The sequence below is a fragment of the Psychrobacter sp. Sarcosine-3u-12 genome (assembly GCF_002836005.1).
In the GTDB taxonomy this organism is placed as follows: domain Bacteria; phylum Pseudomonadota; class Gammaproteobacteria; order Pseudomonadales; family Moraxellaceae; genus Psychrobacter; species Psychrobacter okhotskensis.
Window position 1 is genome coordinate 1 of record NZ_PJBY01000099.1, and the last position, 57671, is coordinate 57671.

At 44.0% G+C, this 57671-nt stretch carries 48 protein-coding genes (1 of these 48 running past the window's edge); 25 read left to right on the forward strand and 23 right to left on the reverse strand.

What is annotated here, in order from left to right; translation table 11 throughout:
* Nucleotides 1-43: 43 nt before the first annotated feature.
* A complete protein-coding gene (gene rpoN / locus CXF65_RS07770; RefSeq protein WP_101211634.1) occupies nucleotides 44-1744 on the reverse strand; it encodes an RNA polymerase factor sigma-54 in 1701 nt (566 codons plus the stop codon).
* 407 nt (nucleotides 1745-2151) lie between these two features.
* Here rpoN and CXF65_RS07775 point away from each other — a divergent pair, with 407 nt between their 5' ends.
* Nucleotides 2152-3051, forward strand: a complete 900-nt coding sequence (locus tag CXF65_RS07775) for a carbon-nitrogen hydrolase family protein (RefSeq protein ID WP_101211635.1) — start codon at nucleotides 2152-2154, stop codon at nucleotides 3049-3051.
* Nucleotides 3052-3143: 92 nt separating this feature from the next.
* On the opposite strand, the gene CXF65_RS07780 is transcribed toward CXF65_RS07775, so the two are convergent.
* From CXF65_RS07780 to lptM, 4 genes are all read right to left on the reverse strand, one after another.
* On the reverse strand, nucleotides 3144-4160 hold the full coding sequence (locus CXF65_RS07780) for a tyrosine recombinase XerC (protein WP_101211636.1): 1017 nt from the start codon (nucleotides 4158-4160) through the stop codon (nucleotides 3144-3146).
* A gap of 6 nt (nucleotides 4161-4166) precedes the next feature.
* Nucleotides 4167-5054, reverse strand: coding sequence for a diaminopimelate epimerase (dapF, locus tag CXF65_RS07785; RefSeq protein ID WP_101211637.1), 888 nt, complete (start codon nucleotides 5052-5054; stop codon nucleotides 4167-4169).
* A gap of 196 nt (nucleotides 5055-5250) precedes the next feature.
* Nucleotides 5251-6627, reverse strand: coding sequence for a diaminopimelate decarboxylase (gene lysA, locus CXF65_RS07790; protein WP_101211638.1), 1377 nt, complete (start codon nucleotides 6625-6627; stop codon nucleotides 5251-5253).
* A 65-nt stretch (nucleotides 6628-6692) separates the two neighbouring features.
* Nucleotides 6693-7007: an LPS translocon maturation chaperone LptM gene (gene lptM / locus CXF65_RS07795; RefSeq protein ID WP_101211639.1), complete on the reverse strand. Its 315-nt coding sequence runs from the start codon at nucleotides 7005-7007 to the stop codon at nucleotides 6693-6695.
* A gap of 663 nt (nucleotides 7008-7670) precedes the next feature.
* On the opposite strand from lptM, the gene CXF65_RS07800 reads away from it, so the two are divergent.
* The 10 genes from CXF65_RS07800 (at nucleotide 7671) to CXF65_RS07845 (ending at nucleotide 18078) form a co-directional block, all read left to right on the forward strand.
* Entirely contained in the window at nucleotides 7671-8903 is a 1233-nt protein-coding gene (locus tag CXF65_RS07800) for an acetate/propionate family kinase (protein ID WP_025651915.1), read from the forward strand.
* A gap of 90 nt (nucleotides 8904-8993) precedes the next feature.
* A complete protein-coding gene (gene pta, locus CXF65_RS07805) occupies nucleotides 8994-11141 on the forward strand; it encodes a phosphate acetyltransferase (protein WP_101211640.1) in 2148 nt (715 codons plus the stop codon).
* A 260-nt stretch (nucleotides 11142-11401) separates the two neighbouring features.
* Entirely contained in the window at nucleotides 11402-12283 is an 882-nt protein-coding gene (gene nadD / locus CXF65_RS07810) for a nicotinate (nicotinamide) nucleotide adenylyltransferase (RefSeq protein WP_101211641.1), read from the forward strand.
* A gap of 131 nt (nucleotides 12284-12414) precedes the next feature.
* Nucleotides 12415-12828 carry a ribosome silencing factor gene (gene rsfS / locus CXF65_RS07815; protein ID WP_037025541.1) on the forward strand — a complete coding sequence of 138 codons (414 nt, stop codon included), beginning with the start codon at nucleotides 12415-12417 and terminating at the stop codon, nucleotides 12826-12828.
* A gap of 231 nt (nucleotides 12829-13059) precedes the next feature.
* A complete protein-coding gene (locus CXF65_RS07820) occupies nucleotides 13060-13821 on the forward strand; it encodes an MOSC domain-containing protein (protein WP_101211642.1) in 762 nt (253 codons plus the stop codon).
* A 156-nt stretch (nucleotides 13822-13977) separates the two neighbouring features.
* Entirely contained in the window at nucleotides 13978-15339 is a 1362-nt protein-coding gene (locus tag CXF65_RS07825) for an APC family permease (protein WP_025651910.1), read from the forward strand.
* A 54-nt stretch (nucleotides 15340-15393) separates the two neighbouring features.
* On the forward strand, nucleotides 15394-16275 hold the full coding sequence (locus tag CXF65_RS07830; RefSeq protein ID WP_101211643.1) for an N-acetylmuramoyl-L-alanine amidase: 882 nt from the start codon (nucleotides 15394-15396) through the stop codon (nucleotides 16273-16275).
* A gap of 212 nt (nucleotides 16276-16487) precedes the next feature.
* Entirely contained in the window at nucleotides 16488-17234 is a 747-nt protein-coding gene (locus tag CXF65_RS07835; RefSeq protein ID WP_101211644.1) for a pyridoxine 5'-phosphate synthase, read from the forward strand.
* 43 nt (nucleotides 17235-17277) lie between these two features.
* Nucleotides 17278-17772: a zinc-binding dehydrogenase gene (locus CXF65_RS07840; RefSeq protein WP_264754734.1), complete on the forward strand. Its 495-nt coding sequence runs from the start codon at nucleotides 17278-17280 to the stop codon at nucleotides 17770-17772.
* 117 nt (nucleotides 17773-17889) lie between these two features.
* On the forward strand, nucleotides 17890-18078 hold the full coding sequence (locus tag CXF65_RS07845; protein ID WP_101211645.1) for a hypothetical protein: 189 nt from the start codon (nucleotides 17890-17892) through the stop codon (nucleotides 18076-18078).
* A 108-nt stretch (nucleotides 18079-18186) separates the two neighbouring features.
* On the opposite strand, the gene CXF65_RS07850 is transcribed toward CXF65_RS07845, so the two are convergent.
* From CXF65_RS07850 to purL, 3 genes are all read right to left on the reverse strand, one after another.
* A complete protein-coding gene (locus CXF65_RS07850) occupies nucleotides 18187-19269 on the reverse strand; it encodes a protein kinase domain-containing protein (protein WP_157824063.1) in 1083 nt (360 codons plus the stop codon).
* 403 nt (nucleotides 19270-19672) lie between these two features.
* Complete coding sequence (locus CXF65_RS07855) at nucleotides 19673-20071, reverse strand: ACT domain-containing protein (protein ID WP_101211647.1); 399 nt, start codon at nucleotides 20069-20071, stop codon at nucleotides 19673-19675.
* A 196-nt stretch (nucleotides 20072-20267) separates the two neighbouring features.
* Nucleotides 20268-24326 (reverse strand): phosphoribosylformylglycinamidine synthase, encoded by a 4059-nt coding sequence (gene purL / locus CXF65_RS07860; protein WP_101211648.1) that lies wholly within the window; start codon nucleotides 24324-24326, stop codon nucleotides 20268-20270.
* A gap of 377 nt (nucleotides 24327-24703) precedes the next feature.
* Here purL and CXF65_RS07865 point away from each other — a divergent pair, with 377 nt between their 5' ends.
* Nucleotides 24704-25198: a pyridoxamine 5'-phosphate oxidase family protein gene (locus tag CXF65_RS07865; protein WP_025651904.1), complete on the forward strand. Its 495-nt coding sequence runs from the start codon at nucleotides 24704-24706 to the stop codon at nucleotides 25196-25198.
* A 386-nt stretch (nucleotides 25199-25584) separates the two neighbouring features.
* Nucleotides 25585-26079 (forward strand): pyridoxamine 5'-phosphate oxidase family protein, encoded by a 495-nt coding sequence (locus tag CXF65_RS07870; RefSeq protein ID WP_101211649.1) that lies wholly within the window; start codon nucleotides 25585-25587, stop codon nucleotides 26077-26079.
* A 99-nt stretch (nucleotides 26080-26178) separates the two neighbouring features.
* Here the strand turns inward: CXF65_RS07870 and CXF65_RS07875 are convergent, their stop codons facing one another.
* The 5 genes from CXF65_RS07875 to acs all read right to left on the reverse strand — a co-directional run bounded on the left by CXF65_RS07875 (nucleotide 26179) and on the right by acs (nucleotide 32914).
* Complete coding sequence (locus tag CXF65_RS07875) at nucleotides 26179-26973, reverse strand: hypothetical protein (protein ID WP_101211650.1); 795 nt, start codon at nucleotides 26971-26973, stop codon at nucleotides 26179-26181.
* A gap of 551 nt (nucleotides 26974-27524) precedes the next feature.
* A complete protein-coding gene (gene pgsA / locus CXF65_RS07880) occupies nucleotides 27525-28205 on the reverse strand; it encodes a CDP-diacylglycerol--glycerol-3-phosphate 3-phosphatidyltransferase (protein ID WP_025651901.1) in 681 nt (226 codons plus the stop codon).
* A gap of 635 nt (nucleotides 28206-28840) precedes the next feature.
* Nucleotides 28841-29266, reverse strand: a complete 426-nt coding sequence (locus tag CXF65_RS07885) for an MgtC/SapB family protein (protein ID WP_101211651.1) — start codon at nucleotides 29264-29266, stop codon at nucleotides 28841-28843.
* Between the two features lie 296 nt (nucleotides 29267-29562).
* Nucleotides 29563-30720, reverse strand: a complete 1158-nt coding sequence (locus CXF65_RS07890; protein WP_101211652.1) for an NAD(P)/FAD-dependent oxidoreductase — start codon at nucleotides 30718-30720, stop codon at nucleotides 29563-29565.
* A gap of 232 nt (nucleotides 30721-30952) precedes the next feature.
* On the reverse strand, nucleotides 30953-32914 hold the full coding sequence (acs, locus tag CXF65_RS07895) for an acetate--CoA ligase (protein WP_101211653.1): 1962 nt from the start codon (nucleotides 32912-32914) through the stop codon (nucleotides 30953-30955).
* Nucleotides 32915-33352: 438 nt separating this feature from the next.
* Here acs and CXF65_RS07900 point away from each other — a divergent pair, with 438 nt between their 5' ends.
* Both CXF65_RS07900 and CXF65_RS07905 read left to right on the forward strand, forming a co-directional pair.
* Entirely contained in the window at nucleotides 33353-34669 is a 1317-nt protein-coding gene (locus tag CXF65_RS07900; protein WP_227523227.1) for an NAD(P)/FAD-dependent oxidoreductase, read from the forward strand.
* Between the two features lie 212 nt (nucleotides 34670-34881).
* Complete coding sequence (locus CXF65_RS07905) at nucleotides 34882-35943, forward strand: pirin family protein (RefSeq protein ID WP_101211655.1); 1062 nt, start codon at nucleotides 34882-34884, stop codon at nucleotides 35941-35943.
* Between the two features lie 127 nt (nucleotides 35944-36070).
* On the opposite strand, the gene CXF65_RS07910 is transcribed toward CXF65_RS07905, so the two are convergent.
* Nucleotides 36071-37174, reverse strand: coding sequence for an alkene reductase (locus tag CXF65_RS07910; RefSeq protein WP_025651894.1), 1104 nt, complete (start codon nucleotides 37172-37174; stop codon nucleotides 36071-36073).
* 494 nt (nucleotides 37175-37668) lie between these two features.
* Between CXF65_RS07910 and CXF65_RS07920 the strand changes: the two genes are divergently transcribed.
* The gene (locus CXF65_RS07920) at nucleotides 37669-38712 is read left to right on the forward strand and encodes a hypothetical protein (RefSeq protein ID WP_025651893.1); all 1044 of its coding nucleotides are present in this window, start codon (nucleotides 37669-37671) and stop codon (nucleotides 38710-38712) included.
* Between the two features lie 132 nt (nucleotides 38713-38844).
* On the opposite strand, the gene CXF65_RS07925 is transcribed toward CXF65_RS07920, so the two are convergent.
* Nucleotides 38845-39651, reverse strand: a complete 807-nt coding sequence (locus tag CXF65_RS07925) for a DUF3592 domain-containing protein (protein ID WP_157824065.1) — start codon at nucleotides 39649-39651, stop codon at nucleotides 38845-38847.
* Between the two features lie 249 nt (nucleotides 39652-39900).
* On the opposite strand from CXF65_RS07925, the gene CXF65_RS07930 reads away from it, so the two are divergent.
* From CXF65_RS07930 to CXF65_RS07960, 7 genes are all read left to right on the forward strand, one after another.
* Nucleotides 39901-40920 (forward strand): lipoate--protein ligase, encoded by a 1020-nt coding sequence (locus tag CXF65_RS07930; RefSeq protein ID WP_101211658.1) that lies wholly within the window; start codon nucleotides 39901-39903, stop codon nucleotides 40918-40920.
* Nucleotides 40921-41148: 228 nt separating this feature from the next.
* On the forward strand, nucleotides 41149-42297 hold the full coding sequence (locus CXF65_RS07935) for a PAAR domain-containing protein (protein WP_101211659.1): 1149 nt from the start codon (nucleotides 41149-41151) through the stop codon (nucleotides 42295-42297).
* Nucleotides 42278-42748: a hypothetical protein gene (locus tag CXF65_RS07940; RefSeq protein ID WP_025651889.1), complete on the forward strand. Its 471-nt coding sequence runs from the start codon at nucleotides 42278-42280 to the stop codon at nucleotides 42746-42748. The genes CXF65_RS07935 and CXF65_RS07940 overlap by 20 nt, the downstream gene beginning before the upstream one ends.
* Before the next feature lie 11 nt (nucleotides 42749-42759).
* A complete protein-coding gene (locus CXF65_RS07945; RefSeq protein WP_025651888.1) occupies nucleotides 42760-43305 on the forward strand; it encodes a hypothetical protein in 546 nt (181 codons plus the stop codon).
* Nucleotides 43306-43476: 171 nt separating this feature from the next.
* The gene (locus tag CXF65_RS07950) at nucleotides 43477-44007 is read left to right on the forward strand and encodes a hypothetical protein (protein WP_101211660.1); all 531 of its coding nucleotides are present in this window, start codon (nucleotides 43477-43479) and stop codon (nucleotides 44005-44007) included.
* On the forward strand, nucleotides 43994-44563 hold the full coding sequence (locus tag CXF65_RS07955; protein ID WP_101211661.1) for a hypothetical protein: 570 nt from the start codon (nucleotides 43994-43996) through the stop codon (nucleotides 44561-44563). Before CXF65_RS07950 ends, CXF65_RS07955 begins: the two co-directional genes overlap by 14 nt.
* A 20-nt stretch (nucleotides 44564-44583) precedes the next feature.
* A complete protein-coding gene (locus CXF65_RS07960; protein WP_101211662.1) occupies nucleotides 44584-45393 on the forward strand; it encodes a tetratricopeptide repeat protein in 810 nt (269 codons plus the stop codon).
* A 72-nt stretch (nucleotides 45394-45465) separates the two neighbouring features.
* On the opposite strand, the gene CXF65_RS07965 is transcribed toward CXF65_RS07960, so the two are convergent.
* Nucleotides 45466-46668 (reverse strand): serine hydrolase domain-containing protein, encoded by a 1203-nt coding sequence (locus CXF65_RS07965; RefSeq protein ID WP_101211663.1) that lies wholly within the window; start codon nucleotides 46666-46668, stop codon nucleotides 45466-45468.
* A 165-nt stretch (nucleotides 46669-46833) separates the two neighbouring features.
* On the opposite strand from CXF65_RS07965, the gene CXF65_RS07970 reads away from it, so the two are divergent.
* Nucleotides 46834-47592: a lysozyme inhibitor LprI family protein gene (locus CXF65_RS07970; protein WP_101211664.1), complete on the forward strand. Its 759-nt coding sequence runs from the start codon at nucleotides 46834-46836 to the stop codon at nucleotides 47590-47592.
* A gap of 38 nt (nucleotides 47593-47630) precedes the next feature.
* Here CXF65_RS07970 and CXF65_RS07975 read toward each other — a convergent pair whose 3' ends face one another.
* The 3 genes from CXF65_RS07975 to CXF65_RS07985 all read right to left on the reverse strand — a co-directional run bounded on the left by CXF65_RS07975 (nucleotide 47631) and on the right by CXF65_RS07985 (nucleotide 52255).
* Nucleotides 47631-48845 carry an IS256 family transposase gene (locus CXF65_RS07975; protein WP_101211665.1) on the reverse strand — a complete coding sequence of 405 codons (1215 nt, stop codon included), beginning with the start codon at nucleotides 48843-48845 and terminating at the stop codon, nucleotides 47631-47633.
* A gap of 167 nt (nucleotides 48846-49012) precedes the next feature.
* Nucleotides 49013-49969 (reverse strand): hypothetical protein, encoded by a 957-nt coding sequence (locus tag CXF65_RS07980; protein WP_101211666.1) that lies wholly within the window; start codon nucleotides 49967-49969, stop codon nucleotides 49013-49015.
* A gap of 150 nt (nucleotides 49970-50119) precedes the next feature.
* A complete protein-coding gene (locus tag CXF65_RS07985) occupies nucleotides 50120-52255 on the reverse strand; it encodes an NADPH-dependent 2,4-dienoyl-CoA reductase (RefSeq protein ID WP_101211667.1) in 2136 nt (711 codons plus the stop codon).
* Nucleotides 52256-52579: 324 nt separating this feature from the next.
* Here CXF65_RS07985 and CXF65_RS07990 point away from each other — a divergent pair, with 324 nt between their 5' ends.
* Nucleotides 52580-54244, forward strand: coding sequence for an AMP-binding protein (locus CXF65_RS07990; RefSeq protein ID WP_101211668.1), 1665 nt, complete (start codon nucleotides 52580-52582; stop codon nucleotides 54242-54244).
* A gap of 258 nt (nucleotides 54245-54502) precedes the next feature.
* Here the strand turns inward: CXF65_RS07990 and CXF65_RS07995 are convergent, their stop codons facing one another.
* The 4 genes from CXF65_RS07995 to hemA form a co-directional block, all read right to left on the reverse strand.
* Nucleotides 54503-54922 carry a DUF6691 family protein gene (locus tag CXF65_RS07995; RefSeq protein ID WP_173239534.1) on the reverse strand — a complete coding sequence of 140 codons (420 nt, stop codon included), beginning with the start codon at nucleotides 54920-54922 and terminating at the stop codon, nucleotides 54503-54505.
* A 98-nt stretch (nucleotides 54923-55020) separates the two neighbouring features.
* The gene (locus CXF65_RS08000) at nucleotides 55021-55458 is read right to left on the reverse strand and encodes a YeeE/YedE family protein (protein ID WP_101211669.1); all 438 of its coding nucleotides are present in this window, start codon (nucleotides 55456-55458) and stop codon (nucleotides 55021-55023) included.
* A gap of 241 nt (nucleotides 55459-55699) precedes the next feature.
* Nucleotides 55700-56836 carry an aminotransferase class V-fold PLP-dependent enzyme gene (locus tag CXF65_RS08005; protein WP_101211670.1) on the reverse strand — a complete coding sequence of 379 codons (1137 nt, stop codon included), beginning with the start codon at nucleotides 56834-56836 and terminating at the stop codon, nucleotides 55700-55702.
* Nucleotides 56837-57166: 330 nt separating this feature from the next.
* Nucleotides 57167-57671 carry the 3' end of a glutamyl-tRNA reductase gene (hemA, locus tag CXF65_RS08010; RefSeq protein ID WP_025651876.1) on the reverse strand. 893 nt of this gene lie beyond the right edge of the window, so only the last 505 of its 1398 coding nucleotides appear in the window; its start codon lies off the right edge, out of view; it ends in the stop codon at nucleotides 57167-57169.

Sequence of the window (57671 nt, forward strand, 5' to 3'; positions counted from 1 at the left end):
GAAGGTTGCTTGACTTTAATGATAAGTCATTGAATTACGACAGTTAATATTTTTGCTTGCGCTGGGTAGATGAGCCAATATTCATCGCTTCACGATATTTGGCCACCGTTCGGCGAGCAATATCGATGCCTTCTGAAAGCAAATGGTCTTTTATGCGACTGTCAGACAGCGGTTTTTTGGGGTCTTCATCCCCTATTAACTGCTTAATCATCGCGCTAATGGCTGTTGATGAGATGTCGCCGTCGCTACTACTGACATGCGAGGAGAAGAAATGCTTGAGCGAAAACAAGCCTTGTGGTGTCAAAATAGTTTTGCTAGTGGTCAAGCGCGAGACGGTCGATTCGTGCAAATCAACTTCCTCAGCGATGACCTTTAGAATTAATGGTTGCATGGCAGTCGCCCCATACTGCAAAAAATCTCGCTGATAGCGCACGATACTGGTCGCTACCTTTAATAAGTTTTGATTGCGCTCTTCAATACTACGAATAAATAGCCGCGCATCGGTGAGGTTTTCACGCAAGTATTGATTGTCTGGGCTGTCATCGCCGCGCTTGACCAAATTGGCATATTCTTGATTGACCCGTAGTTTTGGTAAGGTGTCAGGATTCAGGCGTACCTGCCAACCATCTATTTGCGCAGTCGCATCGGCTCTGTTGCCATTACTGATGTTCTGAGTATGGTGGCGACGGATAGGCGTAACCAGCACATCAGGGATATCATAGCTGGCAGGTGGTTGCGCGTAGTCTGGCTGATAGCTTTGAAACAGTAGACCTGGCGAAGGATTTAAGCTGCGCAATAGAGTAAGCGCCGGGGTAATCTGCGCAGGCGCCAACCCTGTGCGCTCAGTCAGCGCCTTGATATTATTACTGACCAGATGCTCACTGGCGGACAATAGCGCTTGCGCTTCTTTTAGATAGCGAGTATCAGCATCGAGCTTGGCCAGCTGAATCGCTAAGCATTCACTCAGATTGCGCGCACCAACGCCCAATGGATCACACGATTGAATAACACGCAGTACCGCCATGACTTCATCGTGCTCAACGCGCTCTTCCCATTGATAGAAGCTTGCCATGGTCTCAAAGCTTTGTAGTAACTCGTCAATATCGAGGCGCACAAAGCCCATATCATCCATCGAGTCCATCAGATATTCTGCAATCAGCGTGTCCGTTTCGGAGAGACGCTTAAAGTTAAGCTGCCAACGTACATGGTCTTGAATCGTCGCGCAGGTGCCACCTTGATAGCTATCAAACTCATCATAATCTGGTCGTGCTAGTGCACTGGAGGCACTGCCCGCACTGAAATGACTGGCATCAAAACTGTCCGTATCAAAGCGTCCATAGTCATCGTTATCCAGCGCTTGATAATCTATCGCGCCATCATCGACACCAGACTGTTGCAGCTTATCGAAGCTATCCATGGAGCCATCACTATAGTCGTTCGTACTGTCATCATCATAAGTGGCAGTGCTCGATGACGCGGCAAATGAATCAGCGCTAGCACCTTGGTTCCAAGTATCGAGGGTTAATGGCTCACTAAACTCCTCTCTCATCGCATCATTAATGCTCTCGTACTCGTCTTCCTCCTCCTCGATACGTTCGAGCAGCGGATTACTATCCAGCTTGGCCTGAACCTCTTGCGCAAGCTCAAGACTAGAGAGCTGCAGCAATTTGATGGCTTGCTGCATTTGCGGGGTGAGCTTCTGTGACGTGCTTAGCGTGGTCGCCAATCCGAACGACATACTCATGGGTAGCTTATTACACTCCAATCGTGGTGGTATAGTCGACCCGATATAAATCAGATACGGTGTCAGGCTTGCTTAGTCTACTAGTGGCCGTAGTGTCACGCACATGCCTTTGCCTTTCTGGTGTCTCAATTATATCAAATCGACTATGTGTTATGCTGATTCAGGCGGTGACTTTATGATATCAGGTCATGACGATAGCATTTTTTGCCACAATTTTGCTATGATAATTTATACCCTATGCGCATGAGTTTTTGACTTCTATCTCACAAAGCCGCTTAGTCACCAGCATGATGGGCTGAATAAATAGAGTGTTACGTGCATATAATCTATTAATAATGACAAGCCTATTATGATAACAAAGATGGGATAAGCGCCTTGTCAGCTTAAAAATAACTGAGAAACAAACGATGAATAATTCTATAAATAATGCGCAATTTACTATTGCTGCTATCCAAATGAACAGTCAGCAAAACATTGACAATAACTTAGCGGACATAAAAGCCGCCATCATTGATGCCCGCGCCCAAGGTGCTCAGCTGGTTGTGTTACCAGAAAACTGCTGTAGCATGGGTGAGCAATTTGCTACTGCTGAGCAATTTGATGCCCTGTCAGCGACGTTGGCAAACTACGCCCGCACCTATGGCATTTATGTACTGGTCGGCTCCCTACCCTGCGCTTATCGGCCAGACGGGTTGGTCGTACCTGATGGTAGATTGCGCCAAGTCAGCCAGTTATTTGGCCCTGATGGCAAAAGGGTTGCACGCTATGACAAAATTCATTTATTTACAGCGACGGTAGCAGATAAGCAAGGCAGCTATAATGAAGCCGCCACGTTTGAGCCGGGCACGCAGACAGTGGTTGTACCGATTGAGGTAAATGATGCTGTTTATCAATTGGGCATGATGGTCTGCTTTGACTTACGTTTCCCTGCTTTGGCGCAGCGTTTGCGGCAAGCAGGTGCTGACCTATTGAGCGCGCCATCCGCCTTTACTTATTTGACGGGACAAGCACATTGGTCGCTGTTGCTGCGTGCACGTGCGCTAGACAGTCAATGTATGGTGATTGGCGCGGCACAAGGTGGCGATCATGTCTATAAAAATGGGAGTACGCGACAGACGTGGGGACATACTACCATTACCACTTATGATGGCACCATTATAAATAGCTATGATAATAGTGAACTAAATAGTCAAGCGGTGACTGAAAAACAGAAAAATTATGAAGTCATATTGGCAACTTTTGATAAAGAAGCTCAAGCCCAAGGGCGGCAAAAGATGCCTATCTTTGACTGTCATCGTTTGGCTTAAGGGTCGATCTGGTCTATTTTAAAATAAAGCTTTTAGAAGAAAGCTTTTAGAGCTTTAAATTTTAGAACGTTAGCCTTTAGAAAATTCATATTCTACGTTGAATCTTCGTCATTCTGCGCATGCGTGGCACGCGGATGTGCGCGATCATAGACTTGTGTCAATTTAGCAAAATCTACATGGGTATAGATTTGCGTCGTGCTAATATCGCTATGCCCAAGCATCTCTTGTACCGCCCGCAGATCACCGCTGCCAGATAGCATGTGCGAGGCAAAGCAATGGCGTAATAGATGCGGATACATATTTTGCGCAATGCCTGCCCGCGTTGCCGCGACTTTTAGACGTTGCTGCACTGCCCGCGTTGACAAGCGTGTGCCCAATTTTTCACTGATAAATAAGGCTGTATCCATCTGCTCCACCCACAGATTGCGATGTGGCAAATAAAGGTTAATGGCTTGTGCCGCCTTGATTCCTAATGGCACTATGCGCGTCTTATTGCCTTTACCAGTGACCCTTACCCGCAGATCAGCTAAATCCACATCGGCCATATCCAGTGCGACCAGCTCACCAACGCGCAGACCGCTGCTATAAAGCAATTCAAACATCGCTTTGTCACGTAACCATAAGCGCGCCTGCTCTGGCGTATCAGGGATTTCTTGATCGAGCAATTGCGTCAATAAATCGATGTCAGCAATTGAAGGCAACGGTCTAGGACTGCGTTTAAGCTGATAGCCAGTCGTCGGATTGATACGTGCCAAATCCTCCTCGATTAACCACCCATAGAAGTGACGGATAGCAGACAACTCTTGCTGGACGCTAGCAAGCGCAAGTTTGTCCTCATCGAGTCGTTGGCTAATATGCTGGGCCAGTTGGCGTTTATCGCAGCGCGTCCACGTCAGGCGCTTGCCGCGTAAAAACAGCGCCAACTGGTTTAGTCCAGCAAAATAAGCGGTCAATGTATGCGCTGAATGATTGCGCACTGACAAAGTGTTTAGCCAACGATGTACTGGTGCCAACAATTCTCGTAGCACAGCGTCTGGCTCTATCGTAGCTGCCAGCTCAGCGGATAGCCATGATTTTGACTTAGAGTCTACTGTAGGCGCTGTCGTCATTGTCTATTAGCCTTCTGGATTGGGCTTGATGCCCGCTTGCGCCATTAAGCCATCTGGGCTAAATACGCCCTCATAAACAAAGGCGGTCGGCCCCGTCATCATGACCGAATAGCCCGGCTGCCATTTAATAATCATGCTACCGCCATAAAGTTGCGCGCGCACATCTTCGCCTTCATCAAGCCAGCCTTCACGGACACCGATAGCCACTGCTGCACAGGCACCTGTCCCACAGGCTTGGGTCTCACCGACGCCACGTTCATAGACACGTAGGCGAATATGGCGCTGGTTCATCACTTGCATAAAGCCGACATTGACACGGTCGGGAAAGGCCGGATGCGATTCAATCGCTTTGCCCAAGGTTTCAACGTCAGCATCAAGTACATCGTCAACCTTGATCACCGCATGTGGGTTGCCCATATTGGCAACATAAAGCTGCACAGGCGTCCCATTAACGTCTAAATGAAAAGCGTTTTGGATTTTGGTGGTGGCTCGCGGGGTAAATGGAATCTCGCTTGGCTCAAATTTCGGCTTGCCCATATCGACCTCTACCCAACCGTAGCGATCAGTCGTCAACGAAATAATACCACTCGTCGTCTCAACACGCAGACGCTGCTTAAATGACAGCTTACGCGCTTGGACAAAACGGGCAAAACAGCGGGCGCCATTGCCGCACTGCTCAACCTCGGTGCCATCGGTATTAAAAATACGATAACTAAAATCAACGTCAGGGCGCATGGGTGGCTCAACCACGAGCAATTGGTCAAAGCCAATGCCCAGATGACGATCACCCAATAATTGCACCAAGTCCTTGGTCAAGTCTAAGCGCTGAGTCACCAAATCGATGACCATGAAATCATTGCCCAGACCATGCATTTTTGTAAATTCTATGAGCATATCCTTGAGTCCTATCCTATTTTTATGTATGCGTTATATTAGCACGCTGTCAGATACAATGATAATTATCAGCGCTATCAAATACTAAGTTATATTTATCCTTTAAAACCAATATTTTGATAAAGCTCTGCCATAAAAAAACCCACTATCGTGCTGATAGTGGGTTTTTTTATATTCAAATGTCATGGAAATACTACTACTCGGCTTGCCACAATGTCTCATCTGCATATAATGCTTCAATGGTTTCGCGTTTGCGAATCAGCTGATGGCTATCATCGGCTACCATGACCTCACTAGCACGCGGGCGCGAATTATAATTGCTACTCATGGTAAAGCCATAAGCACCGGCACCCGTTATCGCTAAAACATCATCTGTAGCGAGCGACAATAAACGGTCTTTTGCTAAAAAGTCCCCTGTCTCGCAAATCGCACCAACGATATCCCACGGCTGCGTACCATCAGTATCCAAGCCTTTATTCGGTAACGTTTCAGGAATTACCGCCATTTCAGCTTGGTACAAAGCCGGACGAATTAAATCGTTCATCGCCGCATCAACAATGGCAAAATTCTTGTGCTCAGTTGGCTTTAATACGTCAACTGTGGTCAATAAGATACCAGCATTGGCCACAATACTACGACCGGGCTCAAAGAATACCGTCAGGCCAAGTGCGCTTAATTTAGGCAATAACGCCTCGGCAAATTCATCGATAGAGACAGGCGTTTCATCAATATAACGTACCCCTAAGCCGCCGCCCAAATCGATATGACGTAGCTCGATACCTTTGTCACGCAGGCTATGCACCAGTTCAATAATCTTATCGAGTGCGGCAACAAATGGTGCAACTTCAGTCAGCTGCGAACCAATATGACAATCAATTCCAACGATATCGATATGCGATAACTCTGCTGCTTGTTGATAGACCGCGACCGCATCTTCGTGAGCGATGCCGAATTTGTTGTCTTTTAAGCCGGTTGAGATATACGGATGGGTCTTAGCATCGACATCTGGATTGACGCGCAGTGAGATTGGTGCAGCTTTATCCAACTGCTGAGCGACCTCATTGATTAAGGTCAGTTCACTAATCGACTCGACATTAAAGCAGCCAATGCCTTGGGTCAGAGCATATTCGATATCACTTTTGGTTTTACCCACGCCTGAAAAAACGACCTTGCTAGCGTGTCCACCTGCCGCCAGTACTCGCATGAGCTCACCACGCGAGACAATATCAAACCCTGCACCTGCTTGTGCTAATACGCCAAGAACGGCAAGATTAGAATTGGCTTTTACCGCATAACAAACCTGATGCGTTAGACTGGCAAAGCTATCGGTATAGGCTTGATAGACATCTAATATCGCTTGCTTTGAGTAAACATAACAAGGCGTACCATAATGCTTGGCCAATGCTGCAACACTCACCTGCTCCATATATAAAGCGTCGTCGCGATAGTGCAATGCTGGTAAGTGGGCGGTCAAGGCTTGAGGATCGATATACAATCCTTGCTCAGTTTGGGTCGTGACTGACTCACCAAGGGTAGACTCGGTGACGCCAGTTTGTTGCTCAGAATGACTCATATAAACATCTCTAATTTTATCAGGTTATCAAGGTTAAACGTTGTCGATTGAATGGAGGACACACCCTAATAGTCGTTAGGATCGGTACTCGGCTCGGGCAGTATTTGCTGCTGCTCTAGGTAGCGCTCTTTTTGATAGTTATCGTCATCGACACCAGCGAAGGCAGCATCTTGCGGATTGCTGGTACTATTGAGTCTATCGGTACTCTCTTGCACGGTTTGGCTACTGGAATCTACTAAATATAAATCGCCTTTTTGCCCGCAGCCTGACACGCCAAGCATCATGGTACTGCCAATAAGAAAAGTATAGAAGGCTCGGCGACTACCGCTAACCAATACGTCAGCAGATTTAGGCTTCAAAAAATGGTGTTTAATAAACATAGCGTAGAGAACCTTTAACGTTGCAATGCTGTGGAGGCGCTAAAATAAGCCGTATAAGTAAAAAACCAAATGAAAATTGGATCACCAAAACAGGGACGACACAACAAGGTTTAATCATAGCATTATTCTATAAAGCTGTGCGCATAGTGACTATAAACCATGTAGTAGCACTCAGAAACCTATCAAGGATTAGTAGTAATTTTGAGCATCACGTTGTCTTTATCGATAATATATAGCTGCAATCACGTCCCTAAAAGTCATGTCAGATAAACGATTTGTTCAGCAAATAGCTGGATGAAGGTCTTTGACAAACTTTCTTACAATTTATATTGCGGATGGGTTTAGTGCTTTAGCAGCTATTAAACACCAGCGATACTCGGTGTACAGTTGTATTAATTACACCCTCAGTACTGAATTTAAACCTTATCGTGATCGTGGTATACGCACAAAAATATGTTACATTATAGTCAACCCTTGCAGCTGTGACGAGGCGCTGGCCAGCGACTCATCGACACTTATCAAGTGTGGCAGCGCGAGAATGACCAAAATCAGCACTATTCTTGTTTGACCTATGTCAGCGTGAATACGGCTGGTTTTTGTTTATTTAACCCGTGTTAATCTATAATGATTCACCACTTATAAAATATAATCTAAGGATAGAGTATGAGCGCCGGCGTAACCACCACTTTTGACGATAAAAATTCTGACACATCAACCCTAACCAATCCTACCCTAGTACTTAACTGCGGTTCTTCTTCTATCAAATACGCGCTTATTAGCGATGACGAAACGACTCGTATCACTGGTCTGGCTGAAAACTTAGGCCTCGATACTGCCCGCATCAAACACACCACCTTAAACGGCGAAAAACTCGAAATCTCTATTCCCGGTGGTCGTCATAAGCTAGCACTACAAAAAATCCTTGAACTCCTTGAGCAGTATCACTTTATCGCGGTTGGTCATCGCGTGGTGCATGGTGGCCGTGAATACTCTGAAGCCGTACGCGTGGACGATCACGTTCTGGAAGAAGTAAAGCGTCTAAAAGTATTGGCACCGCTACACAACCCTGCCAATGCCTTGGGTATCGAAGCGGTACAAGCTATTTATCCTGATATTCCACAAGTGGTCGTGTTTGATACCGCCTTCCATCAAACCATGCCACCGGTAGCCTTTCGTTATCCGCTGCCAAAAGCCCTTTACGAAGAGCATAAAATTCGCCGTTATGGATTCCATGGCACGTCTCATGCGTATGTGTCAGAACGCGCCAGCGAAATTACGAGCGCGAAAGGTCCACATGGTTGGCTCACCGCGCATTTGGGTAATGGTTGCTCAGCGACTGCTGTCTATGATGGCAAAAGTCTTGATACCAGCATGGGGCTGACGCCGCTTGAAGGTCTAATGATGGGCACGCGCAGCGGTGATGTAGACCCAAGCTTACATATCCACCTGAAGCGTCAACTGGGCATGAGCCTAGAAGAAATTGATAAAATGCTCAATAGCGACAGTGGTCTGCTCGGTATTTCAGGCTTATCAAATGATTTGCGTACCATTGAGCAAGCGGCTAACGAAGGTCATACAGATGCCAAGCTCGCTATCGAGATGTTCTGCTATCGTGTCGCTAAATATCTTGCCAGCTTAAGCTGTGCCCTACCTAATTTTACGGGCATTGTCTTTACTGGCGGTATCGGTGAAAACTCTCTCACCACGCGCACGCGCATTTTGGAGATGATGCCGCATTTTGGTATCAAAGTAGATGCCGATAAGAATGCTCATTTGGTTGGTGGTAGCGAAGGCAGTTTCCACGGTGATGGTAGCACCATTGAGCTGTGGGTTGTACCGACCGATGAAGAGCTCCGTATCGCCCAAGAAACCTGTCATGCTTTGGGTTTAAAATAAGTCTGATGGCTTTATGAACATTTAGACGTTTTTCTCATGCCATCAAGGATGGATTGAGCTTTAAAAATATAATAAACAGTAGGATACACTATGCAAACCATTTTACTTGTTCCTATCAGTCGCGGTATCGGGGTGACGTCAGCCGCGCTTGGTCTGATTCGCGCCTTTGACTATAACGGTATCAAAGCCGGATTTATGAAGCCGTTTTTGCAAGATGACACGCTGGATAAACAACACAGCTTGGACAGCTCAAGTGCGTTGACCATGCATGCTTTTGGCCTCAACCCACCTCAGTCTATCAGCCGTCAGCACGTCGAACGCATGATTGGGGATGACAACCTTGATGACTTGATGGAAGAGGTCGTCGGCAATTATCATACGCTTGGGGATGATTATGATGTGGTCATCTGCGAAGGCTTGGTATCAACCACCGAGACCTCTTATGCCTCACAAATCAACCGCGCGATTGCTCATGCGTTAGATGCCAAAATTATATTTGTCAGCACCGCTGATACTGGCAAGCCTGCCTACTTAGCCGATAAGTTAGATGTACACGCCCGCGAATTTGGCGGTATGGCAAGCAGTCGAACCTTAGGCTGTATCTTAATGCGCGTCCATGATGTGCCCAATACTTTTGAGACCCAGCCGGTTGCTCCGGGTGAAGCGATAATCAGCTTGGACAGCACGTTCATGCAAGAAGTGCAGCGGCTATCACCGTTTTTTAATACCGAACAATTTCACTTAATTGGTGTGGTGCCATTTAGCGACTCACTATCCGTGCCACGTACTTGGGATATCGCCACCGAGCTTGATGCTACTTGGCTCAATGTCGGTGAGGCAAAAACACGTCGTATCAATCGCATTAGCTTAACCGCGCGCTCAGTGGCACGTGTCGACGAAGTCTTCAAACGTGGCACCCTCATCGTCGTACCCGGTGATCGTGATGATTTATTGTTGGCTGCGGGGCTGGCCTGTATCAACGGTATCCCATTGGCAGGACTGGTATTGACCGGTGGCGTCGTGCCAAGCCCGACGGTGGCTGAGCTTTGGCAATCAGCGCTCAAAACTGGTATTCCTGTCATGAGTGTCGAAAGCGACAGCTTTGAGACGGTACAGAGTCTCATGCACATGAGCTCTGAGATTCCAAGCGATGATGTGGCACGCGCAGAAGAAGTGGCTCGTTATGTGGCAGCACACTTGGATCTGAGCTGGATTAAAGCATACTTTAGCCAAGATCATGAGCCGCGCTTATCCCCTTCGGCATTCCGCCATCAAGTGGTCAAAAAAGCCCAAAACGCCAAAAAACGCATCGTGCTACCAGAAGGCTCTGAGCCTCGTACTGTAGAAGCGGCCTGTATTTGTCAAAGCCGTGGCATCGCCAATTGCGTGCTGCTTGCCAAGCGCGCAGATGTCGAGCAAGTGGCCAAAAACCGCGATTTAACCCTGCCAGAAGGTCTAGAGATTCTCGACCCTGACACCCTCGATATGAGCAAATATATCGCTGCGGTCGTTGAACGTCGTAAAGGCAAAACTGGCGCAGACGTCGCTGCTGAATACCTGAAAGATACCGTGTACTTGGGTACCATCATGCTACAGATGGACGAAGTCGATGGCTTGGTTTCGGGTGCGATTCATACCACTGCCAACACCGTCCGCCCAGCATTCCAGTTGATTAAGACCGCGCCGCAGTACTCTTTGGTATCGTCTGTGTTCTTTATGCTATTGCCTGAGCAAGTGGTCGTCTATGGTGACTGCGCCATCAACCCAGATCCCAATGCGGAAGAGCTGGCAGAGATTGCCATCCAATCGGCACAGTCTGCAGCAGCCTTTGGCATCGATCCAAAAGTCGCGATGATTAGCTACTCAACTGGCTCATCTGGAACCGGTGCTGATGTCGAAAAAGTCACCCGCGCCACCCAAATCGTCCGCGAGCGCGCACCGAATCTAAAAGTCGATGGGCCGTTACAGTATGATGCGGCATCGGTCATGAGTGTGGGCAAGCAAAAAGCGCCAGATTCGCCTGTTGCTGGACAGGCCAATGTCTTTATCTTCCCAGACCTCAATACGGGTAACACCACTTATAAAGCGGTACAACGTAGCGCCAATGTCGTCAGTGTTGGGCCGATGCTACAAGGTTTGAATAAACCCGTGAACGATCTGTCACGTGGTGCCTTAGTCGATGATATCGTCTATACCATCGCCCTAACCGCCATCCAAGCGCATAGCGATCTTATTTAATCATTGCATGCTTTGGCTTAAAATCATGAGGCAATTGAGCCGATTATCACTATGATAGTCGGCTTTTTTAATAGGAATAAACCCTAGTCACAATTATTCTTAATCATTGGTTTCTTAGCAAGTTATTATCAGCTAATGACAACGGCGCGCCTGCCCTCTACAATGCAAGACTGGCTCATTTGCGTCGCTTATTTTCTTCTTAACCATTTATTTTTAACAACTCTATTATTTTTAACAATCCATTTAATTTTAATAATCCTATGTCAGATATAGTCCTTCAGCAGAAAAAAGAAAATCAAAACACGACTGCACCCGCCATTCGTGCCTATTTGGGTGGCTCATTTGATCCTGTACATAACGGTCATTTGCAAATGGCGATGTACGTCTATCAGCACTTATTCCCGATAGCCAAGCAACAACAGCGCGCGCTGCAGGTGTCATTATTGCCCAATGCCCGCTCGCCCTTTAAGGATAAAAGCACCAATCCGGAGCACCGCCTAGCGATGCTAAAGCTAGCGACGCAAGAGTCGCCACTACAGATTAGTGAGCTTGAGCTGTGGCAGAAGCCGCCCGTCTATACAATCGATAGTGTGCGCACGTTAAGACGACGCTACCCAAACGACAGCTTGATATTTATCATGGGCATGGACAGCGCGCGCAGCTTAGATAAATGGAAAGATGGACTTAGGCTGACAGAGGATGTCAATCTCTGGATTTTTAATCGCGAGGAAAATGCTGAGTTTTATAAAAATCTCCCTGAGACCACGTTACCAACCCCATTAAAATCGCAACTTCCTATGCCGCTGCCATCCTTAATTGTTGATTCAGTTACAGAGCTTGTGATACCGCCTACTCGACATTTAACAGACAGTCCTATCTTGAAAAGCAGTCATCAAGGTCGCATCTATCTAGACATGCGTCCTGTCTTAGCCATATCGAGTACACAGTTACGCCAGCAGCTACAGCAGGCTGCCCATCAAGTAAATATATTGCCCGCTGCCGAAACGCAAATCACATCTATACCGCCAATAAATGATATCATTAGCAATACTGAATTCAATCCATTCGCTAAATGGCTAAATCCTGCTGTTTATCAATATATTATTGCCCATCAGCTATATTCTGCTGCTCAATTCCGTTAAAATCGCCTTATCTTTGTTTTTTTGTCTATCCTATCTCCATACATCACTGCCTATATCGGTTCAGTGCGAGATGGCAAATTGACGATTGACCCCTTTATTTTTAATATTTACGATTTAAGAGATTACATTTTATGATCAACACCATGAATGACGAACGCTTGCAAGAGTGTTTAACCCTTGTCCAAAGCGCTCTAGATGATATGAAAGCGAAAAACATTACCGTAATGGATGTCGAGAGCTTAACTGACGTAATGGAGCGCATCGTCATCGCTGACGGTACGTCTAAGCGCCATGTGCGCGCGATGGCTGATAGTGTCGGCGCTGAAGCCAAGCAAGCAGGCTTTATGCCACTTGGTCGCGAAGGCGGCATCGACTCTGACTGGACCTTGATTGATTTGGGCGCTGTGGTCGTGCATATGATGACCCCGCAAGCGCGTGAATTCTATGACTTAGAAGGTCTATGGTCATCGCCTGAGCAATTGGCTGAGCTGGTCGCCACGCCGCGTGAAAAGAAAACAGCCGGTCGCCGCAATAAAAACAAATGATAGTGTTTATTACCTAATCAATAGAAAATGCAAAACCAAAAAGACCAGATACTTATTCTGGTCTTTTTTTATTTAAATTTTAGATTGTTGATAAACTCTAAAGCACTGATAAATTTTAAAATACTAAAACCGTATAATCAGATAAATGATTAGGCTAAGATAATACTCGTCATGACTCCCAACAATGACATCGCCATACCTCTAGTAAACCCCTATAGATTAGGAAAATTCATGAGCATACAATCCTTTAGCCAAAAAAATACCTCTGATTTTAACCAGCCTCTACCACTGCATATTGCCAACCTCACCTGCGTCCGTGCTGGCAAAGCCATGCCATTCGCCCGTGAACAGATGAGCGCTATCGACAAAGCGCCAATCAAAGCGCCCGTTACCGTCAACTTTATGGGCTTAAGCACCGATGAACAAGCTGACCGACGCCATCATGGTGGTCCGCTAAAAGCCGTGCATCAATTACCCATCGCTACTTATGACAAGATTAACGCTGAGTTTGGCTTAAAGGTGCGTATCGGTACTTTAGGGGAAAATCTGACGACCGAAGCGGTGAATGGTTTGCCAGAGATGGATGAATCGACTGTTTGTATTGGAGACGTCTATCAGTATGGGCAATATGATCAAGACAAAAAAGACAGTGAAGAAAGCGTGCAGTTACGCATCGTCCAACCACGACGACCTTGCTACAAAATCAATGACCAAATCGGACAGTTCACCAAAGTACCCAATATCGCTGCATGGGTGACTAAGCAAGGTATCGCTGGCTGGTACTTTCAAGTGGTACGTGATGGGCTGATTGACGCTGACTTGCCTGTCTATCTCATCGAACGTCCTTATCCGTTTGCCACCCTTGAAGCACTGTGGCAACTGTCGAACTCAAAAGAAAAATTTGACGCAGATGTCATTGAGCCATGGCTTGCGATTGAGTACTTGGAAGATAGCTGGAAAACCGTTTTGGCTAAAAAAATTCAAAAGGATTGAGAAAGCATTGCTCAGAAAAAACCGTTATGATGACTTTCTTATTTAGAATCGATAATTCTTACGCCCTCATAATGACAGCAAGGTTTTTCATGTCCCAAACTCATTTTATAATCAGCGGTATTTCGCTCTCATTTTCTAATAATCAAGGAGGATTATATGAGCGACAAGACTGAAAGTATCAGCTACCTGCAAGCGATTGCGATTAGCGTCGGCGCGATTATCGGCTGGGGTGCTTATGTCATGCCGGGCGATTTATTTTTGCCGCAGTCGCAGCTGTTAGGCTCTTCTGTTGCCATTATCATTGGTACGTTGGCCATTTATATGGTGGCGCGCGCTTATATTAATTTACTGACCCAAACGCCAGAGAACGAATCGGGCGGTATCTATTGGATTGAGAAGTATCTTAATAGAAAACACGCCTATGTTTATGGCTGGGGCGTGGCAATAGGCTATATCTCCATCGTCGCGCTCAATATATCAGCCGTTGCCTTGCTGTTAAGATATCTGCTACCGAGCAGCTTACAAATAGGCTATTTGTACACGATTGCTGGTTGGGAGGTCTACGCCAGCGAGGTGTTCCTATGTAGTGCCGCTATCATTTTATTCAGCTATATCAACTTAAAGGGTGTGCGCGTCGGGGCGAAAATCCAATTATATATCGCCCTATTTATGATTCTGTCGGTCAGCGCGCTATTTTTCGCCTCGCTTTGGGCGACGCCAACGACACAAGCATTTTTGCCCACGGATATGCAAAGTAGCTCGATCACCAGTTTGGCATGGTTGCCTATTCTGGCGGTGATGCCGTGGGCGTACGTCGGCTTTGAGACCACACCGCAGATATCCAAAGCGATTAGCGACTCAAAAACCAAGACCAAAAGTATCATCTTAATCTCGCTAGTCGCTGGTGTTTTGTTCTATTTTTTGATCAATTACTTTACCGCCCTCAATATGAACTTTGATTATCAAGCGATTAAAGACAGCAATTGGGCGACAGGTGAAGGCATAGACAATCGTATCGGTAGCATCGGTATTTGGCTGCTATCCATTGCCATGATTGGCTCGATACTGAGCGGTATCAATGGCTTTATACTATCGTCAGTCAAGCTGCTAGAATCGATGGGAGACTCGTCTTTATTACCCAGTATTTTTACTGATAAAAATCATCGATTTAGTAAGACGAAAACGGTGATGCTGATCGCTTTGGTATGTCTGTTCTCACCTTGGCTTGGCAGAAACTATTTGCTCGATATCGTTAGTATGGCTTCCTTAGGCATTACCGTTGGTTTTGCTTATGTTACGACTGCCGACCTCATCAATGAGCGCAAAAAGAAGCAAGCAGGTCTGCTAAATTATCTTTCGGTATTGATTAGCATCATCTTTATCTCATTATTACTGCTGCCCTTTTCACCCGCAGCGTTATCGCTGAATGCTTATATACTGTTAGGCTTCTTTATTATTTTGGGCGCAATTGGTTATAAAAGAATCATTCCAGTGAATGAGGGAAATAGCCTTCAATAATGTGCTAAATAAGCTGAAACAAAGCACCCTTTTACCTTTAACACAGAGTATTTCATGGCAAAAAATATTACCTCGATTGCGTTAGCGTCAGTATTAACACTGTTTATGACCCTGCCACTCATCGGCTGCGTGGCAACGACAGCGCCGCGTTATACGATCGACAGCGATACCTATCAAGCTACCGGTAAAAGCCAGCGCATCAAAACCATCATCCTGCACTACACGGTCTCAGACAATGACCGATCTATAAAAACGTTGACCACGGGTGAGGTCAGCGCTCACTACCTGATTTTGGCCAATGACGATGACAAGATTTACAATTTAGTACCTGAGAGCGAGCGCGCTTGGCACGCGGGCGATGGCGGCTTTTCGGGTAGAACCATTCTCAATGACACCTCTATCGGTATCGAAATCGTCAACGCTGGCATTCAGCCTCAGTATAGAAATGCGCTAAAGAGCGACGACCTCGACTATCATCCTTACGAGCATTATGTGGCGTTTGATGAATTGCAGATTAAAAAGGTCGCGCAATTGGTACAGGATATTGCCACGCGCTATGACATCTCACCGAAGAACATCATCGGTCATGCCGATATGGCACCCTCGCGCAAGATTGATCCGGGTGCGAAGTTCCCTTGGCAACTGCTATATGAGCAATATGGTATCGGCGCTTGGTACGATGCCTTTGATAAACAGTTCTTTATGAATCAAGACGCGTTTGCAGCGGCAACGATACCTGAGATCAAGCAAGCCTTTAGCCGTTATGGTTATCAAATCAATGATACTAATGAATGGGATAAAGCAAGCCGTGATGTGATTTATGCGTTTCAGTTGCACTTTCGACCACAGCAGCCAACGGGCAAGATGGATGTGGAGACCTATGCTATTTTAAAAGCACTGAATAAGAAGTATGCTGGTCGAGATGACTTCTACTAAAATTAGGTATTAGCCCTTAATAATTAATCTCTAGCTGATACCATAAAAAACAGATACGTTGTATTGTGTCGCAAGACTGGTATAAATATTTTTGGCGTGCTGTGTCTACGCTGACAGAGGCTGCAAAACCTATGTTTAAAAAAATATACCAGTCTCGCTGTATCGTTTTTATATTAAACTGGCTATATAACAATAATGAAAAAGGAAATAGTATGAGCACCCTATTTAGCGTCAATTTGAATAAACTGGCATTAATCCGTAACTCTCGCGGCACCGATTATCCCAATCTACTGTACTTCGTAAAAAAGCTCATTGATCTTGGTGTCAAAGGCTTTACCGTGCATCCGCGACCTGATGAACGTCACATCCGCTACCAAGACGTCTATGATATCAGTGCGTTTCTCAAAGATTATAAAGACATCGAATTCAATATCGAAGGCAATCCGAATGAGCAATTTCTAAAGCTTATTCGTGAAGTCAAACCGTATCAATGTACCCTCGTACCCGATAGCGAAGATCAACTGACCTCAGATCATGGTTTCGATATCATCAAGCATAAAGACATGCTGTCAGAACTCAGCCATGAGCTACAAGCCTTTGGTACGCGCTGTGCGGTATTTATCGATCCTGATATCGAGCAGATCAAAGCCGTTATCGATAGCGACGTGCAAACAATTGAAGTCTATACCGAAGAATGGGCACGCACTTATGATAATGCTAAGAATGATGGGAATAATAATTTCGATGAGGTAAAACAACGCTTTAGCGATTGCATCAACCTCGCCAGTGAAAACGGTATACGCGTCAATGCGGGTCATGATCTGAACTTAGACAATTTAGCCGATTTGCTCAGTCTTGGTGACGTCGCGGAAGTATCGATTGGTCACGCTTTCACTATCGAGTCGCTTGAGCAAGGGATGGATAAGGTGGTTCACCAGTATTTGAGAATTTGTGATTAATTTTTAAATCGGCATAATTTATAAAATGGGGCTGATTGGTTCAATGGCAACGGCGATTTGCCGCTTCGCAGGGGCGCGTAATATCGTGGTCAGTGATATCAGCGATTATCGCTTAGAGCTTGCCAAAAAAACGGTCGCGACGATGACTATAAACCCAGCCAAAGGCGAAACCATCGAAAGCGCTATCGATACGTTGAAGATGCAAGGCTTTGATATTGGGCTTGAGATGTCAGGCTCGCCTCAGGCCTTTGATTCGATGATTAGTAATATGTATAACGGCTCTAAAATCTCTCTGCTCGGCATTTTGCCTAACACCACCACGGTGGATTGGAGCAAGATTATTTTTAAGGCGCTAACCCTAAAAGGTATTTATGGGCGTGAGATGTGGGAGACGTGGTATCAGATGGAGCAAATGCTGATTAGCGGTATTGATCTATCGCCTATCATTACCCATCGCATGCACATTGATGACTTTCAAGAAGGCTTTGATATCATGGAAAGTGGGCAATGCGGTAAAGTGATTTTAAGCTGGGATTGATTTTGATGATTCAGCACTTGATCAGCCATGGTTAGTTTTCAAATTGTCATGACTTATAAAACGGTGCTGATTTCAGTGCCGTTTTATATGTGGTAAAAATCATACGGAGGGTAAACTATGGGTGATTCTGAAGCAGATAAACTTGAAAAGCATCTAGCAGAAAAAGCCAAACAAGATCAGGAGAAAGAACAAGCGTCTGAGCCACTCTCTGCCTATGATGCTTGTGTGCTAAAGGAAAGCGCCAAGATTCATGAGTTGATAGCTGAGGCTCGGAGAGAGGTTAGGGAGCGTTCAGAGGCTGAATAACTCATATAAGAATATATTTTGAGCACGTATTCTGTATCAGATTACTTTTGGCTGAGTAATTTGTTACGACTTGACTAATAATATTAGATTAGAAATTGCATGGAAGACTCAAGTTGTTTTTGAATGCTTCAATTTTAAGTTCTCCCATTTTTTGTTCAAGTAAGGCCATTTTTTTTCTAAACCAGTATTACAGGATTCACTTTTAAAGTAATCAAGTTGAAAAATAAGCTGCTCATAACTGTCTTGATTCAATTTTTCAACTTCAAGAAGTAATGAGTTAAGTACTTGATCAATTGTCGGTCTTACTTGAACATCAATTGACAACATTTTAGAAATCAGCTCTCCAAGCTCATCATTGATATCACTATTCTTATGGTTAATTAAAGCACCTTGTTTAATCCATTTCTTCCAAACATCATCACGTGTCCATTTTTTGGAATTATCTCTCATTGGTTCAGGCCAATGCTCATATAGCTTAATTCCTACAGGATGATATCCACCAGAAAGCAATTCATAAAATATTACGCCTAGTGAAAAAACATCACTTTTTGAAGTAAGTTGTTTTTCTGACCATTGTTCAGGTGATTTGTAAGGCTTAGCACCATCAAATAATTTAAGTCTTTGAAAGGCATTTGCCAATCCAAAGTCAGCTACCATAGCTATTTCATAAATATTAAAATTTGGTAAATCTCTAAAACTTTTTGAGAGATTTCTGATAAAAATATTAGCAGGCTTTAAGTCTTGATGAGCGACTAATCCTTGAGAGTAACAATGTTCTAGCCCAGCACATAAATATGTTAGCATTGACAACTTAGTTGTTATATTGGACTTATTATCTTTTATAACTGTTAATAAATCGCTATCCCAGTACCTGAACCAAGCAATAGGTATGTCATAGGCAGTATCAACATCCGTTATCCAGTGTACATACATATTTTGATAAAACGAGAGTTGCGCTTCAAGCTCTTGAAGAAAACGTTTCGATGTTTCTTCTTTTTTTTCATACCTCAAGGGCTTTGCTATCTTCGCACAAACAAATCTAGGTAAGACATTTATACCTTGATCAAAAATGAAAATTTGACCACATAAACCTCCAGTTTCTTCTATACACTTCCCTCTTTTAGGAAATCTTATTTCTAAAAGTGTTTTTTGTTTTTCTAAATCGAGTTCGTAAAAGTTCAAACTACTCATATGAAACTCCATTAGCTTTCTATACAGTATCTTAACTCTGATACTTTAACACTTATACTGATAGTAGCCCTAAACTCAAAGCGTATTTATCTAAACTAGGTATATTCGAAAATTAGAACTGGATATTCATATCCAAACAAAAAAGTTGAGACGAAGTAGTGTGCGCCCAGCGCACCAATAATACTAAAATTAAAGTTCAGACTAATTTATCATGAAATGGTCATCCAAAAGCGCATTTTAGCCCCGACTGTAGCGGTATCCTGCTGGTTTGGGCGAGTTGCGATGGCTAGGTTTTGGGATGACGACGCGCAGCAAGCGACGACCCAAACCTTAGCCAGCGCCGCGCCCAGACTGGCAGATACAAGCGGAAGGCGGGAAATAGCTCACTTACTTATAAAAAACGTTATACATTACTCAGCTCTTTTAACGCAGATAGCGCCTGCTCCGCCTTATCATCCGATACAAATATATGATCATGATAATAGGCAGCGATCACATTGGCACTGATACCTTTTGAGGTCAGTTTGGTTGCTACTGCCGCGGTTAGACCGACCGCTTCTAAACTTGAATGCACCGTTAGAGTGATTTGTCGAAACACGCCCTCGTACTGTAAACCTACTTCATCAGCATTGTCTTTTGTTAAAACCAAAGTCAACCCTTCTGTCTCCACAAACGTCGCGATTGGCGCTAGGTTTACGTATTCTGCTAGCTGCCCTGTGACGGTACAAAACACAAATAACTCATCAACCAGTGCTGGCTGCATCGAACTCAATAGTTCATTGATATCTGTAATTCCTGACATTTTATTCTTCCTTATTTTGCTTAATGCTAATCTTTATTGACTGGAATTTTAGCATGGGTGTCACCACCTATATTCGTGAAAACAAGATATGAACGCTAGCCTTTATTTCCAAACACTCAACTCTTAAACACAAAAAAGGTGAGCCAAAGCCCACCTTTTTTATTATCTAAAACAACTCAAACTGTATTGGCAAATATTAACGCAACCAAGCACGAGCGTTACGGAACATACGCATCCACGCGCCGTCCTCATCCCATTCTTCTGGTTTCCAGCTGTGGTTATAGGCTTTTAGCGTACGCTCAGGATGCGGCATCATAATAGTGACGCGACCATCAGTGCTACACAGACCCGTGACACCGCCGACCGAACCGTTTGGATTGAGCGGATACGTCTCAGTTGGATGACCTTGGCTATCGACATAGCGCATCGCCAGCTGACCGTGTTTTGCCATACCGTCGATTTCGTTGTTGTCTAGTGTGGCATAACCTTCACCATGCGCCACAGCGACTGGCAAGATGCTGTCTTGCATGCCTTTGAACAGGATAGACTTGGTACGCTCAATTTTCACATTGACCGTACGCGCCTCAAAACGAGCCGATTGGTTGGCGATGAATCTTGGAAAATTATCTGCACCTGGGATGAGGTCTTTTAACTGAGCCATCATCTGACAACCGTTACAGACACCAAGTGAGAAGGTATCCGGACGGGCAAAAAAGCGGACAAACTGCATGCGTAGCTCGTCATGGAACAAGATAGAATTTGCCCAGCCCGAGCCTGCGCCGAGGACATCACCGTAACTAAAGCCACCACAAGCGACCAAACCATCGAAGTCACGTAGATTGATGCGACCTTCAAGTAAATCGCTCATATGGACGTCGACCGCTTCAAAGCCTGCTTGAGTAAAGCCTGCTGCCATTTCTGTCTGACCGTTGACGCCTTGCTCACGTAGGATAGCAACTCTTGGTTTGCTGTTATCAGAATCAGCACGGCTGTTTAAGTAGGGTGCTTCGACTTTTTGATTGAGGTCAAAGTTTGGCGCTGCGATAAGCCCTTTATGGTTAGTATCAGCAATCAAGTCATATTCTTGCTGTACGCAAGCTGGATTGTCACGACGACGCGCGATTTGATAGCTGACCTGACTCCATTCTTGTTGTAATTCGCTACGGCTAAAGCTTAGAGTTTCATTACCCATGTGCAAAGGCGTTTGAATAATTAAGCTGTCTTCTTCCGAGCTTTGACCAACTAGGCTGAGCATATCGCTAACGTTAAATTCTTCTGCCAATTGCATTAATGCGGCGACATTTTCAGGCAAGACTTGGATGACCGCACCCAGCTCTTCACTGAACAGCTGACCGAGTAAGTTATCATCAGTTAATGACAGCTTGATACCTTGACGACTGGTGAATTGCATCTCAGCAATCGTTGCAAGCAAGCCACCATCACCGATATCGTGATAGGCGCTGATGACGCCTTGCGCGTTGCCCGCTTGGATAAAGTTGAAGAAATCGATTAAATCGCTTGGTTTATCGAGGTCAGGACATTCATTGCCCAATTGACTTGCCGTTTGCGCAAGGATTGAGCCACCTAGACGTAATTTACCTCTAGATAAATCAATACGGTAGAAGGCGCTATCACCGTTAATAAGTTCAGGCGTTAGGGTTTTTGCCACGTCAATAACAGGCGCAAAAGCGGTAATGACCAAGCTCATTGGCGAAACGACTGATTTATCCGTGCTGCCCTGCTTAGAATTATTGTCGTCTTCATCCGTCCAGTTAGCACGCATCGATAGCGAATCTTTACCCACTGGAATAGCGATACCGAGTGCTGGGCATAGCTCTTCACCAACGGTATATACAGCGTCGAATAATGCCGCATCTTCAACGTCTTCACCACAGGCTGCCATCCAGTTCGCTGACATGGTGATGTCAGATAGCTGTGCAATGCGCGCACCAGCGATATTGGTAATCGCTTCACCAACCGCCAGACGTGCTGAGGCTTTTGGATTAATCAAAGCAACAGGCGTACGTTCACCAACACTCATCGCTTCACCCGTCATCACCTGACCATCTAACGCAATCAAGCCTGAAGCGGTAACGGCACAATCAGCGACGGGGACTTGGTAGCGACCGACATATTGATCACGCACCACCATACCCGTGATAGAGCGGTCGCCAATGCTAATGAGGAAAGATTTGCTAGCGACAGTTGGATGACGTAAGACATCTTTGATAGATTCAGCTAGATTGACATCGCCAAGCTCAAGCGGTGGTAATTCGTTTGCTTGCACGTTAAAGCTACGCTGCATCTGCGGTGTACCACCGAGCAATACTTGCATCGGCATATCGACAGGCTGATCGTCTAGCAATTCATCGGCGACATTAAGCTGACGAATTTCGGTCGCTGTACCCAAAATCGCATACGGGCAACGCTCACGTTTACAGATAGCGTCAAACTGGGCTTGGCTCTCTGGGCGAATCGCTAAGACATAGCGCTCTTGCGCTTCATTTGACCAAATCGCCATCGGTGACATACCCGCCTCAAGCGACGGAATGTGACGTAGATTGAGCACTGCACCCATCTCATGATCGTTGACCAATTCTGGCATCGCATTGGATAGACCACCTGCCCCGACGTCATGTAGCGAGACGATTGGGTTGCCATCTTTACTGTTATTACTCACATCGATATCGTTGCCAGACTGCCCATTACCAGCTAAGGCCCAGCAGCGATCGATAACTTCCTGACAGCGACGCTCCATCTCAGCGTTATCACGCTGCACGGAGGCAAAGTCTAAGCCTTCATCAAGTGAACCACTATCGACAGAAGACGCCGCACCGCCGCCAAGACCGATTTGCATCGCAGGGCCACCAAGGACGATCAATAGATCACCCTGGCGAATGGGATTTTTCTCAATCAGGTTGCGTTTGATATTGCCATAACCCCCTGCCAGCATGATGGGCTTATGATAGCCGCGCATCTCGCTGCCGTCTTTTGCCGCTGAAGTGTCCAATTGGAAACTACGGAAATAACCGCATAAGTTTGGACGCCCAAACTCGTTAGAGAAATTGGCTGAGCCTAATGGCGCTTCGGTCATAATCTCAAGGCTGGTTGCCATACGATCCGGCGTGCCATAATCCTTGGTGCTAACCTGACCTGACTGCTCCCATTTTTCTGCTAGCTCTGGAATATGCAGATGTGACACGTGAAAACCTGTCAGACCCGCTTTTGGTTTACCGCCACGACCCGTTGCGCCCTCGTCACGAATCTCACCGCCTGCACCTGTCGCTGCACCAGCATAAGGGGCAATCGCGGTTGGATGGTTATGGGTTTCGACCTTCATTAAGATATCGATAGCTTCTTGATGGAAGCCATACGGATGCGCTGAATTAGGATCTTGAGGATCGGTAGGAATCGGGTAAAAACGCATCCCTTCTGCCCCAGCCATCACCGCCGCGTTATCTTTATAAGCTGACAAAATACCTTGTGGATTCGACTGATAAGTATTCTTAATCATTTGGAACAGTGATTTCGGCTGTACTGCACCATCGACTGTCCATTCAGCGTTAAAGATTTTATGACGGCAATGCTCTGAGTTCGCCTGTGCAAACATCATCAGCTCAACGTCGGTTGGATTGCGCTTTAGCTCATTGACGTACGCATTCATCAAGTAATCAATATCTTCGCTCGATAGCGCAAAGCCAAATTCTGTATTGGCTGCTTCTAGTGCCGTACGACCTTGTCCAATCACATCGATATGATTAAGCGATGCTGGCTGCTCATCATCAAACAGCTTATTCACCTCATTTAAATCATAAACCAAGCTCTGCGTCATACGGTCAAACAATAATTGCTCAGCGGCTTTAGGTAACGTGTTATTGGTTGCACCTACCTCACCGTCTGTTTTTGCATCAATCGTTAGGGTATAAACGATGACGCGCTCGACACGGTTAATCTCAATATCACAGTTATTAAAGATATCGGTCGCTTTACTGGCCCACGGCGATATGGTGCCAAAACGCGGTGCAACGATAACTTGTAATTGGTTATCTTGCGGCGCGGCAAGTTGGATATCTTGCTTAATGCCAAACAGGTCCAGCGCTTTTTTCTGCTCATCACCTTCAAGCGTCCGTGATAGCACATAAACTTGCTGAGTATGGATGTGGCTGACATTTAGCTCGGTTTTTTGCTGGAACTGACTGATGAGTTGCTGCGTCTGAAAATCGGTAAGAAACGGTTGTCCGGCGATGGTCATCATAAAGGCATAATCCGTAAGATCAAGGCATCTCTGCCATGCAAAGTAAATGGTCTACGTATTATAACAAGAAGCCCTGTAATAAGCAGGTAAAAGCAGGATAAATTGCCAACAAAATGCGCTAACGGCTCAGACAGCTTTTTACTCAATCATTGTATATTTTACAAACACTCACATCGCATTACGGGCAACCTATATAAATGCGTGGCGTGCTATCGGTATTCTACAACGAGCTAATAATGATAATAATTAATAGCGATTGGTATTCAAAATAACGGGTGATTCGAAACAGCCGATCATTCGGAATAACTGGTCATTCAAAATAAAAAGCAGACCCTCAATTTAAAACCATCATAATTTTAAAAATATAAGGATGTACCATGAGTAAGCAAGAGAGTATCGACAAAATCCAAGCGGTCATTAAAGACGTAAAATTTGCCATGATGAGCACCATCAATAGCAAAGGCGACTTGCACGCTTGGCCAATGACCACCAGCGAGACCAGTCTTGGTGGCAAAGAGATTTGGTTCATCGGTGATAAGTCATCAGACGTGGTAAAAGACATTCAAGATAATCCAAAAGTCGGTCTATCTTATGCCACCCAAGATGATAAAAATTACGTTTCTATCAGTGGTAACGCTGAATTATCGACCGACAAAGCCAAATTGGATGAGCTATGGTCACCAGTCTACAATGCATTCTTTGAGCATGGTAAAGAAGATCCAGAGGTACAACTGATCAAGGTCGTTCCTCATGGTGCTGAGTGCTGGTTAAGCGGTAGCACTACTGTCAATATGTTCAAAATGGCTGCGGCTGCTTTACAAGATGGCAAAACCGCTGAAGGTATCGGTGAGCAATTTTCCGTCTCTCTATAACCTTTTATAATATTTTATAGCCTTGTGATATTTTTATTTAGCGTGAAACTTACTTAGCACGACTTTTATTAATATAAAAAAACATGAGCACTTTGATCGTCAGTAGGGTTTTGCCTGCTGGCGTTTTTTATGGGTCAATTTTGATTATCATGTGTGCTTAAAAAGTCTATCGTTATAAACTTACAAACCTTCACAGCCCATTACAGACCACCTGTATAGTTCTATTAGCTGATTTAGCTATATTGATAACTGGTTATAGATTTATAAGAAATGTCGTTAAAGACAAGTAATTTTTATAACGTTTCGATTTATATCGGCATCGCTTTTTTAGTTACTTTTTAATAACTTTCGAACCCTAAAATCTTAAATAGTAAAGGATAACTATTATGAATAAACAAGCGCAAATGGACACCATTCAAGCGATGGTAAAAGACATTAAATACACCATGATGACCACACGCAATGGCGAGAACCATCTGCATTCTTGCCCGATGAATACCACTGAAACCAGTATTGGTGCCAAAGAGATTTGGTTTATCGGCCATAAGCCGTCTGAAACTGTCGATAACATTAAGCAAAATGCAGAAGTAAATTTATCATATACCACGAAAGGCGATGATAAGTATTTGTCTATTTCTGGTACCGCTGAATTGGTCGAAGATAAAGAAAAACTCGATGAGCTATGGTCGGTTATGTATAACGCTTATTTTGAACAAGGCAAAGAAGACCCAAGAGTTCAGCTGATAAAAGTCACGCCACATGGAGCGGAATACTGGGCAAATGGCAATGCGATCACCAGCGCGGTCAAAATGACGGCGGCGGCAGTTACTGATACCGCGATCGAAAAAAGCTTAGGTGAGAATTTTTCGATCGAGCTGTAGTATTTTCATGATTAAGTAGAAGCAAAATAATTGGAGATACAAGTAATAAAAACGCCAGTGGCTTGATGCGACTGGCGTTTTTATTACTTGTATTCGTCACTATTGCGGTGGTTTCGCGTAGCCATCGTCTGCTGGGAAAGCTTGTGGCTGTTTTGATTTTGGTCTCGATTGCTTAGGATCATAAAGCTCATAAATGACCGTGCCAATCACCCCAGTATTTTCTATAGAACCACTATCCGTATTGGCGGCATAGGCGTTATCTGGCTTGCTGAAAATAAAAGAAGCGACAGCGCTTTGACTCTTACGGAAGCCTTCAATGACTAAATCGTCGTTAGGCTCTAACACATAACCGCTGTCATAACGGCTGGCAGTGCTACCATCGAGGACATTTAAGCCATCGACACTAGCGACGATTTCATAAGTATTGGCACTATTATTGCGATACACCAGACGGTAGGCTTCGCCTGCTTTTCCTTGCAGATAATAGTTACCAGCGTCACGATATAAAGGCAAAGTACCCATATCCGTCGCCACTGAAAAATCAACTTTACCCGCTACTAACGATCGACTATTTAGGGCACGACCTTGATAATTTTTGTCAGCATAAGCAACTTGCATCTGCTCGATAGGTTCGTCACTGGTACGACGTAGGTCAACAGTGGTCACAGCCGAGTCCACATCATCACCCCACTGAGTGCCCAAGCGCTCTGACTCCGTAGCGTCTTGTACCGATGCTTCTGCCTGTCGATTTGCAGCCATGTCTTGCGAGGCTTCTGCTTGTGTACTTTGTGCTGCATCGGCTGTTTCTTGTTGCATGCTTGGCGATGAAGAACAACCGCTTAATAACCCAAGCAATAAAAGGGCAGCGACCGACTGTTTTTTGTATATTGCCATGTCTATTTCCTTATTCTGATGACGTTTCATCGTACCTTTATCCAGTTCTCTTGTATTTTGTTTACTATTTTGAGTATAGCTTAACAATACATTCAAGCAAAGTTTAAAATAAATTGGCGATATTACACATAGGGTCAAAATATCCTAAAAACGCCACGGTATTGCTGGTATATCGATATGACTTTTCACTCACTATATTAGGGTCTGTTGAACATTCAAATATTAGAACTGCTGATCGCTAAAATCGCACCAAACTAGGCGTAAACCGACGATAATGTCGAGACCTTAGCTAGGTTTATAACAACGTTTGGGGTGGTTTTAGCATCAGCCTTTCAGGGCAGGACTATTTTTTGCCAATACATGGCGAAATTGTCTAACCTAGAATGACTAGGCGTCAAAAATTTCACTGCGCATTGTCTAAAAAATAGCCACTGCCAGTGCCACATTTGAATGTTCAACAGACCCTAAAAATTAAACAATAAAAAACGCCAGTGGCTCGATGCGACTGGCGTTTTTTATGCAGACTCAAATGACTGTTAAATCAAGAAAAGCTAACCGCTTTGTTTTAAATAAGGCCACGCCGCTTTTAGATAAATAAACATCGACCACAAGGTTAAAATCACTGCCGCGACCATCAATACATAGCCGATCATTTCGAGCGATTCCCAGTTTAGTAGCAATACCGTGATAGCAATCATCTGAAAAGTGGTTTTTAACTTACCCACATAAGACACTGCCACACTGGTACTTTTACCCAGCTCCGCCATCCATTCGCGTAATGCCGACACCGCAATCTCACGTGAGATAATCACAATGGCAGCAATCGCCATAATGATATTGGGATGCCACTGTACCAATATAATCAGGGCGGCTGCGACCATGAGTTTATCAGCGACGGGATCCAAAAAGCGGCCAAACGCGGAGACCACATTCAGCTTACGTGCAAAGTAACCATCTAGCCAATCAGTAATCGCTGCTAAGATAAACACGCCAGTCAATAGTAAGTGACGTAATAAGCTGTCGCTGAACTCACTCATACCAACCCGGGCGATGACGTTATCCGATATGGCTGGCATCCCGATACCCATGGCTGGTGGCCAGTAGGCAATCGCCACAAATAGCGGAATCATTAAGATACGCGCAATCGTCAGATTATTGGGCAAGTTAAAAATACTTTTGGTATTTTGTGCACTTGACGGTTCCTGCGTATGCACTTGCGTATGGTCAGTCATGGCAAACCCAGTTTAGTAGAGACATAATAATGGCGGATAGCTTAGCATTTTTCCAGCAGGTCGTCATGCCATCTCTTTATGTATTGTTTTTTTTCATACTCAAAAACGTCAATTACCTTTGTTTTAGAACACCAATTATTGACTAACAAAAGCTGAAAGGCTTATAGCGCCATGTACTGCACCTAACCTTGGTACGCCGTAAATACTTGTCATTGGGTAAGTGAGATTATTCATTGAATAAAAGTTTTTCAAAACATGACAATGTATGAGATCACCTAAAAACGTAATGTCATGTAACCAAAATAGTCAAATAAGAATTATTTACGCTATGATAGCGATGCTGATAAAACAGTTGTACACTTAGAATTGTAAGCAGATATATATACGCATTGAATTATCAATGATTACCCTAATCTCAGTTGAACAATAGCAAAGAAAACCAATAACAAGAAAACCAATAATAACAAGTTACTATCACTGCCCTGTAGTCCATCTACACGATCAGTTTTCCTCAGCCCACAGCACCTCCTCTGTGGGCTCTTTTTTGTCTATAAATCCTTGATATTGTTAAATAATTTAGGAAGTAGTGGTTGATTTCTCGGCGCTCGTTGTCGTTACTAATAGGCTGTCACCATTTACTTTTTGACTTTAAACGGCTCTGAGAATTGTAAGATTAAAAAACCCACAATCGATAATATGATGGCGATTTCATAACGACCGTAAGCAACCGAGATACCAATAGCGCCCGTGTTCCACAAACTTGCCGCTGTCGCTGTGCCTTTCGAGCCTTCTTCGTTTTTAAAAATGGCACCACCACCGATAAAGCCCATACCAGTAATGATGGCATACATGATTCTCGCCTCCCCAGTGGCGTCATAGATATCCATGCCTACGAGCATAAAGGCACAGGAGGCAATAGTGACCAAGGGAAAGGTTCTAAGCCCAGCGCCGTTGTCCTTCATTTCACGGTTTAGGGCGATAGGCAGTGATAGAATGAAAGCGATACCCAATTGGAAAAAGTGGTACGCCATTAAGCCCAAGTCCAAATCAAACTTAAACATTGTTTACTGCCCTCCCTTGCCTTTTTAGCTTTGTGACGTGGCTGTTCATACGGCTTAATCAACGTATCAGAGAGTTGCCAAGCTGGACAAAACCTCTTGATGGTCAGTTCAAGATACTTTGAATATAAACAAAAAGAAAGCGAGTAAAAGGACTCTAAATAAGTAATATCAGAGAACTTGATGCCTTAAGAAACTTCTATAGGGCTGGGCGTGTCCTCAATTCTAATGATGGTTATCTTAACAGGCTAAAAATAAGGGTAAGATTAACCAAACCCCACGCATCATTACATCCCTTATTACATCCCTTCAGTGATTGCCCTAACCGTCTCTGCTGCTATTTTGTAGCAACTTTCAATATTGCCGTGTCCACACCAATCGCCACTCACGATCCATTGATGCCGCTGATCGACCAAAATACCCAGACTTTTGTTATCATCGACAATCGTTGCTGCATAACGCCAACGATGACAATCGATCTGGGTAGGTGCGGTTTGAGCACTCCAATTCAGCGCTTGTTTGGCCGCTGTTAGTAATTGCGCTTTTATGGTCTCTATATCCTCATCGACATGGGTTTCTGACCAGTCATTACGCGCATGGATAGTCACGCTTGGCAGTAGTGCACTATGAGCAGGCTTTTGATGCTCAATGAATATTCTATCTAATGGCGAATTATTGACGTAAGCTACATCCCATCTTACTGATGCCTGACTCGTAAAGATCGCAGGTAACTGTGGCACCTCATCCCAGCCTAGCATCAATGTATAACACGCCTGCATTTTTGGCTTAGTAATATCAGCTTGTCTCGCAAAGCCGCTATCTGCCATCAATTCTAGCGCCTGAGCATTTGGCGCGGTACAAATCACCCAATCAAAGCCGCCAAGACTGTTGCCCTCTTCATCGAACAGTTCCGTTTTGCTATCAGCACTATTTTCCTCTACAAAATGCGCTTTATGTAATGGCGCGACACGGGTTTTAAATGCTATGCGGGTATGCTGCAACTCATCGGCCAATGCACGCCCCCAGCTGGTCATTTTTGGGGTGCTGATATAACGTGCATGCTTTGTATCCCACTGCTCTTTTGGCTCGATTTGAGGCATATGCCCATCTTCATTAGCAAGAGTCAAATGAACCACTTGCGCAAGCCACGGCTGCAATAGGCGACTATCAAGCCAAGGACGGATAAATTGTTTAAAACGGTCTGTTTTGACTGTAAAGCACTGCGCGCCAAAGCCCCATTGCCAGTTGTTGCCCGTCTTTTCATCGGTACGGTAGCGAGTCGCCAGACGCCCCACGCTACGGGATTTTTCAAAGATGGTTATTTGTACCTTTGACTCTTGACGCTTAGCCAATTCCCGCTCAAGCAAAGTGGCCGTAAACAATCCCGTCAAACCGCCACCTATAATGGCGATTTTTGGTACTGAGGTATGTGCAGAGGGTGCAGAATGATCAGTCATAATGACAGTAGGCCTTTTACAATATCGTTGATTCAATATAAGTCGTCAGAAAATAGCATTTATAAGCATAGCATATTACTTTTGATTGGCTGGTTTTTAGATAATATTGAACCTTTAATAGGCCCTAATATCAATAACCTCTGCGTAAAAAAGCCATGCTACCTTTAATAGCATGGCTTATGTGAACATTTATAAAGTAGATGTTATTTTATTTATCAAGTGCTCATGACCACTATGCCGCACGTTCGGCTTTGACCACCTCGACCAGTTGATTGATGACTGAGCTGTCTGCAAGGGTAGACAAATCCCCCAGTCCAACATATTGCCCAGCGGCAAGATTGCGTAAGATGCGGCGCATAATTTTGCCCGAGCGGGTCTTTGGCAGCGCATCGACGATATAGATAGCATCCAAGTTGGCAATCGGCCCAATCTCTGCACGCACATGACGGTTTAGCTCCGCCTTTAGCGACTCGCTTGAAGCTTCACCCGACTTGAGAATGACAAAGGCACATATCCCCATACCGCGGATATCATGCGGCATACCGACAATAGCGGCCTCCGCAGTCGCAGGATGAGCCACTACGGCGCTTTCGATTTCTGCCGTACCCAATCGATGTCCAGAGACATTGAGCACGTCATCGACACGGCCGGTAATCCAATAGTGTCCATCTTCGTCACGCTGCGCGCCATCACCGGTAAAATAATAACCCGGATACTCTGTAAAGTAAGTCTGCAAAAAGCGCTTATGATCATTATAGATGGTACGCATCTGTCCCGGCCAGCTACTATTAATAGCCAAGTTGCCTTCAGCAGAGCCTTCGAGTGCCACGCCGTCACTATCGACGATTTCTGGTCTGATGCCATACAACGGATTCATCGCAGCGCCCGGCTTCATATTGACCGTGCCCGGTATTGGTGCCATGAGAATACCGCCCGTCTCGGTCTGCCACCACGTATCGACAATCGGACATTTGCCATCACCAACAACGTGATAATACCAATCCCACGCTTCGGGGTTGATCGGCTCCCCAACTGACCCAAGCAAGCGCAAGCTTGAGCGATCCGACTCCCGAACGAAGGTATCCCCCTCTTTCATCATTGCTCTAATAGCCGTCGGTGCGGTGTATAAAATAGTCACATCATGCTTGTCGATAATATGACCAATACGCGCCCAAGTTGGATACTCTGGCACTCCTTCGAACATCAGAGTCGTCGTGCCATTGGCAAGCGGTGCATAGGTCGCATAAGTATGACCAGTCACCCAACCGACATCGGCTGTACACCAAAAGACATCGTCTTCTTTGACATCGAAGACGTCTCGAAAGGTCGATAGCACATAAGTAATATAGCCCCCAGTGGTATGCAGCACGCCTTTGGGCTTACCTGTCGAGCCAGAAGTGTATAATAAAAACAACGGATCCTCGGCATTCATCACCTCAGGTTCGCACTGCTCTGACTCACCGTCGACCAAATTATGATACCAAATATCACGGCGACCACTCATCGGTACAGAGTTACCCGTACGATGCACAACAACGACTCTTTCTACACTGTCTGTGCCATCCATATCCAAGGCACGATCGACATTGGCTTTGAGCGGCGTATGCTTATTACCGCGCAGCCCCTCATCAGCTGTAATGACAATTTTGGACTGGCTATCAATCAAGCGATTGCCCAAGCTCTCAGCAGAGAAGCCGCCAAATACTACAGAATGGATAGCACCGATACGTGCACATGCCAGCATAGCGATCATCGCCTCTGGTATCATGGGCATATACAAGGTCACACGATCGCCTTTTTTGACGCCAAGCTTACGCATCGCGTTGCCTAGGCGACATACCGCCGCATGCAATTCTTTGAAGGAGATAATTTTGTGTAGGGAGGGATGATCACCTTCCCAAATAATAGCGGGTTTGTAAGGGTTGTTTTTTAGATGTCGATCGAGGCAATTGACTGAGATATTCAGCTCGCCATCTTCAAACCACTTGATACGAAAATCATCTAAATCATAATTAACGTCGCTGATCTTGGTGGGTTTTTTGATCCAATCAATCAGCTCAGCGCGCTCAGCCCAAAAAGCGTCGTTCGCTTCATGCGACTCGATAGACCTTTTATAGTCTGCAGCGTATTGCTCAGCTGTCGTATTGGCAGCAGCGGCAAACTCAGCTGCAACGGGAAATGATTTTTGAGTCATAGTCATCGTCCTCTTCTAATTATTATGACCTGTATAACGGATCGTCAATAACGAGTAGCTATAGAGGCAATAAGGGTCATCTTCCATAATGTGTGACACTCAATGATAGTTTGACAAATTAGCGCAACGGTTGCAAGGCATCAACGCTCAATCATAACAATTCCGCTGCACAACTTATCATTAGTGACTCGCTATAAAATCTATAGTCAGTAAAAAGTCATATCGATAGATCACGCACGGCTGATATCAATTTTTCTTGCTATTTCTAACAACGTGTTTATCGCGGCTTTTAACGACCTTGAGATTTAATCCTTGTAACCTCTGGTTAAATATGGACAATAGCCACTCTAAAGATTATGTTTGGCTAATATAGGCAAAACCCTAAGCTATAAAAGTAAGCTGGGCATATTATTTTTACCTTTTTAAACTTATCGCTTTATGGAACCAATCGCAATGGACAATCAGCGTACAGGACACTCTCATACCTATTATGATGTCATCATCATTGGCGCTGGTGCGTCAGGGTTGTATTGCGCGCTCACGGCCGGTCGCCGTGGTCGCCGCGTATTGGTCCTAGATCATGCCAATAAAGCGGGTAAAAAAATCCTGATGTCAGGTGGTGGACGCTGTAACTTTACCAATTACTTCGTCGAGCCTGAGCACTTTATCGGTGCCAATCAGCATTTTTGTAAGTCAGCACTGAGTCGTTATCCCAGCTGGGAGTTCATCGGTATGGTGGAAGCGCACAAAATTCGCTATCACGAGCGCGAGCACGGGCAGCTGTTCTGTGATGACTCTGCACAAGATATTTTGACCATGCTACTTGACGAATGTAGCGCGGTAGGCGTGCAAGTAAAGCTAAATGCGCAGGTTGAAAGCGTTCAAGCGGTTAAAAATGATAAAAATGCCCGATTTGAATTACTGACAACCAAGCAACTCAGCAAAAAAGACAAGCAAGAGAGAAAAGAATCAGGCAATCAAGCTAAGCTGCCGCAAACAGGCTACCGCTGCGAATCGTTAGTAGTGGCGACAGGCGGACTGTCTATCCCAACCATGGGTGCTAGCGGCTTGGGCTATGAATTGGCGCAGCAGTTTGGCCATCAGCTCATCTCCACTGATGCCAGCCTCGTACCCTTTACTTTTACGGATAAAACCGGCGATCTTATCCGTGCTTTGGCGGGTATCAGTCTGCCGGTGATTGCCAGTAATGAGCGTATCTCCTTTAAGTTGCCAATACTGTTTACCCATCGCGGGCTCTCTGGCCCTGCCATGTTGCAGTTGTCAAATTATTGGCAGACTGGCGAAAGCATCCGTATTAATTTGCTGCCAGATATCGATGTGACGGCGCTTTTCCTCGCTCATAAAAAGTCGCATCCAAGGCAGCTCATCCGTACCGTTTTGGCCGACTATACCGATAGTGCCTTACCCAAAAAGCTACTGGCGGCCCTACAGACGCACCTGTGGGACGATATAAAAGATACCGAGCTTGCCAATATTAAAGACGAACGTCTGACCGAACTGGGGGTGACGCTCAACGGCTGGCAGTTAAAACCATCCGGCACTGAAGGCTATCGGACGGCTGAAGTCACCCGTGGCGGCGTCAATACAGATGAAGTCTCGTCAAAAACCATGCAAAGCAATTTTCAGGACAGGCTGTACTTTATCGGTGAAGTATTGGATGTCACAGGTTGGCTCGGTGGCTACAACTTCCAATGGGCGTGGGCCAGTGGTTTTGTCTGTGGTGAAGTGGTTTGATAAAACAAGACACTTAAGGTCTGTTGAACATTTAAATCTTATCGTTAAGTGAACTTTCTTATCATAAGCCGCTTGATATTTTTGAAAATAAAACAAAATAAACACTATATATTCATAATTAATTATATATTAAGATGTCATGACAAACTGCTGTCTTAACAAACTGCTGTCATGACAAAATTAAATATAAACGTAGGCTTGCGAGGTGAACAATGCGTGCAATTAAACATATTCATGGTGACAAAGCGCCGCATTGGGTAGGTGACGGTTTTTATGTAAAAACCTTGATCAACCATCTTGAGAATGATCCCAATTTTAATTATAGCCATACCGACCCTTTTTTATTGTTTGATTATGGCGAGCCGACGAAATTTGCGCCCAACCCCGATTATCACGTACAGCCTCATGGTATCGGACAGCATCCGCACAAAGGCTTTGAGACTGTCACCATTGCTTACTCTGGTGAAATCAGTCATGTGGACTCAACGGGTGGCAATGGTGTTATCTTCGAAGGTGATGTGCAATGGATGACCGCAGGGCGTGGCATCTTGCATGAAGAGTTTCATTCGCAGGATTTTGGTCAGCGCGGTGGCGTCTTTAGTATGGTGCAAATGTGGGTGAACCTCCCTAGTGCTAACAAACTGACTGACCCGAAGTATCAAACCATCAGGCGTGCAGATATGCCGGTTGTCGAGTTGCTGGCTGATAGCAATGCTGGCGTCCAAAAAGAAGTGACCAGTCAAAAAGCTGTTAACAACCAAAGAGATTCTATCAACCAAAGCGTGATTGGCAAAGCGGCTATTATCGCAGGTGATTGGCAAGGGACAACCGGCGCTGCCAGCACCTTTAGCCCTATTAACTTATGGGATATCGAGTTACAGGCAGCAGGATCGACGACGCTACAGATACCGAACCTTCATAATGTTTTGTTATTGGTGCAAGAAGGCGAGCTGTTGGTCAATGGTACGCACGTCGTAGCTGGTCAACTGATTCAGTTTGTAGCGCCTAGCAAAACCCGCACAGACTTACAAAATGAAAATACCTCTATAATCACGACCGATGCGGCAGTCAATACGGATACTACGGACACTATTGAATTGGCTTATCCAGCAACGGCGGAGGCGGAAAAAGCAGTAGCACCCGTTAAATTATTGCTGCTGAGCGGGGAACCTATCGGCGAACCTATCGCCAGTTATGGCCCCTTTGTCATGAATACTCAAGCAGAATTAAAACAAACGTTTCGCGATTACCAAACGGGGAATTTTGGTAAATAGTTAAAACGCTAAATATAGTCAAAAAATAAGTATAAAAAAGCCATCCTACTAATGATAGTAAGGTGGCTTTTTATTGTTTATAACGCTATGACTCATCTTTTCAGCATTAAGGCTGATCGATGCGACTTTACGCTTGGTTCAGGAACGGATAATCAGTGTAGCCAACCGTGCTGCCACCATAGAAGCTCTCTGGATGCTGCTCGTTGAGCGGTGCGCCCTCTTGAATACGTTCAGCGAGATCAGGGTTGGCAATATAATCACGACCGAATGCTACCGCATCGATATAGCCTGCTTTGATGTTCTTCTCAGCTTTGTCCGCATCATAGCCACCAGCGGCAATAATCAGTTGACCAAAAGCATTACGTACGTTTTGGCGGAACTCATCGTTATAAGGCGTACCCCCTGCCCAGTCTGGCTCTGACAGATGCAAATACATTAGACCACGCTTGTTGATTTGCTCAATCAGCCAAATGTTATCGTCTTCTTCGTAGCCTCCCTCAACATTGTTGAACGTGCCAAGTGGTGAAATACGAATACCCACGTGATCAGCATCCCATGCCTCTACGCAAGCATCAATCACGTCCAAGGTTAGACGCGCGCGGTTTTCGCGGCTGCCACCGTACTCATCGTCACGCTGATTGGTATGCTCGGCCCAAAACTGATGCAGCAAATAACCATGCGCGCCATGAATCTCAATACCATCAAACCCCGCTTCCTGCGCGCACTTGGTTGCATGTGCAAAGTCAGTAACCACTTGCTGAATCTCATCAAGACTGGCTGGGCGCGGCGGCGTGGCATCCGCGCGAATGGCTTGGTTGTCACTATCACGCAATGAGGTACGGATACCTACATCGACATCTGAGGCTGAAATTGGCGCACGGCGTTCAGGTTGTACGCTTTCATGTGAGACAAGTCCTGTGTGCCATAGCTGGACGACGATCTTGCCACCTTTAGCGTGGACATTGTCAACGATGGCTTTCCATGCAGTGACTTGATCTTGAGTATGTAGCCCTGGTGCGCCTGCATAGCCTTTTGCTTGAAACGATACTTGCGTCGCTTCAGTGATGACAAGGCCCGCCCCTGCACGCTGCGAGTAGTACTCTGCTGCCCATGTGATAGGGACATCGCCTGGCTCAACGGCACGCAGACGTGTCAGTGGGGCCATCATAATGCGATTTTTTAGCGTTTGTGTGCCCATTTTTACAGGCTCAAATAAAATATCGTGTGCCATAAGGTTTCCTATTTTTACCAATTATAAAAATTATTTATAGTCAAAGCATGTGTTAAAAGTGCTTATAAGAGCATAGGTAAATATGCTTTTATTGGTTTTCTTTATAAGGGATAGCTGCGGTTATTATAAGGGACAGCTGCGGTTATTCAAGGAAAAATTACAAACAAAAATACCGATATGGCATGATATCGGTATTGATAATACTCATTATTCAAGTCCTCTTATGATGATATTAAGCAAATGACTTTAATAATATTGGCTGATTATGTCATCAGCTGACATAGCCGCTGTATACTGACACTATTTAGTCGACAATGGTTATGATGGCTACCATTTTTAGGACGTACTCAAAGGATACCGCATATGCAAAAGACCACATTGTCACTCATGATGGGAGTAAGCCTATTATTTGCTATGAGCGCTTGCCAACCTCCATCTGATATGAAAAAAACTCAGACAACTCAGATAACTCAGATACATTAAATAAGTCATCAATGTCCACGCAAACGGCAAAACAGCCAAGCACGCAGCCATTAATAGAAGCAAAAACGCCAAGAGCACTCACTAATGCATTGGTCGCATTGTCTGAAAAACAGTTAACAAATAAGCTGGTGTGCACTAAGCTCAGTGCTTCTATGAAGGACATTGATAACAAAAGTAAAATTGAAGATATTCATGGTATCCAACGACAATTAAATGCTTGCTTGCCAATGACTGCGAACGTCGAAATCCTGCAATGGCTAACAGAATATCAAGCACTGTACGGACGTTTTTTGGGTTCTAATGATTCTATGGACTGTGCAAGCTTTCACGATGTAGCAGAGACTATAAATCAAGGCAAACAATTATCCGTTGAACAACTAAAAGCACTGAGCCCACGTAAACGATATCTTAGTGAATTGGTGCAGAGTAACGCTGACGTTAGCGTGCTGTATGTAGGCGAAGGCATCTTCAAATTTCATCATAATCTAAAGGCGATGGCAGACCTATTTGTCCCTTATCTACCTGCAGATCAAGCCATATTTATTCAACGTATGGCAAAAGACAATCAGGATATTTTTTGGAATGATGGTGCGGTGGCGGTGTCTTTTGACGAGGTGATGGCCCGTGCTGTGTTTTGGGAGAACTATGTTAAAACATACCCAGATAGTTACTTTACTGAAGATGCTAAAAATTTATTTGCGACGTACCGTTATGTACTGTTTTACGGATCCAACAATACCCAATGGACAGATGACTCTATACATGAGTTTACTGATCCCAAGTACAAGCAAGCCATACAGCAGTTAGCCAAGCGTCCGAGTAGTATCTTGGCTCAAGACGCGCACACTTTTCTTGATTTTATGGCGTTGTCCGATAGTAAGCGTAAGAAAAAGTATCCCGTGCCAAACAAGGATGATAATGGCAATAAGATAGACGACTGGGAGATTCCCCGCTATCAATTAACAGAAGTATTGCAAAAACCTTCGCCATGGAAAACGGATGGTAATAGAGACTGTTTAACTGGCGTGATTTGTGTCGACTATAAGGTTGAGTGAGATGGTGCATTAATCCCTAGTAGCGCTGGCGTCAATCCGTATGTGTTTATCACAGGACTTGCCGAGCGTAATATGGCGGCTATTCTTCAGGAATATTTTGCATAATAAAGGAGAGGTTTATGAAGAACACTCTTATTCAAAATGAATACCCCAGTTATTGCGAAGCGATTCTAGCTTGGGAATGACGCATGATTGATATTCATTGTTCGCCGCTACAAAGATCGGAATATCATCCCCTGTTCTTTTATCACTTATAATTGAGAAATCTGTGGTTAACGATTCCCCTATCACTTTATTGCCACTTCTCGTTTCATATTCATAATGCACGATGACGCCTTGTCCAAAATTGATAATAGGAATGGCATATTTTGGCATCATAGAAACGATACGCGCCGTAGCGACTTGCCCGTACTTGTATAGCTTTAGCTCTTTTCTGGTACTAATAAATAAATAAATTAAAAATGGCAGGCCAAATAGCATAAACGGTATAGGTATCAGAAAAAGTAGCGCCACTGGAAAGCGGTAAGGCTGTAAATTCTGTATGATTGATTGACCATTTAGTTCTTTAATAGCGAGATTATCGCCAACTTGGAGCCCTTCGATTCTTTCACCTTCCAGAACTTTGTATTTAGACCTAACTGCCTCATTATTTTTGAGGTACTGGTATGAGATGATTGTCGGATGAACATCGTTTATGGTTACGTTGCTTTCGACCTGAATATCAGTGACTTCAGCGCTCGTTTCTATACCTTGAGAGTCGATTAACTCATAGTCTATTTTTGGACTGTCATTACCCGTAAAAGAGAATATCAGGGTAAAAATAACGAACATCAGCAAGGCAAAAAAAGAAAATAGTAATCCAAAAAACAGTGCAATTGGCTTCTTTTTTAGAAGGCTCATGATAGTAGAGAACTTGACTTTCCTTGGTGTACTATTCATTTTTGAGTGTCACTATTTTAATAATGAGTGTTTTATGGGCGATTCTACTACGTTATAAAAAACCATTTTAGTAGGCATTAATCCAATATAAAATCGCTCAAACTTATGTTAGGTAGCATTATACCTAGTCACTCCATAAAGTCAGTAAAAGTTATAGATTTTTTTGCCAACTTTTTTTGTTATTTTAACTCGCATAAAATAGTTGTTAATTTTAAAACTCTTAAACTCATACCTTAAAAAAGGACAAACATGAAATTGCGCATCTTAAAGTCTGCGGTGACCAATCCTTGGTTCAATCTTGCCACTGAGGACTGGATATTTAATACCCTCAATCCCGACTCGCACACGCTATTCTTATGGCGCAATAGCGAAACCGTGGTCATTGGGCGCTCACAAAACCCATGGGTAGAATGCAAAATCGATAAAATGGAAGCAGACGAGGTGTTTTTGGCGCGGCGTCAAAGTGGCGGCGGCGCGGTATTTCATGATTTGGGCAACACCAACTTTACTTTTTTGTCGCCCAAGCACACGTATGACCAAACGGCTAATTTTACCATTATCATCAACGCACTAAAAAAACTGGGAATAGACGCCACGCTATCTGGTCGTAATGATATGCAAGTGGGCGATCGAAAAATATCAGGCAGCGCCTTCAAACACGCCGCCGATCGCAGCTTTCATCATGGCACATTACTGGTCAATGCCAATATGCAAAAGCTGGGCGATTATCTCAATCCGCATCCCCTTAAGCTCAAAGCCAAAGGCATCAAGTCCGTGCGTGCGCGTGTCGCCAACTTGGTTGAGTTTAATGCAGACATCAATCACGAGACTTTATCCGAGGCGATTATCGAGGCGTTTTGCGAATACTATCGTGACACTGATTATGGCGACACTGCGCCAGTAGAAGAATTGGATGAAGCCAGTCTCGCCAAGCAACCTAACCTGAACAAATACTATCAGCAAATGGCAGATTGGGATTGGCGTTTTGGTAAAACGCCTGAATTTACCCATCACATTGAGACGCGCTTTGATTGGGGCATTATTGACTTGCACCTTGATGTCAAGCAAGCAGTGATACGCGAGGTGGTTATCTTCTCTGACGCGCTAAACGTGGAATTGATTGATCTATTAAAAAACACGCTGACTGACGCTAAATACAATAAAGTCGATATCAAAACAAAGCTTGGTGAATTAGGTAGAGCGCATACTGAGTTAGCTGCGCAGATTGAGGATGTTTCTAAGTGGCTAACTAATGAGATAGAAGGTTAGATTTTTGCTTGTTATTAATACCTTAGATTAACAAATAAAGACTCTCAATTTGTTGCTACCGTCAATCATTCTAACGCTTTTATAATTTGCGCAGGCTAATCTCACTATATAAATCCTACCTTTAGTTAAACTTAAGTTTGATATTTAACGCTGTAGCCCTCTATAATGTCAGGCAAATAATAGATTCAATGAGAATCTAAACTTTGGGCATTTAAGCAAGGTAGCACTATGGCAGCCTATATCACCGTTGGCGCAAAGACCTCTCATGGTGGGACGGTCATCTCCGGCTCACCGCATACTACTCATAACGGTATCCCAGTCTCGCGTAAAGGCGATAAAGTCATCTGCAAGAAATGCAAAAAGGTGACCACTATTCTTAGTGGCGATGCTTCTTTTATCGTCGATGGCGCACCCATCGCACGTGGCGGCGATGTCACCAGCTGCGGCGCTAAACTGATTGCTAGTCAGCAGTCATTTGCAGAGTCAGGATTTGATGTGATGGGAGTTGAGCAGGCTGAGGTAATAAGGCGAGAGGCTAAAGAGTATTTCGATAAGATAATGGGTAATGACACATATAATGATGTTATTCAGCTTATTGATGAATTAACGAAACAGCCACTAAAATCACTAGAATATATTATTGAGCATGCTCAAGGATCAATAAGTGGCAAAACAGATGAAAATGGAAATACTGAAAAAATTGAGTTGTCACAAGCTGAACAAATAAAAATAAAAATACCCAGTATAGGTAATAGTACGTCGGACTTTAAAATTTTTGCACATACTCTAACGCCTATACCTGATAACACGGCTAAGCAGTTTGGAATACAAACTAAGCGAGCTTTAACATCAGGCGAAATCAGTATGGCAAGTTTAGTTTTTGCTAATTCAATTGATTATACTGATGTCTATATTCATAACGATGAATTCTTACCTTTTGGATTACAGAACGACGATACGGTAATGACGCCAAATGGCGAGATTTATTTTCCTAAAGGCTTGTATAGAGATGATTTTTCAAATTTAGTACCTCAAGATGCAGGCTTAAGACATCTATTCATACATGAGATGGTACATGTCTGGCAGCATCAGTTGGGCTATTCTGTGATGATAAAAGGCGCTCTATTACACCCGTGGTGTAAATTGAATGGGTGTGATCCTTATAACTACGTGTTAGAAAATTCTAAGACATTGAGCGACTATAATATGGAACAGCAAGGCGATATTATTGCGGATTATTATTCTTACTTTCATGATACTGATATCGATAGAATTGTGAGTCAATCAGGTATGCTTTATAGAACAAATCAAGATATTTATAAAAGCATACTCTCAAATTTCATAAAGGACTCTTCAAATGCAAATTTACTACCGTAAAATTCAGTCATTAACCCTTATAGCGGCGCTATTTTCTTTAGTTGCCTGCGAAAGTAACCCTTCTCATAGACCACCGATTGGTGGAGCTATTGGTTTAGTAAATACCGATGAAAAAGGCCTGTGTTTTTTACCAAAATTTGAAACCGCATACTTAACATCAACCAAGAAATATGATGATTTAAAGTTTATAAACTTATCTTATGTGGATGTAGTACTTGGAAACGACCCATTATCTAATAAAAAAATTTGGCAAGCATCGCCAAACTCTCAAAAATACTATAAATTAGAAGAGGGCGAAAGTATCTGTATGAATGATGATTTACTAGGATTGAAAAAAAGCGAATATGCAAATTTGACTAACGACAAATACACAGTAGTAATAGGTGGAATGGATGATAAGGAAAGATATAGATTAAGATTTATTGAAAGATTTGAATATCCTATAAGATAAGCAGGCTTCACTTGTATATTAAAACCTCATATCTCTCAATATTACTTTTTTTAACAATCAGTACGTTGGGTTGTCAGAAAAAACTAGTCTACGTTGCTCCGCAGATCACGGGTCAGGTCATTGATAAGCAAACCAATCAGCCTATTGAAGGTGTCAAAACTGTGATCAATCGTCAAGCTCTTGACTACACTGATAAACAAGGTCGATTTACTGTTCCATTTACTACAGTTGAATATACTTTCAACGAACCAAGTTATCAGGAGAGTAGGTCTAGGCGAGGTGCGAGTCTTGCAATATTTAAAGAAGGCTATGAATATAAGTCATATACGAATGGAGGATTAGCTTTCACGACTAGCGCCGATGGTCAAAAAAGATATGTCAATATGGGAAAAATTTACCTGATGCCAGTACCAGCTGGTAAAGAAGCTGAGTATAAAACTGAATACTTGACTGTAGGTTATTGTAAGCCTACTCAATCTCAAAGAGAAGTCGACTGCATACCTGTAACAGAAGGTAAAACGTATGAGCAGGTGAGTCCAAATCAGCCTGTTCAATAGCATTTTCTAACGAGGTTTTAATGTATCAAAGGAAAATCACGCCTTTAATTCAGCCTTTATTACTGGCTAAAATACTATTCAGTGGTTTGTTAGCTTCTGCTTGTTCAGCGGAATCATTGATTTATGGTTATCAATGATTAAAGTTGTCCCATTAGTAAGTAGAGGTTAGGTATGAAAATACAATTATTATCTGGACTATGTTTATTATCAGCTTCATTAACTTCTTGTCAGGCAGAACCTACTACTACGCACTATCTAACGCCTATTATTACTGGCCAAGTACTAGATAAATATACTAATCAACCTATTACTAAAGCTAATGTTTTATATACAGGTAACACTTACACGCAAACCGATGAAAACGGTTATTTCAGGCTTCCTGCAATTACAACTAGTGATGATGTCTCTGATAGCGCAGAATTGAGTGAGATGGATATTTCGATTAACAAGAAAAACTATGAGGGCAAAACCTACTCGAACTTCGGTATTCAAAGAGTAAAGATAGTAAGCATTTCTGAAGTGCCTGAATATATTCATATGGGTGAATTGTATCTAGAACCGTTACCGAACAATGTAGGAATAGAAAGCAGTTATAAATATGAACAGTACATAGAAGACATGCCTTACTGCCAATCTAATGAGTCGCAAAAAGAGGTAAATTGCATTCCAATACCAGATGGAGTAAACCATGAAGATGCTTAATAAAGTCAGCTTATTTAGTATCGTTTGTCTGACAGCTTTGGTAACTACTTCTTGTACTGCACAAGAGCCTGAAGTGCTTTATGTGACGCCTTCTATAAAGGGTAAGCTCATTGACAGGCAAACTGACCAGCCCATTAGTAATGTTAAGGTTTACTTAACAGACAACATTCAAAGCACCTCTGATGACACAGGTCGCTTTGAGCTGCCTACTATGCAAAAGATAGATACAGATGAGATGGGCGCAGATTATTTTAAAGCTATAGCTAAAGATGCCAGTGTCATGATTGATACGCAAGGCTATCAACGACGTCTGTTTGCAATTGATGGTATGGCACAATTTAAGGGTAATGACTCAAAGACTCCCGTGACAATTGATCTGGGAGACATTTATTTAAAACCCTTACCTGCTGGTATACATCGCTACGGAACCGTATTTGAATATATAGATAGCATGCCATACTGCAAGCCGACTCAATCTCAAAGAGAGGTCGACTGCATACCTGTAACAGAAGGTAAAACGTATGAGCAGGTGAGTCCAAATCAGCCTGTTCAATAGCATTTTCTAACGAGGTTTTAATGTATCAAAGGAAAATCACGCCTTTAATTCAGCCTTTATTACTGGCTACAATACTATTCAGTGGTTTGTTAGCTTCTGCTTGCTCAGCGGAATCATCAAGCATATCTGTATTATCTAATCAAAGCACCCCTACCGAGATATACAAACTTGGGCTAGCCTACTACGAGGGCGACTCAGTTCCTGAAGATGATGACAAAGCTTTTAAACTGTTTCAAGAAGCTGCTACTCAAGGCTATGCACCTGCTCAACATCATATAGGCATTATGTATCACGAAGGTATTGGTGTAGATCAAGATTATCACAAAGCATTTGAGTGGGTTCAGCGAGCTGCTATACAAGGATATTCTCACGCTCAAACCGACCTAGCTATTATGTACGAAAGTGGAAAAGGTATTGATCAAAACTATAAAAAGGCCATGAAGTGGTATTTGTTATCAGCTAATAATATAGATCCTAGTAGTGCTTCTGTCGATGCTCAAGGAAATATTGGTACGATGTACTATTTTGGTAGAGGCGTGCCGCAAAGCTACACCAAAGCATTGGGTTGGTACAGAAAAGCTGCCGCTCAAGATTCAGATATGGCACAGCTTAATGTTGGTGGTCTCTACGAGAATGGTTACGGCGTTCCACAAGACTATGATGAAGCATTTGAATGGTACAAAAAAGCCGCGGATCAAGGCAATCAAGAAGCCAGTAATCGTATCGGTAGGTTGGTTATGAATGGTAAAATCGACGATGAAAGTATCGTTATTTATAGCACCCAAGAAACTGGTCTCACATTAGGTGATATTGAAAAAATGAGCCAATGATAATGACGGCTGTATGAGCCAGTTGTTGTTAGCTCATACAACCACTAATTGATGAAACATCCAACAACCCCATCACTCCGCCAAACCATCTAAAATCACTTTAACCTCAGTAACATATTGACCCAAATCTGGCTCCAAATGAAATCCCTCTATTGGTGTGGGCAAACCTTTCTGCTTGCCAAGTCTGACGATAATCACGTTCTCTTCGGGCAGCACTAATACTCTCTGACCTAAATGACCCAGCATGGCATAAAACGGAATCGGACTGTCCATATCCGTCCACACCGAATGACCGTAAACTTGCGCTTGCCCGTCTGCAAATGCTGCGGCATTGGGCGTAATCATAAACTTAACATGTTCTTTACTGAGTAGCTGCTCGCCTTGCCACTCGCCACCGTTTAATAATAGCTGCCCAAATTTGGCAAAATCTAAAGCGCTGGCATTGAGACAGCAATATACTTTTTCGATGCTCTCTGAGCCATCAAGCGACCAATAAGCGTCGCCTTGCATACCGAGTGGTTGCCAAAACTTCTCTTCTAGATAACTAGAGATGGTATAGCCATGCGGCTCTAAAGCACGCGACAAAGCTATGCCAAGCATTTGCGTATCGCCGGACGAGTATTCAAACTGGTCAACACAAGGCTCAACAAAGTCACGATTGACCATTTGCTTAACTAAATCATGACCATAATACGATTCGGCTGTAGGATTGATAGGAAAGTAATAATCTTCCGTCCAATCATAGCCCGAAGTCATCGCTGAGAAATCTGCGAGGGTACAATTTTGCGCATACTTGTTATCCGCATATTCAGGTAGCCACTTGGTAATTGGCTCATCAACGCTTGATATATAGCCATCTTCCACGGCTTTGAGATACAGCATGGTGGTGACGGTTTTTGCCATCGAGAAGCTGTTGGTATGCGAGTCGGCACTGTAACCTTGCCAATAATTTTCGTACAGCAGCTTGCCATCTTTGATAATGGCAAAGGCAACGGTTTCGTCAGTATCCAAAGCATTTTTCAAGGTAGGCGTAAGTTTGACTTGCCCAAAGTTAGCATCTTTGTCCCATTCAATAGTATCTTTTGCGCGGATAGTACGGTTATCAAAATCGATATAATCATCGATATTGGCGGTATTTTCACCTTTCAGATAAGTGAGCTGTAAGCCACGAAAAATATAAGCGTTGCCTGTCACCACTAAGCCTAAGCTGATAATAATGAGTAGCGCTACGATAGGCAAAACGATCCATTTAAACAGGGTCTTTAACACTACCATTATAAAATCCTTTTTTATGGCGTGAGTGATGAGTACGATTGAGTGTTGCTGATAGGTTTAGCATAGCATTTATAGGTTATTTAATAGTGACAATGCTATATTCATATTCAGCTTTAGAACAATAGTATCAATTTTCGAAATTAAGCATTAAACGATGAGAATAACATGAAAAAATCAGCCGTAGCTATCATTACCACTTTAGGTGTTTGTCTACTATCTACTTATGCAAATTCAGCAAGTTTTGATTGTAAAAAAGCGACTACTTGGGTAGAAAAAACCATTTGCGAAAGCACTGAGCTATCCAAGCTTGATGAAGCGATGGCAAAGAAATATAAAAATGATCTCATTAACGAGTCAAATGATAAAGACAGTAAAGATTGGGTGATTTATGAGCAACGAACATGGCTAAAGTTCCAACGTAATACCTGTAAAGATACATCGTGTCTTATCCGTGAGTATAAAGAGTATATTGAAGAAAAAAGTCATGATGCTTTGTCTAAAAGTGATTCAAGCAAGCCGAATCGTTCCGATTTACCTAGCAAAAATGCGTTTGGTAAATTTTCAGAGTCTACTCAAATCTCAATGTATAATCCAGATACTGAGCGTTGGGATGATGCCGAAGAAGCTGAAAACTCTATATCCATTCATAAAGTCGCTAACAAGCCTTACCTTGCCATAATTGAAGGCGTTTTAATTTTTACCAATGCGCATACCTGTGAGATTGAAGTTAGTAAGGCAACATGGTCACAGAATCACTGGGTTATCAGTGATGAGCAGCAAAACGAAGCTACTGAATTGCATTTATACCCAGCATCTCATAAAGGCAAAACGCAGTTAGTGTTAACAGATCCTGATAATCAATTTAGAGAGCGGCATTGTGGTATGCGAGGTTATTTTGACGGTATTGTATTAGAACGTGAGTAAAAAGAGTGAGACCATCCCAAATTCTGTGTAACTGCCATTTAGATTAAATGCTTACTAATACGATCATCAAACATAATCATAAAGCGATTTAAAGCAGACGTCCAGTTACGAATGGGCATAGACCACTTTTTGGATGCCTGCTGAGTTGCTAAGTACACCACTTTGAATGCTGCCTGATCAGATGGGAACACCTTACGCTTATTCACCGCTGTCCGAATCACACTGTTTAGCGACTCTATCGCATTGGTGGTATAGATGGCTTTTCTGATGTCTTTAGGGTAATTAAAGAACACCGTTAAGCCCTCCCAGTTATTGCGCCAAGACTTAACCACGTGCGGGTATTTCTCGCCCCACACCTCATCAAAGTGCTCAAGATTGGCCTCTGCCATCTCAAGCGTATCAGCGCCATAGATGGCCTTTAAATCAGCCGCTACGGCCTTCTTATCCGTCCATGGTACGAACTTCATTGAATAGCGCACCATGTGTACGATACACAGCTGAACCTGTGCCTTTGGATAGACGGTGTTGATAGCATCAGGGAAGCCCTTTAGACCGTCAACACAAGCGATTAAGATGTCTTGCACCCCGCGGTTTTGTAGTTCAGTGAGAACACCCAGCCAGAACTTAGCGCCTTCATTCTCTGATAACCACATACCAAGCAGCTCTTTTTTACCGTTAAGAGCAACACCTAGCGCTAAGTAAATGGCTTTGTTGATGATCTGCTTGTCTTGACGTATCTTCACGACGATGCAGTCCAAATAGACGATAGGATAAACACTGCTCAGCGGCCGGTTCTGCCAAGCGGTGATGTCCTCTAATATGTTATCGGTGACTCTTGAGACAAGAGAGCTTGAAATGTCGACATCGTAGAGCTCTTTAATGCTCTCTACAATCTCGGTGGTGGTTTGACCCTTGGCGTAAAGGAATATGATCTTGTCATCAAGACCTGAGATACGGGTTTGATGCTTACTGACCAGCACAGGCTCAAAGCTGCCACCGCGGTCTCTTGGGGTGGATATCTCAAGATCGCCTGTGTCACTGCGGACGGTCTTTTTAGTGTGGCCGTTGCGCTTATTGGGCTTGTCTGCCTTCTCATGTTTAGGGTAGCCGAGATGCTCTTCCATCTCAGCCTCTAAGGCAGTATCAATAAAGGATTGCATGAGCTGCTTTTGGAAGTCTTTGATGTCATCGAAGCTTTTCATGCTACCAGCCATTTGCTCGGCCAGTTTTTTAATGTCAGATTGAGTAGTCATTGCTTATTCTCCAGTTAGTGGATTATAAGCAGTTACACAAAGTTTGGGAAACTCCCAAAAGAGTTTGTCTGTTCGAACTTTCGGAGCAACGATAAGCTAAACTTTATCTATATTGAAATTAAAAATATTAAGTCAAAACGCGGGGTTAAAAACCCAGCCTACGCTTGCTAATCGCTATAACTTTCTCTACATTTAATTTTAGTCTCCAGTATCTTTTCGAGATGCTTAATAAATACTTTAGTCTCAGGTCTACTATGCTCGTCAGTAATCACTAAACCTCCTATCGAGACATAGCAGACACCACCAAACTTGGTGGGTAGCAGGTTATTCCAACTACAGTTAAGATCTTTTTCTAGTTTTACCGTTTGCCAATATTCCGACAGATAATAATCTCCTGCTAAAGATTGCCACGTACAAATTTGAGATTCAGTTATGCTTGATCGTATCGCTAATGGGGTCTGAAAAAGGGCTTCTTTATGTAGTCCATCAAATGCTCGGACAACAAAGTCAGCGGGATAATCTGAGAACATATCTCTTTCCCTTGATCGTCGCATATCTTGTGCCTGCTTCGTCTGGAAGGACTCAATAGAGCTAAGAACCATTTGATCCGCCATTTTAGCTTCCATATCTCTTATGGGCTTTGAATATAAGGCATCTAAAAGCCCTACGTCAGTCAACCATATTGACAAACAGCCAATAATTCTTTCATCGTCTTCCTCTCTTACGCCACCATACATACTGACGCTGATCCTACAATTATCAAATACCCATTCACAGTGTTCTACTACATTATCACTATAGTAATGGCTATCGGAGGAATAGTCTGACCCTTGTCCTAAATAGGCTATAAGCTTTTTAATAACTTGTTGCCTATTTATCAGTTGTGCTGGAATATTAATCCATATTGAATCAATCAGTCGGTCATCATCTACTGCACTAAAATGACAGTGAGCAACATTAAGAGTCCAAAAATTAGGTAGTTTTATGGTGACTACTTCAGGCATGTAACTTACCTCATCAGAAAGAGTTATCGTATCTTTCTCAGGGAGTTGAGACTTAACGTCAGCTAACTTGTCACCCCATTTAAAATTTACGTCACCAAATTGAAAGTTTTCTTTTCTCATACCTCTTATCCTTTACCCAAATAGTGATTTAAAGACAAATATAACTTTTTGCGATCATCTATATACTGAGCAAGTGTATATTATCTAACAAAAAAAACGGCAAGATAATTAATCTCGCCGTTTCTGTATTCACTACAAAAAATCAAACCCTCAAATACTCGCCGCAACCTCAGCACCATCACGAATCGCACGTTTGGCATCCAATTCAGCGGCAAGCTTTGCACCACCGATAAGATGATATTGCGCGTCCGGTGCATCACCGACATTTGGCATCAGCTCAACGACAGACTCTTGACCGGCACAGACTACGACGCTATCGACTCGGAGCAGCTGAGTTTGACCTTGGTTATTGGTAATCCAAACACCTTCATTGGTGATTTTATTGTACTGCGCACCCGATACTTGGATGACACCGTGCGATTTGATATGGGCACGATGTACCCAGCCCGACGTTTTATTCAGACCACTACCCAAGCGACCTTTGGTACGCTGCATCAGATAGACTTGGCGGATAGGTTTGATGGCTTCAGGCTTAATCAGTCCACCATCAGTTTGATAGTTGGTATCATTAGTCACGCCCCACTCTTCACGCCACTCTTCGATAGACTGCGCTTTTGGACGATAGCTTGGATCTTTTAATAATTCAGGACCAAGTTCATCTAATGGCTGACCATGTTTGGCGGTCAGATATTCACTGACGTCAAAGCCAATACCGCCTGCACCGATGACCGCGACAGTCTCGCCAACTGATTTTTCACCGGACAGCAATTCAGCATAGCTCATCACTTGTGGCAAATCAGCACCTTCCAGCTTACCTGCTAAGCTTCTAGGAACAACACCAGTTGCGACGATGACATGATGGAACTTGGCTTTCTCAAGCATGGCTTTATCGACTTTGGTATTGAGTTTAATCTCAACGCCTAAGTGCTCAAGCTCATTGATATAGTAGCGAATGGTCTCAAAGAATTCTTCTTTACCAGGGATGACTTTGGCGTAATTAAACTGCCCGCCTAAGATGTCTTTTGCTTCAAATAAGGTAACGTCATGCCCACGTAGCGCGGCAACGTGAGCCGCTGACATACCAGCAACACCACCACCGATGACGGCGACTTTTTTCGGCTTTTTGGTTTTCTTATAAACCAATTCCGTCTCATAGCAGGCTTGTGGATTGACCAAACACGTTGAGCGTTTATTTTCAAAAGTATGATCAAGACAGGCTTGGTTACAGGCGATACAGGTATTGATGCGATCGGCTTGGCCTTCTTTAGCTTTGTTGACCCAATGCGGATCCGCTAAAAACGGACGCGCCATTTGAATCATGTCCGCCTGACCACTGGCGACAATCTCTTCAGCCGTATCGGGCATGTTAATACGGTTGGCCGCCATCATCGGAATAGTGATATGCTTTTTAATTTCAGCGGTAAAGTCCACAAAAGCGGCACGCGGTACGCTGGTTACGATAGTCGGTACACGGGCTTCATGCCAGCCGATACCCGTATTCATGATGGTTACACCCGCTTCTTCTAGCGCCTTGGCAACGATGATAACTTCATCCATGACGTTGCCGTCTTTGACCAAATCAATGACTGACAAACGAAACAGGATAATAAAATCTTCACCAGTCGCCGCGCGTACTGCTTTGACGATATCAACAGCGAATTTCATACGATTTTGAATGTCACCGCCATACTCGTCCGTTCGTTTATTGACATGACGCGATAAAAACTGATTCAGCAAATATCCTTCTGAGCCCATGATTTCAACACCATCATAACCCGCCTGCTTAGCCAATTTTGCAGAGCGAGCATAGTCTTCGACCGTTTGCTCGATGTTTTTGATGCTCATCTTACGGGGTTTAAATGGCGAGATTGGTGACTTAATCGGGCTTGATGACACCACAAATGGCTGATAGCCATAACGACCACTGTGCAAGATTTGCATAATGATTTTGCTGTCATGTTTATGCGCTGCACGAGTGACACGCTGATGATTAATCACGTCAGCTTTACTGTTCATCGTGCCACCAACAGGCGACAACCAGCCTTCGCGATTGGGCGCAATACCACCCGTAATCATCATCGCCACGCCGCCTTTGGCACGCTCTGCGAAGTATGCTGCCAGCTTACCGTAATTATAAAAACGGTCTTCAAGCCCTGTGTGCATCGAGCCCATAACCATGCGGTTTTTAAGCGTGGTAAAGCCCAAATCTAACGGCTCAAATAAATGCGGATAGTGTTCGTTGGTGCTGGCGGTGTCAATCGTATTGGCAGTGCGGCTGGCGGTCATGTCATTTTCCTTATGAATAATTTGCTGGGAGTGCTTCGTGAGAATAGTGATGCTTTGCAATTTAGGAATTTAGCGTTACCGCTATCGTACCACACCGCTATTATTATCAGCTATGCAGACAAACGACTGATCAGTGAACACTAAGCCAATAACCGAACTAAATGACCTGTCTTAGAAAGAAGCTGACTGGTAGATGGTTAAAAAAACGCCACAAAACCCGCCGAATTTTTGCTTGTGACTGTCTATAATTAACAGTTACTGCTACAGTAGTTTCAATACATATTGCCTCACTGCATACCAGAACGACGATAAAGGACTATCATAATGACTGACTTTCACACCGGTCTTGGCAAAAATGCTGCCAATCATCAACCACTTACCCCTATTGATTTTATCATTCGTAGCGCACAAGTTTATCCTGACAAAACCGCCATCATCTATGATGACCTTGAACATAATAATCTGACCCAAAGCTGGCAACAGACTTACGATCGTTGCAGGCAACTGGCGGATGGTCTGCGTAAATTGGGCATTGATAAAAACGACACCGTCGCGGTTATGCTACCGAACACCCCAGCGATGGTTGAGTGCGCGTTTGGAGTGCCGATGTCAGGCGGGGTGCTTTGCACACTCAATACCCGTCTCGATATCAACGCGCTGACTTTTTGCTTACAACATTCAGAAGCCAAAGTCTTAATTTTAGACAGCGAATTTGCTGAGCATGCTGAGATAATTGACGAAACTTTTCCTAACTTAATCATCATTCATGCAACCGATGAGGCGATTAAGGTTGAGCGTTTTGGGCAAATGACTTATGACGAGCTACTTGCCAGCTCCGACAGTTTAGACAATTGGGAAAAACCATTAGACGAATGGGATGCCATTGCCCTCAATTATACCTCTGGCACAACTGGCAAACCCAAAGGTGTGGTTTACCATCATCGTGGTGCGACACTGAATGCCCTCTCCAATATCTTAGATTGGGATATGCCTAAGCATCCTATGTATCTATGGACGCTGCCATTATTTCATTGTAATGGCTGGTGCTTCCCGTGGACTATCGCAGAGCGGGCTGGCGTCAATGTCTGTTTGCGTCAGATAAATGCCGATTTGATTTTACAGCTGATTGCCAAATATCAAGTCAGCCATTATTGTTCAGCGCCTATCGTTCACAATATGATTGCTGGCGGTAAACCGGAGTATCAACAAGCGATTACCCATAAGGTTAAGGGCTGGGTTGCCGGTGCGCCGCCATCTGAGACTATGCTAGCAAAAATGGAAGCGATGGGCTTCGATATTACTCATACTTACGGTCTGACCGAAGTATATGGGCCGGTCACCGTCTGTGCAGAACAAGAAGAATGGGATACGCTTGATGTCGCGGCCCGTGCGCAAAAGAAATCACGTCAAGGGGTCACGTCACATTTGATGACTGGATTTGAGGTCTTTAAACAAGGCACCACTGAATCCGTTGCTGCTGATGGCGAAGAGATGGGCGAGCTGGCACTGCGCGGTAATATGGTAATGAAAGGCTACCTAAAAAGTCGTAAAGCCACCGAAGAAGCCTTTGCCGACGGTTGGTTCCGCACCGGTGATTTGGGCGTCAAATATCCTGATGGCTACATCAAAATCATGGACAGGCTCAAAGATATCATTATCTCAGGCGGTGAGAACATCTCTAGTATCGAAGTCGAAAACGTTTTATATAAAATGCCTGAAATCCAAAGCTGTGCCGTCGTCGCCGCGCCGCATGATAAATGGGGCGAAGTACCCGTCGCCTTTATCGAAATTCATGAAGGCAGCACCTTACAGCGCGATACCGTCATGGAGCATTGCAAACAGCATTTGGCGGGTTTTAAAGTCCCTAAATATATCGTGTTTGCAGAAATTCCAAAAACCAGCACGGGTAAAGTACAGAAGTTTGAGCTGCGTCAAGCCGCCAAATCATTGGCACATGAAACGCCTAAAGTCACGGCCAGTACTAAATAATAGCTTTTGAGAAACTTGCGCTTTGAGCAACATGCATAAAAAAGGGTCAGTCTAATCATTAGGCTGACCCTCTTTTCTTTAATTAAAAACATAAAACTTATTATTATAGGCGGTCCGCCATAACATGAACACAGAGATACTGGTATTAATTTTGCGCAGCCTCTGTCTGCATAGGCACAGCAAGCAAGGAAAATTAATATCAGTAGCGCGTTATAATACTGGTACTGATTTTATCTAGGACTGACTATAACCAAACGACTAATCAAGCTTAGGTTCAAGCCATTGATAAACTAGCATGCCGACGATCATCGCTGGGATAAAGACATAGGCCTGCCATTGTCCTGTCCCAAGTAGCACGATACCCGGTCCTGGGCAAATACCCACCAAGCCCCAGCCGATACCAAAGAGCATCGCCCCGACTAGCAACTTCTTATTAATATCAGTTTTAGTTGGCATCTCGATTAAGGTGCCAATCCAGCTATTCTTTTGGCGCTTAGCGAATTGTACGCCGACCATTGCCACTATCAATCCGCCACCCATCACCAGTGCTAGAGAAATATCCCATGCACCAAAAACGTCCAAGAATCCTTGGACTTTCACAGGATCAGTCATGCCTGATATCAGCAGCCCCAAGCCAAATAATAGCCCAGCCAGTAATCCAATTATATTTTTTAGCATTATTGTGTCTCGCACTTAATATGTTAATCCAAGCTGTTATAAGCAGCTTTTATAAATAGTATTAACGCCGCCTGAGCAACGTGCCGCCTATGAGCTATTTAAATCATGCCTAAGACATGCCGACCAAGATAAACCGTCATAACACCAAAGAGCATAAAGGTTACTGTTGCTACCATCGAGCGTGGTGACAGGCGTGCATTACCGCAGATTCCATGACCGCTGGTACAGCCTGAGCCCAAACGCGTACCGAAGCCGACCAGCAATCCTGCACCGATTAATAAGGGTAAAGAGGTGCTGATTTCGACATCAGGTAGTGGTCTTGCCAGCTGATATAGCAATGGTGAGACGATGAGACCAAATATAAAAAGCACTTGCCACATCTCGACGCGCTTGGGCTTTAAGAGGCTTGAAAAAATACCACTGATGCCAGCAATACGGCCAATGCCTAACAGCAGGATGACAGTCGCCACTCCCAACATTAAGCCACCTACTAAAGATATCGGTGTAAATGCTTGCCAGTCTACTTGTATGCTCATAATATTTACCTAAGCTTATTTTCATCCAAAATAACTTTAAAATCATTTTATAAAAAAACATTATATTATAAAATATAATAAAAAGGTAAAAAAATACTGAACCTATTGTTATAAAGGCTCAGTATTTTTAAGTTGAACATACCTTTTGCAAAAATTTGAGTAGTAAGTAAAACAAGCGTAAGCACTACACCAAGTAGGCTAAGTAAGTTTTACGCAGCTAATCATATTTTTTGGATAGGTACTATTTCGCCAATACTTTATCAAGCGCGCTTTCAAAGCGTTGTACCGCACCATCAACGTCTGTCAATTTATCTAAACCGAATAGACCCAAACGGAAGGTTTTAAAGTTTTCTGGCTCGCCAACTTTTAGCGGTACGCCAGCAGCGATTTGCAAGCCCGCCTCAGCAAAGGCACTACCTTTATGCATGTCATCACGCTCAGTGTAAGCCACCACAACGCCTGGCGCTTCAAAACCTTTTGCCGCAACGCTTTCGACGCCTTTGTCTTCTAGTACTTTACGAATACGGTTGCCAAGCTCCCACTGCGCCTCAGACAGTTTGTCGAAGCCAACTTCTTTGGCCTCATTAATAGTATCGCGGAACTGACGCAGGCCATCGGTTGGCATCGTTGCATGGTAAGCATGACCACCATTTTCATAGGCGCGCATGATGTTTAACCATTGCTTAAGATCGAGACTAAAGCTATCAGATTCTGTGCTCTCGACTTTCTTGACTGCAGCATCACTTAGCATCACCAAACCAGCACAAGGGGTACTGCTCCAGCCTTTTTGTGGCGCGCTGATAAGTACGTCAATGCCCAAGGCTTTCATATCGAGCCATACACAACCTGATGCGATGCAATCGATGACCAATAAGCCACCAACGCTATGGACGGCTTCGCCCAATGCTTTGATATAGTCATCTGGTAAAATGATACCGGCTGAGGTTTCGACGTGCGGAGCAAAGACAATGGCGGGTTTTTGTTCTTTTATTTTTGCTACAGCGACGTCGATATCGACTGGTGTAAATGGCTTTGGCGCTTCCGTATCTTCCGTACGATCAGCGGTTAATACCGTCGATGACTTAGCAATGTTGCCTTTTTCTAAGATTTGCGTCCAACGATAGCTAAACCAGCCATTACGGATAATCAGACAATCTTCATCCTTTGCCAATTGACGCGCGACAGCTTCCATCCCATAAGTGCCAGAACCCGGCACGATAGCAACGGCATCGGCGTTATAGACTGACTTTAGCTCACTAGATAAGTCGTTCATTACTTGTTGAAAGACCTTGGACATATGGTTAAGGGCGCGGTCAGTGTAAACCACTGAATATTCTAATAGGCCATTTGGATCAATATCTTGACGTGATGCAGTCATGGAACGCTCCTAGTTTATGGTTAGATAATTTGATGGCGCTTAAGTCTCAGTACAGCCATATCCAAATATGGATAAAGCCTAGGTATTAATACCGGATAAGAAACCAGGAAGCGACTAAATAGGCTAAAAATGAATATTGATAAAGCCTATAAACACTAAGCCAATATATTCATAGCCACACGCTTAGCGAACACCAGTACGGTATCTTAATCCAAACCATTTAATTAATGAGAGCTTGATATTAGCACTGATACCGAGGGTTGACAACGATACGTCTAGGCAATGATATGACTTGCACTGTTGACTGTTTATTGGTAAATGCGGCGCTCATCAACGTCGACGATTGGTATCTTTTAGCCCTGAGACAACGAAATCTAACAATTCACTGTCCCCTTCGCGCGCCGCTTTGCGCATCAGCTTGGATGGCGCATGGGTCAAGGTTTGAGTTAAGCGTCTCGACAGCTCGGTGATGATATCTTCAGGGCTAGCACCTTCAGCGTTCAGCTTAGCAATGGATTCATTGAGCAATTTATCCACTTGGTCGTGGGTACGCTCGCGATACTGCTGAATGTCTTTGCCGACTTGGCGCACTTGAAAGCGTCGATCCATTTCAACGACCAATTGACTAACGAGCAGCTCCGCATCTACTGCTGCTTGCCGACGCTGTTCAATATTGCCCGCGATGACATGTTGCAAGTCATCGACAGAATACAGATACACATCATCGATACGGCTCACGGTCGAATCGATATCACGTGGCACCGCCAAGTCTATCATCAGCATTGGCTGATAACGGCGACGTTTCAGCGCTTGCAACGTCATGGTTTTATCAATC

Excerpts from the sequence above, each read along its gene's own strand:
- rpoN (WP_101211634.1), bottom strand. The coding sequence starts at position 1,744 with ATGAGTATGTCGTTCGGATTGGCGACCACGCTAAGCACGTCACAGAAG.
- CXF65_RS07775 (WP_101211635.1), top strand. The coding sequence starts at position 2,152 with ATGAATAATTCTATAAATAATGCGCAATTTACTATTGCTGCTATCCAA.
- CXF65_RS07780 (WP_101211636.1), bottom strand. The coding sequence starts at position 4,160 with ATGACGACAGCGCCTACAGTAGACTCTAAGTCAAAATCATGGCTATCC.
- dapF (WP_101211637.1), bottom strand. The coding sequence starts at position 5,054 with ATGCTCATAGAATTTACAAAAATGCATGGTCTGGGCAATGATTTCATG.
- lysA (WP_101211638.1), bottom strand. The coding sequence starts at position 6,627 with ATGAGTCATTCTGAGCAACAAACTGGCGTCACCGAGTCTACCCTTGGT.
- lptM (WP_101211639.1), bottom strand. The coding sequence starts at position 7,007 with ATGTTTATTAAACACCATTTTTTGAAGCCTAAATCTGCTGACGTATTG.
- CXF65_RS07800 (WP_025651915.1), top strand. The coding sequence starts at position 7,671 with ATGAGCGCCGGCGTAACCACCACTTTTGACGATAAAAATTCTGACACA.
- pta (WP_101211640.1), top strand. The coding sequence starts at position 8,994 with ATGCAAACCATTTTACTTGTTCCTATCAGTCGCGGTATCGGGGTGACG.
- nadD (WP_101211641.1), top strand. The coding sequence starts at position 11,402 with ATGTCAGATATAGTCCTTCAGCAGAAAAAAGAAAATCAAAACACGACT.
- rsfS (WP_037025541.1), top strand. The coding sequence starts at position 12,415 with ATGATCAACACCATGAATGACGAACGCTTGCAAGAGTGTTTAACCCTT.
- CXF65_RS07820 (WP_101211642.1), top strand. The coding sequence starts at position 13,060 with ATGAGCATACAATCCTTTAGCCAAAAAAATACCTCTGATTTTAACCAG.
- CXF65_RS07825 (WP_025651910.1), top strand. The coding sequence starts at position 13,978 with ATGAGCGACAAGACTGAAAGTATCAGCTACCTGCAAGCGATTGCGATT.
- CXF65_RS07830 (WP_101211643.1), top strand. The coding sequence starts at position 15,394 with ATGGCAAAAAATATTACCTCGATTGCGTTAGCGTCAGTATTAACACTG.
- CXF65_RS07835 (WP_101211644.1), top strand. The coding sequence starts at position 16,488 with ATGAGCACCCTATTTAGCGTCAATTTGAATAAACTGGCATTAATCCGT.
- CXF65_RS07840 (WP_264754734.1), top strand. The coding sequence starts at position 17,278 with ATGGCAACGGCGATTTGCCGCTTCGCAGGGGCGCGTAATATCGTGGTC.
- CXF65_RS07845 (WP_101211645.1), top strand. The coding sequence starts at position 17,890 with ATGGGTGATTCTGAAGCAGATAAACTTGAAAAGCATCTAGCAGAAAAA.
- CXF65_RS07850 (WP_157824063.1), bottom strand. The coding sequence starts at position 19,269 with ATGAGTAGTTTGAACTTTTACGAACTCGATTTAGAAAAACAAAAAACA.
- CXF65_RS07855 (WP_101211647.1), bottom strand. The coding sequence starts at position 20,071 with ATGTCAGGAATTACAGATATCAATGAACTATTGAGTTCGATGCAGCCA.
- purL (WP_101211648.1), bottom strand. The coding sequence starts at position 24,326 with ATGATGACCATCGCCGGACAACCGTTTCTTACCGATTTTCAGACGCAG.
- CXF65_RS07865 (WP_025651904.1), top strand. The coding sequence starts at position 24,704 with ATGAGTAAGCAAGAGAGTATCGACAAAATCCAAGCGGTCATTAAAGAC.
- CXF65_RS07870 (WP_101211649.1), top strand. The coding sequence starts at position 25,585 with ATGAATAAACAAGCGCAAATGGACACCATTCAAGCGATGGTAAAAGAC.
- CXF65_RS07875 (WP_101211650.1), bottom strand. The coding sequence starts at position 26,973 with ATGGCAATATACAAAAAACAGTCGGTCGCTGCCCTTTTATTGCTTGGG.
- pgsA (WP_025651901.1), bottom strand. The coding sequence starts at position 28,205 with ATGACTGACCATACGCAAGTGCATACGCAGGAACCGTCAAGTGCACAA.
- CXF65_RS07885 (WP_101211651.1), bottom strand. The coding sequence starts at position 29,266 with ATGTTTAAGTTTGATTTGGACTTGGGCTTAATGGCGTACCACTTTTTC.
- CXF65_RS07890 (WP_101211652.1), bottom strand. The coding sequence starts at position 30,720 with ATGACTGATCATTCTGCACCCTCTGCACATACCTCAGTACCAAAAATC.
- acs (WP_101211653.1), bottom strand. The coding sequence starts at position 32,914 with ATGACTCAAAAATCATTTCCCGTTGCAGCTGAGTTTGCCGCTGCTGCC.
- CXF65_RS07900 (WP_227523227.1), top strand. The coding sequence starts at position 33,353 with ATGGAACCAATCGCAATGGACAATCAGCGTACAGGACACTCTCATACC.
- CXF65_RS07905 (WP_101211655.1), top strand. The coding sequence starts at position 34,882 with ATGCGTGCAATTAAACATATTCATGGTGACAAAGCGCCGCATTGGGTA.
- CXF65_RS07910 (WP_025651894.1), bottom strand. The coding sequence starts at position 37,174 with ATGGCACACGATATTTTATTTGAGCCTGTAAAAATGGGCACACAAACG.
- CXF65_RS07920 (WP_025651893.1), top strand. The coding sequence starts at position 37,669 with ATGTCCACGCAAACGGCAAAACAGCCAAGCACGCAGCCATTAATAGAA.
- CXF65_RS07925 (WP_157824065.1), bottom strand. The coding sequence starts at position 39,651 with ATGAATAGTACACCAAGGAAAGTCAAGTTCTCTACTATCATGAGCCTT.
- CXF65_RS07930 (WP_101211658.1), top strand. The coding sequence starts at position 39,901 with ATGAAATTGCGCATCTTAAAGTCTGCGGTGACCAATCCTTGGTTCAAT.
- CXF65_RS07935 (WP_101211659.1), top strand. The coding sequence starts at position 41,149 with ATGGCAGCCTATATCACCGTTGGCGCAAAGACCTCTCATGGTGGGACG.
- CXF65_RS07940 (WP_025651889.1), top strand. The coding sequence starts at position 42,278 with ATGCAAATTTACTACCGTAAAATTCAGTCATTAACCCTTATAGCGGCG.
- CXF65_RS07950 (WP_101211660.1), top strand. The coding sequence starts at position 43,477 with ATGAAAATACAATTATTATCTGGACTATGTTTATTATCAGCTTCATTA.
- CXF65_RS07955 (WP_101211661.1), top strand. The coding sequence starts at position 43,994 with ATGAAGATGCTTAATAAAGTCAGCTTATTTAGTATCGTTTGTCTGACA.
- CXF65_RS07960 (WP_101211662.1), top strand. The coding sequence starts at position 44,584 with ATGTATCAAAGGAAAATCACGCCTTTAATTCAGCCTTTATTACTGGCT.
- CXF65_RS07965 (WP_101211663.1), bottom strand. The coding sequence starts at position 46,668 with ATGGTAGTGTTAAAGACCCTGTTTAAATGGATCGTTTTGCCTATCGTA.
- CXF65_RS07970 (WP_101211664.1), top strand. The coding sequence starts at position 46,834 with ATGAAAAAATCAGCCGTAGCTATCATTACCACTTTAGGTGTTTGTCTA.
- CXF65_RS07975 (WP_101211665.1), bottom strand. The coding sequence starts at position 48,845 with ATGACTACTCAATCTGACATTAAAAAACTGGCCGAGCAAATGGCTGGT.
- CXF65_RS07980 (WP_101211666.1), bottom strand. The coding sequence starts at position 49,969 with ATGAGAAAAGAAAACTTTCAATTTGGTGACGTAAATTTTAAATGGGGT.
- CXF65_RS07985 (WP_101211667.1), bottom strand. The coding sequence starts at position 52,255 with ATGACCGCCAGCCGCACTGCCAATACGATTGACACCGCCAGCACCAAC.
- CXF65_RS07990 (WP_101211668.1), top strand. The coding sequence starts at position 52,580 with ATGACTGACTTTCACACCGGTCTTGGCAAAAATGCTGCCAATCATCAA.
- CXF65_RS07995 (WP_173239534.1), bottom strand. The coding sequence starts at position 54,922 with ATGCTAAAAAATATAATTGGATTACTGGCTGGGCTATTATTTGGCTTG.
- CXF65_RS08000 (WP_101211669.1), bottom strand. The coding sequence starts at position 55,458 with ATGAGCATACAAGTAGACTGGCAAGCATTTACACCGATATCTTTAGTA.
- CXF65_RS08005 (WP_101211670.1), bottom strand. The coding sequence starts at position 56,836 with ATGACTGCATCACGTCAAGATATTGATCCAAATGGCCTATTAGAATAT.